The 53527-nt window shown below is 41.7% G+C and carries 48 protein-coding genes; 25 read left to right on the top strand and 23 right to left on the bottom strand.

All coding sequences use genetic code 11. The features are described 5' to 3' along the window. Positions 1-275 precede the first annotated feature (275 nt). From AWW72_RS08610 to AWW72_RS08595, 4 genes are all read right to left on the bottom strand, one after another. The gene (locus AWW72_RS08610) at positions 276-833 is read right to left on the bottom strand and encodes a peptidylprolyl isomerase (protein ID WP_062847068.1); all 558 of its coding nucleotides are present in this window, start codon (positions 831-833) and stop codon (positions 276-278) included. 130 nt (positions 834-963) lie between these two features. Then, a complete protein-coding gene (locus tag AWW72_RS08605; protein ID WP_062847067.1) occupies positions 964-2034 on the bottom strand; it encodes an alpha/beta hydrolase in 1071 nt (356 codons plus the stop codon). A 359-nt stretch (positions 2035-2393) separates the two neighbouring features. Further along, a complete protein-coding gene (locus tag AWW72_RS08600) occupies positions 2394-2630 on the bottom strand; it encodes a hypothetical protein (protein WP_005260387.1) in 237 nt (78 codons plus the stop codon). A 387-nt stretch (positions 2631-3017) separates the two neighbouring features. Further along, positions 3018-3872 (bottom strand): MBL fold metallo-hydrolase, encoded by an 855-nt coding sequence (locus AWW72_RS08595; protein WP_062847066.1) that lies wholly within the window; start codon positions 3870-3872, stop codon positions 3018-3020. Positions 3873-3979: 107 nt separating this feature from the next. Between AWW72_RS08595 and AWW72_RS08590 the strand changes: the two genes are divergently transcribed. From AWW72_RS08590 to AWW72_RS08555, 8 genes are all read left to right on the top strand, one after another. Next, the gene (locus tag AWW72_RS08590) at positions 3980-4873 is read left to right on the top strand and encodes a LysR family transcriptional regulator (RefSeq protein WP_062847065.1); all 894 of its coding nucleotides are present in this window, start codon (positions 3980-3982) and stop codon (positions 4871-4873) included. Between the two features lie 159 nt (positions 4874-5032). Further along, positions 5033-5578 carry a nucleotide exchange factor GrpE gene (grpE, locus tag AWW72_RS08585; protein WP_005228204.1) on the top strand — a complete coding sequence of 182 codons (546 nt, stop codon included), beginning with the start codon at positions 5033-5035 and terminating at the stop codon, positions 5576-5578. 152 nt (positions 5579-5730) lie between these two features. Continuing rightward, positions 5731-7677: a molecular chaperone DnaK gene (gene dnaK, locus AWW72_RS08580; RefSeq protein ID WP_004656796.1), complete on the top strand. Its 1947-nt coding sequence runs from the start codon at positions 5731-5733 to the stop codon at positions 7675-7677. 214 nt (positions 7678-7891) lie between these two features. Continuing rightward, on the top strand, positions 7892-8308 hold the full coding sequence (locus tag AWW72_RS08575; RefSeq protein ID WP_062847064.1) for a hypothetical protein: 417 nt from the start codon (positions 7892-7894) through the stop codon (positions 8306-8308). Next, positions 8305-9213, top strand: a complete 909-nt coding sequence (locus tag AWW72_RS08570) for a matrixin family metalloprotease (RefSeq protein WP_062847063.1) — start codon at positions 8305-8307, stop codon at positions 9211-9213. Before AWW72_RS08575 ends, AWW72_RS08570 begins: the two co-directional genes overlap by 4 nt. A 394-nt stretch (positions 9214-9607) precedes the next feature. Further along, positions 9608-10519, top strand: a complete 912-nt coding sequence (locus AWW72_RS08565) for a matrixin family metalloprotease (RefSeq protein ID WP_062847062.1) — start codon at positions 9608-9610, stop codon at positions 10517-10519. Positions 10520-10900: 381 nt separating this feature from the next. Then, positions 10901-11812 (top strand): matrixin family metalloprotease, encoded by a 912-nt coding sequence (locus tag AWW72_RS08560; RefSeq protein WP_062847061.1) that lies wholly within the window; start codon positions 10901-10903, stop codon positions 11810-11812. Between the two features lie 111 nt (positions 11813-11923). Further along, the gene (locus AWW72_RS08555) at positions 11924-12307 is read left to right on the top strand and encodes a hypothetical protein (RefSeq protein ID WP_171067092.1); all 384 of its coding nucleotides are present in this window, start codon (positions 11924-11926) and stop codon (positions 12305-12307) included. A 44-nt stretch (positions 12308-12351) separates the two neighbouring features. Here AWW72_RS08555 and AWW72_RS08550 read toward each other — a convergent pair whose 3' ends face one another. From AWW72_RS08550 to AWW72_RS08535, 4 genes are all read right to left on the bottom strand, one after another. Then, positions 12352-13647: a lytic murein transglycosylase gene (locus AWW72_RS08550; RefSeq protein WP_047432910.1), complete on the bottom strand. Its 1296-nt coding sequence runs from the start codon at positions 13645-13647 to the stop codon at positions 12352-12354. A gap of 597 nt (positions 13648-14244) precedes the next feature. Next, positions 14245-15366 carry a 5-(carboxyamino)imidazole ribonucleotide synthase gene (locus tag AWW72_RS08545; protein ID WP_062847060.1) on the bottom strand — a complete coding sequence of 374 codons (1122 nt, stop codon included), beginning with the start codon at positions 15364-15366 and terminating at the stop codon, positions 14245-14247. A gap of 172 nt (positions 15367-15538) precedes the next feature. After that, positions 15539-16051, bottom strand: a complete 513-nt coding sequence (gene purE, locus AWW72_RS08540) for a 5-(carboxyamino)imidazole ribonucleotide mutase (protein WP_005260369.1) — start codon at positions 16049-16051, stop codon at positions 15539-15541. A 135-nt stretch (positions 16052-16186) separates the two neighbouring features. Next, a complete protein-coding gene (locus AWW72_RS08535; RefSeq protein ID WP_005186310.1) occupies positions 16187-16540 on the bottom strand; it encodes a DMT family protein in 354 nt (117 codons plus the stop codon). A gap of 222 nt (positions 16541-16762) precedes the next feature. On the opposite strand from AWW72_RS08535, the gene mpl reads away from it, so the two are divergent. Further along, positions 16763-18124 (top strand): UDP-N-acetylmuramate:L-alanyl-gamma-D-glutamyl-meso-diaminopimelate ligase, encoded by a 1362-nt coding sequence (gene mpl / locus AWW72_RS08530; protein WP_005260367.1) that lies wholly within the window; start codon positions 16763-16765, stop codon positions 18122-18124. A 517-nt stretch (positions 18125-18641) separates the two neighbouring features. Here the strand turns inward: mpl and AWW72_RS08525 are convergent. Genes AWW72_RS08525 through AWW72_RS08510 form a run of 4 tightly spaced genes read right to left on the bottom strand, consistent with a single transcriptional unit; the run spans position 18642 to position 22466 of the window. After that, positions 18642-19385 (bottom strand): SDR family oxidoreductase, encoded by a 744-nt coding sequence (locus tag AWW72_RS08525; protein ID WP_062847059.1) that lies wholly within the window; start codon positions 19383-19385, stop codon positions 18642-18644. A gap of 19 nt (positions 19386-19404) precedes the next feature. Then, positions 19405-20103: a histidine phosphatase family protein gene (locus AWW72_RS08520; RefSeq protein WP_062847058.1), complete on the bottom strand. Its 699-nt coding sequence runs from the start codon at positions 20101-20103 to the stop codon at positions 19405-19407. After that, the gene (locus AWW72_RS08515) at positions 20100-21221 is read right to left on the bottom strand and encodes a phosphotransferase family protein (RefSeq protein WP_062847057.1); all 1122 of its coding nucleotides are present in this window, start codon (positions 21219-21221) and stop codon (positions 20100-20102) included. Before AWW72_RS08515 ends, AWW72_RS08520 begins: the two co-directional genes overlap by 4 nt. Before the next feature lie 12 nt (positions 21222-21233). Continuing rightward, the gene (locus AWW72_RS08510; protein ID WP_062847056.1) at positions 21234-22466 is read right to left on the bottom strand and encodes an acyl-CoA dehydrogenase family protein; all 1233 of its coding nucleotides are present in this window, start codon (positions 22464-22466) and stop codon (positions 21234-21236) included. Between the two features lie 105 nt (positions 22467-22571). On the opposite strand from AWW72_RS08510, the gene AWW72_RS08505 reads away from it, so the two are divergent. From AWW72_RS08505 to AWW72_RS08485, 5 genes are all read left to right on the top strand, one after another. Beyond that, on the top strand, positions 22572-23486 hold the full coding sequence (locus tag AWW72_RS08505) for a LysR family transcriptional regulator (RefSeq protein ID WP_062847055.1): 915 nt from the start codon (positions 22572-22574) through the stop codon (positions 23484-23486). A 297-nt stretch (positions 23487-23783) separates the two neighbouring features. After that, positions 23784-24740, top strand: a complete 957-nt coding sequence (locus AWW72_RS08500) for a TerC family protein (protein ID WP_062847054.1) — start codon at positions 23784-23786, stop codon at positions 24738-24740. 281 nt (positions 24741-25021) lie between these two features. After that, a complete protein-coding gene (gene guaD / locus AWW72_RS08495; protein WP_062847053.1) occupies positions 25022-26338 on the top strand; it encodes a guanine deaminase in 1317 nt (438 codons plus the stop codon). Between the two features lie 225 nt (positions 26339-26563). Beyond that, on the top strand, positions 26564-27091 hold the full coding sequence (hpt, locus tag AWW72_RS08490; RefSeq protein WP_062847052.1) for a hypoxanthine phosphoribosyltransferase: 528 nt from the start codon (positions 26564-26566) through the stop codon (positions 27089-27091). 251 nt (positions 27092-27342) lie between these two features. Then, positions 27343-27594, top strand: a complete 252-nt coding sequence (locus AWW72_RS08485; protein WP_004776487.1) for a GlsB/YeaQ/YmgE family stress response membrane protein — start codon at positions 27343-27345, stop codon at positions 27592-27594. Between the two features lie 56 nt (positions 27595-27650). Here AWW72_RS08485 and AWW72_RS08480 read toward each other — a convergent pair whose 3' ends face one another. Further along, the gene (locus tag AWW72_RS08480) at positions 27651-28349 is read right to left on the bottom strand and encodes a DsbC family protein (protein ID WP_062847051.1); all 699 of its coding nucleotides are present in this window, start codon (positions 28347-28349) and stop codon (positions 27651-27653) included. A gap of 430 nt (positions 28350-28779) precedes the next feature. On the opposite strand from AWW72_RS08480, the gene AWW72_RS08475 reads away from it, so the two are divergent. Further along, positions 28780-29970 (top strand): PilT/PilU family type 4a pilus ATPase, encoded by a 1191-nt coding sequence (locus AWW72_RS08475; protein ID WP_062847050.1) that lies wholly within the window; start codon positions 28780-28782, stop codon positions 29968-29970. Between the two features lie 54 nt (positions 29971-30024). Here AWW72_RS08475 and mnmE read toward each other — a convergent pair whose 3' ends face one another. The 5 genes from mnmE to rpmH all read right to left on the bottom strand — a co-directional run bounded on the left by mnmE (position 30025) and on the right by rpmH (position 34145). Beyond that, on the bottom strand, positions 30025-31380 hold the full coding sequence (gene mnmE / locus AWW72_RS08470; protein WP_062847049.1) for a tRNA uridine-5-carboxymethylaminomethyl(34) synthesis GTPase MnmE: 1356 nt from the start codon (positions 31378-31380) through the stop codon (positions 30025-30027). Between the two features lie 114 nt (positions 31381-31494). Further along, positions 31495-33252 (bottom strand): membrane protein insertase YidC, encoded by a 1758-nt coding sequence (gene yidC, locus AWW72_RS08465; protein WP_004776493.1) that lies wholly within the window; start codon positions 33250-33252, stop codon positions 31495-31497. A 5-nt stretch (positions 33253-33257) separates the two neighbouring features. After that, on the bottom strand, positions 33258-33578 hold the full coding sequence (yidD, locus tag AWW72_RS08460) for a membrane protein insertion efficiency factor YidD (RefSeq protein WP_004660550.1): 321 nt from the start codon (positions 33576-33578) through the stop codon (positions 33258-33260). 9 nt (positions 33579-33587) lie between these two features. Then, positions 33588-33983: a ribonuclease P protein component gene (gene rnpA / locus AWW72_RS08455; protein WP_005260345.1), complete on the bottom strand. Its 396-nt coding sequence runs from the start codon at positions 33981-33983 to the stop codon at positions 33588-33590. Between the two features lie 27 nt (positions 33984-34010). After that, complete coding sequence (gene rpmH, locus AWW72_RS08450) at positions 34011-34145, bottom strand: 50S ribosomal protein L34 (RefSeq protein ID WP_000831329.1); 135 nt, start codon at positions 34143-34145, stop codon at positions 34011-34013. Positions 34146-34812: 667 nt separating this feature from the next. Here rpmH and dnaA point away from each other — a divergent pair. The 4 genes from dnaA to gyrB all read left to right on the top strand — a co-directional run bounded on the left by dnaA (position 34813) and on the right by gyrB (position 41106). Beyond that, complete coding sequence (gene dnaA, locus AWW72_RS08445) at positions 34813-36216, top strand: chromosomal replication initiator protein DnaA (RefSeq protein ID WP_004776496.1); 1404 nt, start codon at positions 34813-34815, stop codon at positions 36214-36216. Between the two features lie 112 nt (positions 36217-36328). Then, entirely contained in the window at positions 36329-37477 is a 1149-nt protein-coding gene (gene dnaN / locus AWW72_RS08440; protein ID WP_004776497.1) for a DNA polymerase III subunit beta, read from the top strand. Between the two features lie 28 nt (positions 37478-37505). Further along, a complete protein-coding gene (recF, locus tag AWW72_RS08435; RefSeq protein WP_062847048.1) occupies positions 37506-38588 on the top strand; it encodes a DNA replication/repair protein RecF in 1083 nt (360 codons plus the stop codon). A gap of 49 nt (positions 38589-38637) precedes the next feature. Then, entirely contained in the window at positions 38638-41106 is a 2469-nt protein-coding gene (gene gyrB, locus AWW72_RS08430) for a DNA topoisomerase (ATP-hydrolyzing) subunit B (protein WP_047432959.1), read from the top strand. Between the two features lie 33 nt (positions 41107-41139). Here the strand turns inward: gyrB and AWW72_RS19445 are convergent, their stop codons facing one another. The 4 genes from AWW72_RS19445 to AWW72_RS08415 all read right to left on the bottom strand — a co-directional run bounded on the left by AWW72_RS19445 (position 41140) and on the right by AWW72_RS08415 (position 45494). Continuing rightward, positions 41140-41316, bottom strand: coding sequence for a hypothetical protein (locus AWW72_RS19445; RefSeq protein WP_171254700.1), 177 nt, complete (start codon positions 41314-41316; stop codon positions 41140-41142). After that, positions 41300-42457: a PepSY-associated TM helix domain-containing protein gene (locus AWW72_RS08425; protein ID WP_062847047.1), complete on the bottom strand. Its 1158-nt coding sequence runs from the start codon at positions 42455-42457 to the stop codon at positions 41300-41302. The genes AWW72_RS19445 and AWW72_RS08425 overlap by 17 nt, the downstream gene beginning before the upstream one ends. 211 nt (positions 42458-42668) lie before the next feature. After that, positions 42669-43226 (bottom strand): VTT domain-containing protein, encoded by a 558-nt coding sequence (locus AWW72_RS08420; RefSeq protein ID WP_047432965.1) that lies wholly within the window; start codon positions 43224-43226, stop codon positions 42669-42671. A gap of 339 nt (positions 43227-43565) precedes the next feature. After that, entirely contained in the window at positions 43566-45494 is a 1929-nt protein-coding gene (locus tag AWW72_RS08415) for an ATP-binding cassette domain-containing protein (RefSeq protein ID WP_062847046.1), read from the bottom strand. Positions 45495-45705: 211 nt separating this feature from the next. Here AWW72_RS08415 and AWW72_RS08410 point away from each other — a divergent pair, with 211 nt between their 5' ends. From AWW72_RS08410 to erpA, 5 genes are all read left to right on the top strand, one after another. Continuing rightward, on the top strand, positions 45706-46713 hold the full coding sequence (locus AWW72_RS08410; protein ID WP_062847045.1) for a putative solute-binding protein: 1008 nt from the start codon (positions 45706-45708) through the stop codon (positions 46711-46713). Positions 46714-46923: 210 nt separating this feature from the next. Then, complete coding sequence (locus AWW72_RS08405) at positions 46924-47925, top strand: putative solute-binding protein (protein WP_005260331.1); 1002 nt, start codon at positions 46924-46926, stop codon at positions 47923-47925. 217 nt (positions 47926-48142) lie between these two features. Then, positions 48143-49150: a putative solute-binding protein gene (locus tag AWW72_RS08400; RefSeq protein ID WP_004776514.1), complete on the top strand. Its 1008-nt coding sequence runs from the start codon at positions 48143-48145 to the stop codon at positions 49148-49150. Positions 49151-49429: 279 nt separating this feature from the next. After that, the gene (locus AWW72_RS08395; RefSeq protein WP_004776516.1) at positions 49430-50434 is read left to right on the top strand and encodes a putative solute-binding protein; all 1005 of its coding nucleotides are present in this window, start codon (positions 49430-49432) and stop codon (positions 50432-50434) included. Positions 50435-50546: 112 nt separating this feature from the next. After that, positions 50547-50882, top strand: a complete 336-nt coding sequence (erpA, locus tag AWW72_RS08390; RefSeq protein WP_004776517.1) for an iron-sulfur cluster insertion protein ErpA — start codon at positions 50547-50549, stop codon at positions 50880-50882. 55 nt (positions 50883-50937) lie between these two features. Here the strand turns inward: erpA and AWW72_RS08385 are convergent, their stop codons facing one another. Further along, entirely contained in the window at positions 50938-52071 is a 1134-nt protein-coding gene (locus tag AWW72_RS08385; protein ID WP_062847044.1) for an anhydro-N-acetylmuramic acid kinase, read from the bottom strand. Positions 52072-52132: 61 nt separating this feature from the next. Between AWW72_RS08385 and tyrS the strand changes: the two genes are divergently transcribed. After that, positions 52133-53365 carry a tyrosine--tRNA ligase gene (tyrS, locus tag AWW72_RS08380; protein WP_009506246.1) on the top strand — a complete coding sequence of 411 codons (1233 nt, stop codon included), beginning with the start codon at positions 52133-52135 and terminating at the stop codon, positions 53363-53365. The last annotated feature ends 162 nt before the right edge of the window (positions 53366-53527 follow it).

The raw sequence follows: 53527 nt of genomic DNA, 5'->3' as shown, positions 1-53527 counted from the left end.
TCTATTCTCTTAATGATCTCTTTACCGCCTCGTCAGCGATAAATAAAACGCAATAAATATTTAACAACTTAACCGTTAAAGCTAAGTTATTTTTGCTTCATTGCGTCGGGATGTGTGCATTATAGGAGATTTTTTTTAGTGTGCAAGCTTTTTTAAGCCCTTGTTTTATTGAGTGTTCTTTTTTTACACACAAATATGCGTGCTATTTAAACAAATATGACGTAACCACATAAATTTAAAGCAGAAATATTTTATTCATATTTCTGCTTTGCTTTTTACTTCTTGTTCTTTATCTGAACACTAAGAATTTTAACTGGCTGTTTAGGGACATTTTGATGCATTCCATAGTTACTGGTAGGAACACTCACAATCTTGTCAACGATATCCATGCCCTTTGTAACTTTACCAAAAACGGCGTAGCCCGCATCCATCGGTGATTTGTTTAAAAAGTTATTATCCGCCACATTAATAAAGAATTGACTGCTTGCCGAGTTTGGATCACTGGTACGTGCCATTGCCAAAGTACCACGGGTATTCTTTAAACCATTACTTGCTTCATTCACAATCGGCGCTTTCGTGCTTTTCTCAATCATGTTTGCTTCTAGGCCGCCACCTTGCACCATGAAACCAGGTATCACGCGATGAAAGATCGTACCTGTATAGAAGTTACTTTTTACGTAGCTTTCAAAGTTCTTTGCTGAAACTGGTGCTTTATCATCAAACAGCTCGATTTCAATATTCCCCATACTGGTTTTCATATCAACCATCGTATTTGCAAATAAATGACCGCTTGCCAAAATTAAACTTGTTGTAATGAACAACTTTTTCATCATTGCTTTTCTCAGCTTGGAAATAGACGTGTTGTGGATCTTCATCTTAATTTTGCAAATCTGTTTTTGCTATTTCTATTTGTTACCTGAAACAAAGAACCGATGTTTCACGTGAAACATCGGTTCTTTATTGTTAAATATGTTTATCCCAGAACTTTCTGAAGTTCTTCGCCACTTCAATGGTATTACGTTTTGCCTTGCTTGAGACGGGCGTTATATTGATAAAACCATGCGTTTGGTCTGGATAATCGACGTATTGCACTTTGACGCCATTTTGTCTGAGTTTATGACTATAGATCGCACCTTCATCATGAAGTAGATCATGACCAGCCGTAATCACATATGCAGGTGCCAACTTTTTAAGGCTGCCGTAGGTCGGCGAAATTAATGGATCGTCTAAAGCTACATTTTGCTGGGTCGCATAATAATCTGTCACATAGTCTACATCTTTACTGGTTAACACCAGTCCCTCGCCATAGGCATAGAATGATGGATGTCTGCTTTTAAAGTCGACCACAGGATAAATCAGTAACTGTGCTTGTGGTGCATAAGATTTCCCAACGGCGTGTTGAGCGACGACCGTACTGATATTTCCACCCGCACTGTCTCCACCAACCGCAATACGGTTTTTATAGATTTTCAATTGACGGCGGTTTTGATAAACCCATGCCAATGCATCTTCACACGATTTAATCAGTAACTGAGGTGAAGCTTCAGGTGCCAGTGGATAGTCAATACTTAAAACCTGTACTTTGGCATGCTTGGCAATTAGTCGACAGGCTTCATCATGCGTATCTAAACCACCCACTACAAATCCACCACCGTGGTAAAACACCAGCATAGGCAATTTTTTATTTGGCGCTGGATGATAATGTCTGGCGAACACCGTTCCACTTTGTAACGGTAAACGGATATCTTCAACAGATTCGATAGAAGTCGGTTTATTCAGAATCGCCAACATTTGCGCATCAAACTGACGACGGGAATCAATTGGATCATCACCGATAAAACCAATACGACCTTGCTTGATCTGAACAGCCATTAAACATTTGGTAAATGCATCTAGATCTGGATATTGATGAGGATAGCCTAAAAGCTTGGCCAGAGATTCTTGTACAATTTTGGGCAGCTTATCGAGCGCTCGTGCAGCAGGACCTTGTCCTTTGTCTAAAAGTGTTTGTATTTTTGGAGGTAATGCTGTCACTTTTGTCCCCTTCTCTCGCTCTGTCCATAATTCTTGTTGTCTTCGACTATATGCTTTTATAAAGTCTTAGATCAAGTTCAAGATTTGAAATAAGTCGTACGCTAAAGGGCTATTGCTAAAAAGTCATTAACCATAGTGCTTATTCACAGCTACTTTTTATGTCAATTAAACGATGTTTTAACTGTTTATGTTCAAAACTATAAAACTAGAACTAACCGGTTAGTTCTAGTTTTATATCACTTTAAAAGTGTCATTTTTATGAATAAGTCAACTTCGCGTTATGTATAGCAGTACATAGATAAGATTAAATGCGGCATCTGTTGATCAATCTTATGCGAAGCCAACTTAACAATAAAAAATTATTGAGCGCCAGCGCCTGCTGAACCTGATACAGAACCTGAAACATCAGCTGAAGCACCACCTGGTTGAACATCAACTGATGAACCTGCGTCTACACCAACGCCACCTTGTACACCAGCTGGGCTTGCGCTTGTTTGAGCCGAACCAGAAGCTTCTAAACCACCTTGAGACGAGCAACCTACTGCCGTTAATGCAACACCAGCTACAACTGCAGAAATCAATGCTAACTTTTTCATTTGGTATTTCCTTTCATTATGACGAAAAGCAAAGTTGTCTTTGCGATGCCTATAATTCACAATTTTTTCCACGGACGTGATGAGGATTAGTTGCAGTTTGTTATGGAAGCCGCATTGTTTTGCAATTTTTCTTAAATCATCTATTTGCTTAATTCACATATTCCCCAATCCCGAATAAAACCCTAAGCATTTATCAACACAGCATTTTCATCTCGTTTTATCGACTTAGAAAATTAAAAAAGCAATTATCTTATTTTTTTATAATTCATAGAAACACAGCACAACCGTCCTAAAAGATTACAATTAAGTATTTTTGATTAAAAATAAATGTAGCAGACATAAAAAAACCGTGCATTTTCAGCACGGTTTTCATGGATTAGCCCATAATTAAGGCCATTTCATCTCGCCTTTTACAACTTTGGCACCAAGTTCAAGGCTACTCGACTCACCCAATGCTGGATATTGCTTTTGCATCATTTTCACCAGTTCAGCTGAGTTCTTTGTGCTTTTCACCGCTTTCTCATATTGCTTTAAATAATCAATCGAGAAATTCACCGCATCCAGACCTTCAGCCGCCCCTGCTTTCATATGTGCAGGTACCACCACTTTAGGATTAAGTGCTTTAATACTTTCTAAGGTTTGTACCACTTCAGCGCGATCCTTGACTGTTGGGGTATCTGCTGTCCACAAATGAATACCCGAAGATACCGGAATACCGCCGACAACTGCTTTAGCACTTGGAATCCATAAATAAGTCAGTTCTTTTTTACCTTTAATTTCGATATTTTCATTTTCGAGTTTTAAAGTTTTTGCGGTATAAGCTTGCGGCACAATAATTTGACTTGGTGCATTGGCGCCCATTTTTGGTCCCCAATACGCAACTTTCAAGGCTTGTGTATCCCGAATATGTTTCACCGTTTCTGGTGTCGCAATGATTTGAACATTCGGGAAGTACTGTTTAAATACATCTAAGCCAAAATAGAAATCTGGATCGCCATAGCTGACAAAAATAGTTTTTAAAGTCTTACCGCTATCCAAGATGTCGGCAGCAATACGTAATGCTTCTGATTTAGAAAATTGTGCATTGACCAGTAAGACTTCTTTATCCCCTTCAATTAAAGTTGAAGTCACGCCAAAATGGTCAGGCTGAGCCAGAAAATTCTGGATTTTTAAGTCTTGTGCAAATGCAGCAGAACTTGCTGCGAAGGCAGATAAAGCAAGGACATAAGCTTTGGTATTCATGTTATCGTCTCCAATTTGATAACAACTACTTTAAATTGCAATTCTTGCTGAAGAAACACACTAAACTAAGATAAAATGTTGCATATCTTGCAACAATGATAATAAACATGGATACCTTAAAAGCCATTCAAGTCTTTGTTTGTATTGCCCATCAAGGCAATCTGAGCAAAGCCGCAGAACATCTGGACTATTCCAAAGCAATGGTGTCTCGCTATTTAGAACATCTTGAGCAGACATTTTCGACCCGACTATTTCAACGCAACACCCGTAAAGTGTCGCTCACCCCAGCAGGTGAGAAAGCGCTGGTTTATTGTGAAAATATTTTACAGCAGCAACAGCTGTTAGAAAGTTTGGCCGCACCCGAACAACATAACGGGACGATTCGTTTTACTTGTGGTCTGTTTTTATTTCAACTCGGTGTGAATGAATGTATTAAGCAATTTAAAAAGCGCTATCCACAGATTCATTTTGATGTGTATTTAACTGAAAATACCGTAGATCTGATCGATGCTCAGGTTGATCTTGCATTACGTATTACCCAGAAAGTTGCAGATGGGTTGATTGCTCGGCCTGTCTGCCAAATTGAATCGACCTTTTGCGCGCATCCTCATTATTTACAGGATCACACTCCCCTATCGCATCCCAGTCAGCTGATTCAGCATGAATGTATTGCACACCACACCCACAACCAGTACTGGACCTTGTTTGATACAGATCAGCAACCTCAGAACTATCCATTAAATGTTACGTTTAAAAGCAATGATGTGATTGCGCTTTATCAAATGTGTCTAAAAGCTGAAGGCATTGCGATGCTGCCCACTTTACTGGTGCGTAAGGACATCGCTCAGCAGCGTTTGCAACAGGTATTTACAGATTTTTCTGCACCTGACCTGACCTTGTCGTTAGTCTATGCTTCAAGGCAACATTTACCGAAAATTACCCAAGAATTTATTGCTTTTGTGATTGAAAACCTAAATTTTTACTTAAATCAGCAAAATTAAAAGATTTAAATTGACCTGAACGCTTGAATTTTGTCGGCTAGCCCATACTTCATCCCTATCAATGAATGACCAAGATGTGGCAGTTCGGGTTTAACCCTAAGAGCATTCACGCCAAAAGGACTGTACATGTTTAAGAACTTTTTTCAACGGAGATCATCAATGGCTAATGAGCACAATGAGCAAGCTCAAGACATTCAAAATGAGCAGCAGACTGAACAAACTCAAGCTGAAGGTGTAGAGCAAGCAAACGAGCTTAGCGTTGAAGATTTACAAGCGCAAATCACCAAGCTTGAAGAAAGCCTGAAATTAGAAAAAGCACGTACTGCCAATGCGGTTTATGAAGCGCAGAAAAGTGTAGAACGTATTCAACGTGAATCTGAAAAGCACAAAGATACAGTGCTTGAAAAGTTTGCCAAAGAATTACTCGATTCTGTCGATAATCTCGAACGTGCGATTCAGGCTGCTGGCGAAGAAGAAACGCCTGTACTTGAAGGCGTTAAGCTGACTTTGAAATCGCTCCTCACCACGCTTGAGAAGTTTGGCGTAGTCGAAGCAGATACCCAAAATGGTTTCAATGCAGATCTACATCAGGCAGTAGGCATCGACCCAAATGCGCAAGCGAATCAAATCGGTACGGTTTTACAGAAAGGCTATACCTTAAATGGTCGCCTACTCCGCCCAGCAATGGTGATGGTGGGTCAATAATCCCGACCAGCAGAGCATTTATTTGCTCAAAAATGTAGAAACTTGAGAGTTTTTTGATTTTTTTTCATAAAAATGCTTGAAAAAAACTGATTGACTCTCATATCGAATAACAAGCAAAAACATTGCAACAAAATTTTAGAGGAACACAATCAATGGCAAAAATTATTGGTATTGACTTAGGTACTACCAACTCATGTGTTGCTGTACTTGAAGGCGATAAAGTAAAAGTAATCGAAAACGCTGAAGGCGCACGTACAACTCCATCGATCATTGCATATAAAGATGGCGAGATCCTTGTAGGTCAAAGCGCAAAACGTCAAGCGGTAACCAACCCGAAAAATACATTATTCGCGATCAAGCGTTTAATCGGTCGTCGTTATGAAGATCAAGCAGTACAGAAAGACATCGGTCTTGTACCTTACAAAATCATCAAAGCTGACAATGGCGATGCTTGGGTTGAAGTAAACGACAAAAAATTAGCACCTCAACAAATCTCTGCTGAAATCTTGAAAAAGATGAAGAAAACTGCAGAAGACTATTTAGGTGAAACAGTTACTGAAGCAGTGATTACTGTTCCTGCTTACTTTAACGATGCGCAACGTCAAGCAACTAAAGATGCGGGTAAAATCGCTGGTTTAGACGTTAAACGTATCATTAACGAACCAACTGCTGCGGCACTTGCGTTCGGTATGGACAAAAAAGAAGGCGACCGTAAAGTTGCAGTTTACGACTTAGGTGGTGGTACTTTTGACGTATCAATCATTGAAATCGCAGACCTTGATGGCGACCAGCAAATTGAAGTGTTATCAACAAATGGTGATACTTTCCTTGGTGGTGAAGACTTTGATAACGCGTTAATTGAATTCTTGGTTGAAGAATTCAAGAAAGAACAAAGTGTGAACCTGAAAAATGATCCACTTGCGTTACAACGTTTGAAAGAAGCTGCTGAAAAAGCAAAAATCGAGCTTTCTTCATCGAATGCAACTGAAATCAACCTTCCATACATCACCGCTGATGCAACGGGTCCTAAACACTTAGTGATCAATGTAACGCGTGCAAAACTTGAAGGTTTGGTTGCTGATTTAGTTGCTCGTACCATTGAGCCTTGCCGTATCGCGCTTAAAGATGCTGGTCTTTCGACTTCTGACATCTCTGACGTAATCTTGGTTGGTGGTCAGTCTCGTATGCCACTTGTACAACAAAAAGTACAAGAATTCTTCGGTAAAGAGCCACGTAAAGACGTGAACCCTGACGAAGCGGTTGCGATTGGTGCTGCGATTCAAGGTGCAGTATTGTCTGGTGACAAAACTGACGTACTTTTATTAGACGTAACACCATTAACTTTAGGTATCGAAACAATGGGCGGCGTATTAACTCCGATCATTGAGAAAAACACCACGATTCCTGCGAAGAAATCACAAGTGTTCTCTACAGCTGCTGACAACCAGCCTGCAGTAGACATTTCGGTTTACCAAGGTGAACGTAAAATGGCTCAACAAAACAAATTGTTGGGTAACTTCCAGTTAGGCGATATCCCACCTGCTCCACGTGGCGTACCGCAAATTGAAGTATCGTTCGACATCAACGCTGACGGTATCTTGAAAGTATCGGCTAAAGATAAGAGCACTGGTAAAGAGCAATCTATCCAGATTAAAGCAAACTCAGGTTTGTCTGATGCTGAAATCGAAGCAATGATCAAAGATGCTGAAGCGAATGCTGAAGAAGACCGTAAGTTTGAAGAGTTAGCGAAAGCGCGTAACGAAGCAGATGCGCTTGTTTCTAGCTCAACTAAAGCAGTAAAAGATCTTGGTGACAAAGTGACTGAAGATGAAAAAACTGCGATCACGACTGCGGTTTCTGAGCTTGAAGCAGCAACTAAAGAAAATGATGTTGAAGACATCAAAGCGAAGACTGAAGCTTTACAAAACATCTTGATGCCTATTACACAACGTGCTTATGAACAAGCACAAGGTGCAGCTGGCGGCGCAGAAGGTTTTGATCCAAATGCATTCCAAGGTGGCGATGCGGGTCAACAACAAAAAGCGGACGATGGCGTTGTAGATGCTGAGTTCACAGAAGTAAAAGATGACAAAAAATAATTTGTCTCTTTAAAAAAGACCGCGCGTAAGCGCGGTTTTTTTTATACTTTAAATGCTGTGAGGTACTCAAAATAACCTGTGCCCAATTCCGTGTATTCTATTATTTACTGAATCGTAGATGCTCGGGCCTTTCTCAAACGGATAGAACCATTTAAGAAACTGAATCCTTTTTATGTATAATTCAGACAATTAGAAAATCCATTATTGTTAAAAAATGAAAAAAGATCCCGTCCTGACCAAATCCAAATTTAGACTGTTATTAATTGCTTCACTGCTTTGTATTTGTGTCGGTGCAATTTTGGATGTCTATGATGAACGATCTATAGCTGTCAGCGAATTATTGGCAACCGAACCACAAAACTGGGAAATCCTTCTGACAGGACTGGCATCAATCATTGCTGTGATCATGTTAGCTGGTTTATTTTTCTTTAAAGCTTGGGCAAGAACGTTATATCTCTATAGCTATTTCCCGCTTTTACTGCTTTATCTATTACCCAGTTTTTCCTGGACATTCATATCTGGTCTAGGCGCTATTTTTTATGAAATGGGAAATATTTTCGCGACACTAATCTGGGGTATTTTACTACTCCCTAGTCTGTATCAACCCTTATTCTCAACGAATAGCGAATGAAGAATATTCTTTTTACGGCATTGCTAATGTTTCTGTTCTGGTCAGGTTATCAAACCTACCAACACCCACAACTTAAATTTAACTCACTGACTGACCGAATCAGCAAGCCCTTTGATACACGGCTTCGCTATCGCATTGCGGAGGTTGATCCACGTTTTAAGCTCAGCCTAGAGCAAATGAAAGCGATCAGTGAACAAGCTGTGCAGATCTGGAAAGATGGTACAGGACAAGATTACTTTGTTTATGATCCAAACGCCCAACTGGCGATTTATCTTATCTATGATGAGCGTCAAATCGAAAGTGAACAACGTCGGGAACATTTGAGCCAACTTGAATCAAACCAGCAACGCTGGCAAGAGAAAAAGAAATCTTTAGATCAGGTTGAACAGGAGATTCTTCAGAACCGGCAATTTCTGGGCTTAAAACAGCAACAATTGAATCAGCAAATCCAAGCTTACAACCAAGAACAGCAACGGGCGCGACAAAACCCAGCGGCATTCGCCAATCCTGATTATTTTCAGCAGCGACAACAAGCTTTGCAGCAAAATGCACAGTCTCTTAAGCAGGAAATTAACCAATACAACCAAAAGATTCAGCAGCTGAATCAGCAAGTAGATGAGCTTAATTCACTAGACCAGCAACTTAATGCTTCTGTCGACCAATATAAACAGCGGTTTAAGCCACATTTATTCCATAAAGGTCTATTTAATGGCAAACAGATTCTAATCTATGAATTTGAATCCGAAGATGATCTGCGTTTAACCCTAGCACATGAATTCGGGCACGCCTTAGGGTTACAACATGCCAATGATCCACAGGCGCTTATGCATCCTATTATGAAAGATCAAGATAGAGCGCATTTCCGTTTAACCGAGGCAGATCGAAATCTGTTAAATACCCGATAAACAGAGAAAAAATAATACGCATATAGAATGAGTAATAATTCACATTTTGCTCAAAAATCCCCCAGACATTAAGTGTCACAAAGCAGCAATTTTTTATAAAAAATTCAAAAAAAATTACCAATTTATCGATATTTTACAAAAGTTAACAATAGGGACTTTTATTGCTGCTTAATGAGAAGTTTTTAGCTCAATAAATTTAATCGCTTGATTCACTTATTATTATGAATAAAAAACACGCAAAAGACTGCATTTATGATTCTGCAAATTATTCGATTCATTTTTTTATTTATTAGAAAAAAATCACACTTTTTAGTTTTATTTATTAAATAGATAGCGTTTTGACCTGAATCAAATACTGCTCAAAAATAAGCCTTATTTAGGGGGAGTTTGGCTGATGCATTATCTTGGTTTTGCAATGATTGCTGCATGCTTATGTATGGCATCCCCTCACCTCACCCATGCTCAGAACAATACCAATATGGTTGATCCGCATCAGCATCAAACACTCAAAAAAACGCTGCATTATCGTATTGCCGATATCGATCCGCGCTTTCATTTAAGTCAGCAACAAGTGCTCGAACTGACCCAGCAAGCAGCCAAAATCTGGGAACATGAAACGGGCCAGCAAAATTTTATTTACGATCCAGAGGCCGAATTTAGTATCAATCTGGTTTTTGATGAACGCCAACAACGAAGCACAGACCGTGTGCAGAGCCTGCAACAACTACAACAAGACCAGCAACAATGGAAAGATCAGAATCAACAATTACAGCACATGAAGGCCGAAATTCAGCAAAGCTCAGCCTTGATTGCCCATAAACAAGCTCAACTCAATTCGCAATTTCAACAATATAATCAAGATGTGCAGCGTTTTAATCAGCAACGTTCTTCTTCAAAAGCTTTAGCTGATCAATTCACACAACGACAAGCCGCCTTACAGCAACAATCTTTAGCTCTGCAACAGGAGATTCAACAGCATAATCAACGGACTCGACAGCTCAATCAGGATATCCAGTCACTCAATCAGAACAATCAACAACTGGTTGCATCGGCTAATCAGTTTAATCAGATCTTCCAGCCACGCCTATTCCACAAAGGGCATTTTAATGGCAAACAGATCATGATTTATGAGTTTTCCTCCACCAATGACCTGCGCTTAACACTGGCGCATGAGTTTGGACATGCTTTAGGCTTAGCGCATACCGATGATCCAAGCTCTTTGATGTACCCGATTATTCAACAACAGAACCTGCAAAAGTTTGCATTAACCGATTCAGACAAGGATCTAGTTAAAGCGATGTATTAAGTTTGAACCCAATGTGATTGATCCTTCAGATCGAGTAGACTTAAAGTCTATTTTTTAAACAGTTAAATTCTTATTTTTATGTGAATAATATAATAATTTTTGGTGCATTGTTTTATATTCAGATGCTTTTGAATACGTATCTCAATTTAAATAAACGAGATAAGAATAAAAAATAAACAGTTGTTCTGATTTTATTTTTAATTGTTTTTAGCTTCAAACTCACTATATTTACCCCTATTTTTCTTGCTTTTTTCTACATTTGTATTTTTATTAATTTTCTAGAAATATTTCTTTAAACCACCAAACATCACTCAGCTCATCAATTTGACTACATGCTTAAATTGATTAAAATGCGACCTTTTTCAAGCTTTATCTCCCTTTATGCGTTCGTTTTCTCTCCTGTTGGCTGCATGCTTTTTCATGCTGGCCCCAGCGTCAGCTTTTGCTCAAATTTCCTCAAACAAGTCCCAAATACAAATCCGTTATAGCACTGAACACCCTCTACGCTACCGGATTGCCGATCTTGATCCACGTCTCAATATCACACAACAGCAAATGATTGAGTTAAGTCAACAAGCTGCTGCAATCTGGGCAAAAGATACGGGACAAAATTATTTTGTCTATGATCCTGAAGCAAGCTTTGTCATTCATTTGGTGTTTGATCAACGCCAAGTGCGCAGCATGAAGCGCTCAGAGAATCTGAACCAGCTCGAGCAGGAACAACAGCACTGGTTAGACCAAAATCAGCAATTACAGCATTTAAAACAAAGCGTTTCCCGCTCAGAGACTCAACTTGAATTACAAAAGATTGATTATCAAAATAATCAGCAGAAATATCAGCAGGTCGTGCAAAATCTAAAAGCCTCAACTAAAAATCAAAAGCAAATCGCACGACTCGAGCAGCAACAACACACGCTGCAACAGCAATCTGTAGATTTAGAGGCAAAAATTGCTGAACACAATCAACTGGTTCGACAATTCAACCGACAAACAGAGCAGTCTAAACAGTTGCATCAACAATTGACTGAATCCGTGGCGGCATTTAACCAGACCTTTAAGCCTCAAGTCCTTCATAAAGGTCAATTTCACGGCCAACAGATTTTTATTTATGAATTTTCATCAATGGATGATTTACGTTTAACGCTGGCGCATGAATTTGGACATGCCTTAGGCCTAAAGCATACTCAAGATCCAAAATCCTTGATGTATCCGCGCATCAAAGAGCAGAATGCAAAAGATTTTCAGCTGACGGATACAGATTTGGAATTATTAGGTTTTTCTCGGGAGCCTTAATCCTTATAAAATATAGGTGTTTTATCGATTATCACTTTCTTAGTAACAAGAATGGGTCGATTCTTTGGATTTATTCATGTTATTGTGGATGAAAACATCATATTTATCTTAATGGAGATCGGCATGAGTTATTATCATATCTTAATTGAAGTGAACGACCACATCAGTACGATTGAGCAGACTCGTGATATCGAATTCTTGAATATTGAAGATATTAGCCCCTTTCTCCATTCCATTTTAATTCCTTATTTCAACGAGCAAGAAGTTGAATTGGAAGATGAAAATGTCGCGTATGATGAGATTTTACATCTAGAAGTTAAACAGACCTTATTACCCATCGAACATCTGATTGAAGAAGAACAAAAGCAGCTTCCAAGTGACACTGATGTCACCATTACCGCTTATGAGATTTTTAATGACCGTGATTTAAGTCAGGATGTGACTGCGGTGATTTTTGATATTTTAGAAGCTGTTAAATTAGATCCAGCACCTTAAAATAAAAAAGGTCTGCACGAGGCAGACCTTTTTTAATAAATCATTTATTGCATCATTTGTTTGGCTTGTTCCTGACGGAAAGCACGTAAAATCTGCTGCCCTGCACGTCCTGTTGGATTTAAGCCTAAACGGGTTTGCTCCTGACGAATGGCCTGACGGCTTTTATCACCAATCAATCCGTCAACTGCACCAATATCATAGCCACGTTGCACTAAAAACTGTTGAATTTCACGACGTTCCGCACGTGATGTACCAGGATCATCCGTTGGCCATGAGGTCAAGAATGGTGTACCGCCACGTAAACGATCTGATAAATGTGCAATCGCTAAACCATAGCTTTCAGCCGCGTTATAGCTATAAATCGCATCAAAGTTTTTAAAGACCAAGAACACTGGACCATTTGCACCCGCTGGCGAAATCAGTCCTGCTGGCGTACTGCCAGATAAATTACCTTGAATCAGTGCTGTACCATCTGCTCGGGTGACCCCTTGTGCAATCCAACTATTTAACGGCTTTTTATTACGGCGGCTTTCACCAGAAATCGACATACCTTGCGGAATTTTTACCTCAAAGCCCCACGGCATGCCTGTTTGCCACCCTGCCCGTTTTAAGAAATTCGCTGTAGAGGCCAAGGCATCTGTAGTACTAGAAACCAGATCACGGCGGCCATCACCATCAAAATCGACCGCTAAACGTTCATAAGTCGACGGCATAAACTGGGTATGACCAAAAGCACCTGCCCATGAGCCATAAAGTTGATCTTGGGTTAAATCACCACGCTGTAAAATACGCATCGTGGCAAAAAACTCACCACGGAAATAACTTTGACGGCGACCTTCACAACTTAAAGTCCCTAGAGCTTGTAATAAAGGATATTTACCCGAAATATCGCCATAATTACTTTCCACGCCCCACACGGCCACAACCGTTTCAGCAGGTACACCATACGCCTGCTCAACACGGTTCAATACAGCACGATGTTGGTTTAATTTTTGTTGTCCTGCCTGAACGCGCTCGTTATCCACAAGGCCAGACAAATAATCCCAGATCGGTGTCGAAAATTCAGGCTGATAATTTAATTTATCAATCACAGAATAATCGGGCGTTAAATTTTGCGTATAGCGATCATAAGTCGCGCCAGAAACACCCGATGCGATTGCTTGCGAACGCAAATTGGCAATACAGCCCTGAAAATTAGAATTTGGCGTATAATTACTGGCAACAGGTGCTGTAGTGGCTGGTGTCGAAACGGTTGCACCATTAATGACCAGCTCGGCATGCGCCTGATTGAAAATAGTAAATAAGGCAGTGCCTAGAAAAAAAGAAAAATGACGTTTCATGACTGAACCAAAACTTTTGAATTTAAATTTCCTCTCCACCTTAACACGCTATATGAAGATGTATAGTTTGGAAACGTAACTTTGAATTCATTTCTCAGTTTTTAAATTTAAAACACTGCTTTTAAATTCATAATTCTGGCTTTATTTTAAATTTAAAAGTTATCAACAAGTCCAATTTAAATTCAAAAACACAATACTGGATAACTCGACAGTTTAAATTTAAAAAACTTATCCACTTTTAAATTCATTTCTTCAAGTTAAACAGTGAGTGATTCAAATAAAACACCAAAAAACGATAAACTTTTATTTTTTATAGCATTATTTCATGGAAAATAGATATCCACAGCCCATGATTTAAATTTAAAAACCCAGTATTACCTTAATTTTTAAATTTAAAACAAGATCTCAATTTTGAATTTAAAACGCAAAATAACTTATCCACTTTTATTTAAATTCAAATAAACGACGCAATTTTAAATTCAAAATACCAAAAATAATTTATCCACAGCACCCTCATGTTTATTTTTTAAATTTAAAAGTGGCATAGAATGAAAAAAGCGATCCGAAGATCGCTTTTTTTAGCTATTGTGGATAAGTTTAGAGCTTCATATCTGCGGTTAATGCCAGTGGTACAGGTAAAATTTGAGCCAATTGACGGCATAAACCGGTTAAATCATCCGAATTATTCGGCATCAAGGTAATATGCCCCAGCTTACGACCTGTACGCTCAGACTTATTATAGAGATGTAGATGTGCACCGTTCAGCGCCAAAACCTCTTCAGATTTTGGATGTTGACCAATAATATTGATCATCACCGTTGGACGAATAACGTCAGTTGAGCCCAAAGGTAAACCAGCAACAGCACGAATATGGTTCTCAAATTGCGAACAAATCGCACCTTCAATCGACCAGTGACCTGAATTATGCACACGACATGCCATTTCATTGGCATAGAGGCCTTGTTCAGTCACAAACAGTTCAAGCGTGAGCACACCCACATAATTTAAGTGGTTCAACAAACGGGTAATATAGTCTTGTGCAATAGGCTGTAAATCAACGCTATTCGGTGCAGGCACAATTGAATGTGACAAGATGCCGTTATGATGATGATTTTCTGCCAGTGCCCAAGTTTTCACATCACCGTTTTGTCCACGTACCGCAATAATTGAGACTTCACGGCTAAATTTAACAAAGCTTTCAGCGATCAGGCTTTTTGCAGGGCCAAGTTCAGCCCAAGCCGTGTCAATTTGATCTTCAGTGCGTAATACGAACTGACCTTTGCCATCATATCCACCTGTCACGGTTTTTAAGACAATCGGTAAACCAAGGTCAGCAACCGCCTGTTTTAAGCTCTCTAAACTATCCACAGCACGATACGGCGCAACAGGAATGTTTAACTCATCAAACAAACTTTTCTCAGCCAAGCGGTTTTGTGCAGTTGCTAATGCAAGGCGAGGAGGGTGCAGGGTTTTGCTTTGAGTTAAAACATCCACATCCGCAACAGGCGTATTTTCGAATTCAAGACTAAATACATCTGCGCTGGCAATGAAATCCTGTAACCCCTGTGCAGACTGACTCGAGAAAACAGGGCCCAGAATCGCAGCAGGGCAATCCGTTTCCGCTTCAAAGAAGGTGCATTGAATATTAAGTGGCAATGCCGCTTGCGCCATCATGCGGCCAAGCTGTCCACCACCAAAAATGCCAATGGTTTTATTCATATCTATAACTCTTTTGCTCAGGCAAAGCCTTAAAACAACATTCTTACTCGTCTTCTTACGGAGCTTATGCTCCTCAGGGCAAAGCCTTAAAGCAATGCTTTAAGTTTGCTTATCCTCTTACTCGGACAAAGTCCTTGTCTTGCATTCGGGCAAAGCGTTGCTTTGCTTATCCTCATTCATGACCAGGAATGTTATTGCTCGATACTTTTTCTGTTTGTGCAGTACGGAAGTCCGCCACATTTTTAGCGATGTCTGGACGGGTTAAACCTAAAATCTGTGCTGCCATAATCGCTGCATTGGTTGCACCAGCCTGACCAATCGCCAAAGTACCTACCGCAATACCTGCTGGCATTTGCACGATTGAAAGCAATGAATCTACACCATTTAAAATCGATGATTTAACCGGTACACCCAATACTGGTAAATCAGTTTTAGCCGCACACATCCCTGGTAAATGCGCAGCACCACCAGCACCCGCAATAATCACCTGAATACCACGATCACGTGCTGTTTCAGCATATTCAAACAGACGATCTGGGGTACGATGCGCAGAAACCACTTCAGCTTCAAAAGGAACACCCAATTGTTTGAGCATGTTAGCGGTATGTTCAAGTGTTGCCCAATCCGATTGAGAACCCATGATAATTCCGACTAAAGGTTGGCTATCTGTTGCGACCGCATTCATTGGCTTTTCCAAAACATGATAAAAATAGAGAAGTATCTCGACTTACGCCAAGCACGAAGGAGTAAATTGGCAAATATTATAGCGGTTTTTTCAAGCATCCCCAACAAAAGAACGCGTGAACTAATTCACGAAAAATTAGCTCTGATTTCGAAATACAAAATAGACACAGCCCATTAAACACAGCATTGCCCAGATATAGTCCAGCTTAAAAGGCTGTTTAAACACAAAAATCATAAAGGGCACAAACACCATTAATGTCACAACTTCCTGAGTAATTTTCATTTCACCCAGACTCCAGCCATGCTGGTTGAGCAACTTGGTAGCAGGAATCATAAAACTGTATTCCAGCAGGGCAATACACCAGCTAAACAGGATCGCCTGCCAGATCGGCGCATCATGCAGGATTTTCAGATGCCCATACCATGCCAATGTCATAAAACAGTTGGAAATAATCAACAAACATAACGCTAAAAGAGTAGGGCTCAACATAATGTGCTTGTATCCAGATCAAGGGTGAATAGCAGAGAAGATATGCTTGCAAAAACCCTGAAATTTTAGCATTCATCTGTGCAATTAGAACTAAACAACAACAACGAATTTTGACTATCTTTTCCATGCAAGCCTTGATATCGTTGCGTTTGATTTTTATTGATAACGACAATCATACATACGATATCAGTGCTGTATGAAAAGCAGTGGAGAAGGCGCGTTATGCATCTGCATATTTTGGGTATTTGTGGCACATTTATGGGGTCTTTGGCTCTATTAGCACGAGATTTAGGACATAAAGTCACAGGTTCAGATGCCAATGTTTATCCACCAATGTCAACTCAACTCGAAAATGCGGGTATTGAGCTTATGCAGGGCTACGACCGTAGCCATTTACAGCCGCATCCTGATCTTGTGATCGTCGGCAATGCCATGAAACGTGGCATTGATGCGATTGAATACATGCTGAATGAAGGTCTCCCTTATATTTCTGGCCCACAATTTCTGGCAGACCATGTACTCCAAGGCAAACATGTGCTCGGTGTCGCAGGTACACATGGTAAAACTACCACCACAACCATGTTGGCTTGGGTACTAGATCAAGCAGGTTTAAATCCGGGTTTCTTGATCGGTGGCGTACCACTTGGTTTTAGCGAAAGCGCACGTTTAGGTGGTGGTCAATATTTCTGTGTCGAAGCTGATGAATATGATTCGGCATTCTTCGATAAACGTTCTAAATTCGTTCATTATCATCCTAAAACCGCGATTTTAAACAATCTTGAATTTGACCACGCTGACATTTTCGATGATCTTGCTGCGATTCAAAAGCAGTTCCACCATTTAGTCCGCACCATTCCAAGTGAAGGTCGTATTATTGCGCCAATTACTGAAACCAATATTGATGAAGTGTTGGAGCAGGGCTGCTGGACACCAGTGATTCGTACCAGTCTAGAGCCAAATGCGCAAGCCGCGTTATCTGCCGAATTGATCAGTGCGGATGGTAGCCACTTTAAAGTGCTTGAACAGGGCAACGTGGTCGGTGAAGTGAAATGGAACATGACAGGGCAGCACAGCGTTGCCAATGCCTTAGCGACCATTGCTGCTGCACAGCACGTGGGTGTTAGCCTTGAACAGGCGTGTGAAGCACTCTCCAACTTCGGTGGGGTAAAACGCCGTATGGAGCTGTTAGGTACGGTTCGTGGTATCGAAGTTTATGATGACTTTGCCCATCATCCAACTGCAATTGAAACGACACTAGACGGCGCGCGTAAACGCTTAGGTGAACGTAAACTTTGGGCGATCATTGAGCCACGTTCAAATACCATGCGTATGGGCAGCCATAAAGATGGTCTGGCACATTCAGCCCGTTTAGCGGATGAAGTAATCTGGTATCAACCTGAAGGTCTGGATTGGGATTTACAACCTATCATTGCAGCGTCATCAAACAAGGCAGAAGTCAGCCGCTCACTGGATGACATCATTGCCCGCGTGGTCAATGAAGCAGGTGAGGGGGATGCTGTGGTGATCATGTCGAATGGTGGTTTTGGTGGTTTACACCAAAAGTTGATTACGGCTTTGTCGTAATTAAAGTCAACACTTTCTGAAAAACTATTGTCTTAACGGAGTCTTGCAAGTTCTTATCTAATTTCTGGATCAGCCTGCGGCTCGCCCTACTTTTCTTTCGGGAAAAGTAGGCAAAACCTGAGGGGCGAATAGCAAAGATTAATAATCTTTGCCGTACCGTAAGGTGAAAGCTATGCTTGAGCAACAAACTACGCACTTTGTTTGTCTTGCGCTAACTCAAAGCTTTAAACGCTTTAGTTAGCTCAGGTTGCAGATGACGTTTACGCGTATCATCTTTCTTGTCGAACTCAGATTAAATTAATTTCTTGCTGATATTTACTATTGTGACGGCGGCATGGATGCCGCCCGTTGGACTGTGGTATAGGGATATACCATCAGTCCAACAAAAGATTTTTGTTACTTTTCATCTTTGAAAAGTAAGGAAACGCCTATACCCAAACAAGTCGACTATTCAGCCTATATGAGGCTGTGAAAACTTGCCAAATAGAGATATTTTCCATCCATTTTTAAATTGTAATCAACTCAGTTTATTCACCAATTTTAACGGCAAAATCTTCATTGCTATGCCCATTGGCAACCAAGGCCACTGCGGCACATACGCCTTCACAGGCTCTTTCTCAATCGCCTTCACCAACGCCCGACTTCCTGTTTTCTCATCCACTTCAAAAGGCAGTTTCTTAGCACCTTCATTCAATTCAGTGCGAATATAACCAGGGAAAATCGTCGAAACTTTAATTGGTGTGCCCAACAACTCCGCACGAATGCCCTCTGCCAAATGCGCCACCGCTGCTTTACTGGCCGCATAAGTCGACAAATGCTTCGGTAAACCACGCATCGCACTCATGGAGGAAATCACCACCAAATGCCCTTTGTTTTGTGCTCTAAAAATTTCAACTGCCGCTTCGCATTGCGCCAAGGCAGAAATAAAATTGGTTTCCGCCGTAGCCCGATTCACCTCAAAATGCCCTTTGCCAATACGGCGGCCATCACCGACACCGGCATTGACAATAATACGGTCAATGCTGCCAAATTCTTGCTGAAAAGCTTTAAACACCGTAAACACATCATCATAATGGGTCACATCAAGGGTCTTGATTTTGACCTGAACTGAGAACTGGCTTTGCAACTCCTGTTGTAACGCTTGCAGACGCTCTAAACGTCGTGCACAAAGCGCCAGATTGTAGCCTTTGGCTGCAAATTCACGCGCCATACCTGCGCCTAAACCCGAACTTGCACCTGTAATTAAAATTGTTCTTGCCATTTCCGCCACCTATTCTTGTTTAAATCCATGTGAGAAGTTCTGCATCATGTGTTTTTAAATAATGATGTTCATTAAAACTCAGTAATTGCAAACGCCCATCTACCCAACGCAGCGTGCTAATACTGGCATTGGCAATCGACCAGTTCAGCGCAAAGATCTGTTTCGCATCTAAACCCAGGACCTTGCCAACTGCCACTGAAATGACACCACCAGAGCTGAATACAACCGCCTGACGCTGTTGTGTCGCATCAAGCTGCTGACATAGGTCGTGCAAAGCGCTTTCTACACGGCTTTGGAAACCTAACCATGTTTCATGATACTCATGGTCATATTGCTCTCCAATCCAGCGCTCAATCGCCCCATCAAAGATTTTCGCCAGATAGGCACGTGGGTTTTCAACTTGTGCGACATCCTGCTTGAGTAATTCAGGCTGATTAAAGCGTGGTTCATATTGAGAAAACACATGTTGATGATCAAACTCATTCCAGCTGGATTCAGTTTGAATTGATACATCTGCAAAACCTTGCGCTAAAGCGAGTTGCGCCGTTTGTTGATGACGCTGCATTGAACCCGCCACCACCAAGGGTGAAGATTTCAAAGTTTTATTAAGAAACTCACCCGCCGCTAGTGCCTGTTGCTCACCTTTTGCAGAGAGCAGGTCATAGCTAGCTGCTCCAAAGGAGGCCTGCCCATGTCGCACCAGATAAATTGTGCTCATCCTTTTAAAATTTCCTTCAATTTTGCGCCATATTCAGGAATTAATTGCTGGGCTTGTGTATCTTCTTGTGCAATCAATTTTAGGGCACGAATATGCAGGGCATGAATCAGGATCCAGAAATCTTTAAAGGCTGGATTATCGGTTTGCTGATGGTAATAACGGTAATAGATTTGCTGCGCGATCACGGCTAAACGGAATAAACCAAATACTTCATAAAATGCCCAGTTATCAGGCTTTAAACCTGTTTTTTCCAGATAATAATCCACCACTTGCTGACGTGTCAGCATGCCTTTCAGATTGGTTGGTTGACGGCGACTGGATTTCATCAATGCATCGTCATCTTCCTGAATCCAGTAGGCGAGGGCGCTGCCCAGATCCATTAATGGATCACCGAGCGTTGCCATTTCCCAGTCCAGTACCCCAATCACTTGAGTGGGTTGTTGTGGATCTAAAATGACATTATCAAAACGCCAGTCATTATGAATCACACAGGTTTTTGAATCCGCAGGAATATGTCGTTGCAACCATTCACGCACAAACGTGAAATCAGGTACATTCGGTGTCAAAGCTTTGCTATAACGTGCATCCCAACCTTCGACCTGACGGCGGCAATATCCTTCACCTTTGCCTAGTTTTTCCAGCTCTGTACCTTGATAAGGCACTTGATGCAGTTCAATCAGTTTATCCAGAACATTCAGGCACAGTTGCTGGACTTGCTGTTCATCCAGCTGTAATTCTTTGGGTAAATTGGCACGTGGAATAATGCCTTCAATCCGCTTCATCACATAAAAATCACAGCCAATCACGCTATCATCCTGACACAGCGCGATCATTTCAGGCAGTACAGGGTAGAATGGTGCGAGATACTTCTGCACATTGTATTCACGTGCCATATCGTGCGCTGATTTGGCCTTGGTGCCTTTCGGTGGACGGCGTAGGATCAGATCAGCATTGTCATACGCTAAACGGTAAGTCCAGTTAGATGCGCCACCTGAATATTGGGTGACTTTTGCCTGTCCTTGCAAATTCACACCCTGATTTTTTAACCATGTTTCAACCGCTGCAATGTCCAGTTCCTCACCGTGACGAACCTGACCACCAATATCAATTACTGCCATTTGCTTTTATCCTTATCCACGACCATAGCCACGTTTTTTGAGTTCTAATTTAGCAATCATGCCTTTATGGACTTCATCAGGTCCATCGGCCAAACGTAAACTTCGCGCCTGAGTAAAGAAAGCCGTTAACGGTGTATCACGGGAAACCCCTTCGCCGCCGTGGATCTGAATCGCCATATCCACCACATTTTGCAAGACGGTTGGCGCAACCACTTTAATGGCGGAAATTTCAGTTAACGCCGCCATATTGCCTTGCGTATCCATCTTATAGGCGGCGTATAAGGTCAATAAACGCGCCTGATCGATCTGCACACGCGCATCGGCAACGCGTTCCAGATTCCCACCCAGCTTGAGTAGTTCTTTGCCAAATGCCTTACGCGACATGCCACGGTCAATCATCAGTTCCAGCGCTTTCTCTGCCGCGCCAACACAGCGCATACAATGATGAATACGCCCAGGGCCTAAACGGCCTTGCGCAATTTCAAAGCCTTGTCCTGCACCACCAATGAAGTTGCTGACAGGCACGCGAACATTGTCAAAACTGACCTGTCCATGCCCATGTGGTGCATCGTAATCGCCAAACACAGGCAACATACGTTCAATAGTCACACCTGCGGTATTGACCGGTACCAGCACCATAGAATGCTGGTGATGACGGTCTTTGCCTGGGTCAGGCGTATAAGCCATAAAAATAATGATTTTGGCATTCGGATCGCCTAAACCTGATGACCACCATTTGCGTCCATTCAAGACAATTTCATCACCCTCTACCACTGCAGTCGCCTGCATATTGGTTGCATCGCTGGATGCTACCGCAGGCTCGGTCATACAAAAAACTGAACGAATCTCACCATTGAGTAGAGGTTGTAGCCATTGCTGTTTTTGCGCATCGCTACCATAGCGCCACAACACTTCCATATTGCCGCTATCGGGTGCATTACAGTTGAATACCGTTGGAGCAAGCAGGCTACGTCCAGTCAGTTCAGCAATGTGTGCATATTCCTGAACCGATAAACCCGCGCCTAGCTCAGCATCAGGTAAGAACATGTTCCATAAGCCCGCTGCTTTTGCCTTATCTTTCAATTGTTGTAATTGTTCAGGCCATTGCCATTTGGTCCAGTCACCATCGACATTGAGGCGATGTACCTCATCCCAGAATGTTTTTTCAACGGGTTCAATTTCTTGTTGGATAAACGCTTGCGTTCGTGCAATAAAATCCTGCGCACGCGCTGATAATGCAAACATCCTTTTCTCCCTCAATATAAAATTTGGCGAAAGCTGATTCGCTGCTTTACATCACCATAAGCGAAAATTTATTATGAATGAAATGATTTTATTTTATTCAAAACTATGAATCAGATTCATAATAGTAACCCGCTGGAAGTGGGACATTTTCATCGTATTGATATTAATTTATATCCGCTTTTTATTGCGATTTTTGAACAGAAGAGCATTTCTAAAGCGGCACAATTGCTGTGTATCAGCCAGTCTGCGGTGAGTCATGCCTTGCAGCGCTTGCGTAGCCAGCTTGGTGATGAGTTATTCGTGCGCAGCGGTCAAAAAATGCTGCCTACACCGTATGCTGAGCAAATTTACCAGCCGATTCAAACCGCATTATTAACCATACAAAGTATTGCCGTGCCGCAACAGGACTTTGTGCCTGACATGTTGCAGAGCTTAAAGATCGCCATTCATGACGAAATTGAGCCGATTATTTTTCCGCAGTTGGTGCATCATTTTGCGCAACTGAATCTGGACATCCAGTTCCTGAGCTCCAAACTGGATCGTAAAAACATGCTGGCGGATCTTTCTGCTCAACAGATTGATTTTGTCATTGATCTGGTGCAACCGTATCAGACCAGCTTACAGTTTGAAAATCTGATTGAAGACCATTTTGTGGTGTGTACCCAGCAGGAAAATATGGATTTATCGTTGTATTTGTCTTCACCGCATATTGGGGTGTCTTCACGGCGTACTGGGATTCTGCTCGAGGATATTTATCTTAATCGGCAGCAATTATCTCGCCAGATTTTCCTACGCTGCCAGCACTATGCAACGGCGTTACAGATACTGAATCATTATCCCAACGCCATTCTGACCATTCCGCAAAGCATCCTCAAACATTTGCATTATTCCAAAGCTTTACACATCCATCCTTTGCCAATCGAGCTGCCTCAAATCAATATGGGCATGTATTGGCATGAAAACGTGAAACATAACCCACGCCATCAATTTTTACGGACGGAAATCCTGAAAATTTTTTAGATCATCGTTGCTGATGAATATTTGCACATTATTTAAAAGTATGTAATTCTATACGCATATTTGGATATGAATATCCATACAGAATATGTTGACAAGGGGAGTAGCCTCCTCCAGACCTAAGCGCTGAATGCCTTAGGTGTCAGAGCTTCGTCATTACACTTTGCAAAAAGTCGGACTCTGAGCATCACAATCCATCGTGGTGTAGGCAAGACCTTGATCATGTTGAAACAGATGTATTAATTCATCTGGCAACTGGTCGAGGTTTTTTTATGTCCATTTGCCAGATAGGGAGTTGTGATGGAAACTATCGGTAATTTATGGCTCTATGTCGCATTCTTCGGTCTCGTTACCGTGATGCTACTGGTCGACTTTTTAGGCTTTAAACAAAAACAAAATCAGGACGTGCCAATCAGACAGGCAGCCTACTGGAGTATTGCCTGGGTCAGTGTTGCAGTGATTTTTGGTGGTGGATTATGGTTTTATCTACAGCAAACCGTAGGTGCAACCATTGCAAACCAGAAAACCATGGAATACTTCGCAGGTTATCTACTGGAAAAATCGCTGGCAATTGATAACGTCTTTGTCTGGCTGATGATTTTCGCAGCTTTTGCGATTCCATCTGCATATCAACGTAAAATCCTGCTTTACGGCGTACTCGGCGCAATCGTGCTCAGAACCATTTTTATCTTTATTGGTGCGTGGTTTGTGCAAGAGTTCTCTTGGGTGCTGTATATCTTCGGTGCCTTCCTGGTCTACACAGGCTTTAAATTCCTGAAAGGTCAGGATGAAGAAGACACCAATATTGAAGATATCAAGTTACTAAAATGGTTACGCAAACATATGCGTATCACGCCACAGCTTGAAGGCAACAATTTCTTCGTTCGCCAGAATGGTGTGTTATGGGCAACGCCTTTATTTTTAGTTTTGATTTTGGTTGAAGCATCTGACGTGATCTTCGCGGTGGATTCCATTCCTGCAATTTTCGCCGTGACCAGTGATCCGTTCATTGTTTTAACTGCAAACTTGATGGCGATTTTGGGTTTACGTGCGATGTTCTTCTTATTGGCAGGTGCTGCATCGAAAATGCATTATTTACCGTATGGCTTGGGCATCATCTTATTGTTCATTGGTGCAAAAATGTTATTGCTCGATGTGTTCCATATGCCAATCTGGATCTCGTTAGGCTTTATTGTTCTGGTATTAAGCATTACCGCTTATCTATCGTTACGTCACAATAAGCGTCAAGCGCAATAACACATGGAATATAAAAAGGGCCTGCATTGCAGGCTTTTTTTATTAGGGAAATAAATCAATCGTGCGGGCAAGGGGAGTCATTGATTGTCCTGTTTAATCACAGTTCCAATCTCTTATTTTTTTACACTTCATCTATCCCATGATCCCACCCTCTAAAATGAGGAAGAGCGGTGTATAAGTCACATTTATATACCTTTTAAGCACGTTAATTAGCCGAATAATCCAGTAAATTTGGCAAAATCAGGTACAATCAACCGAAAAAAGTAAAATTGTAGGTTGTTATGACTTTGGCTACTCCAACCACGGTGATTCGTGGTCGCTTCTTAGATATTCAAAAGACCGTTTCTCAAGCCACTGAAATTGCCGATCAAGTCCGTTATATCGAAGACGGCGTAATGATCACTGAACAAGGTAAAATTCGCTGGTTTGGCACGTGGAACGACGCTCAAGCCCATCTTCCTGCAAACGTTGAAATTCAGCATTATCCAGAACAATTGATCATCCCGGGCATGATCGATACACATATCCATTTCCCACAAACCGAAATGGTCGGTGCCTACGGCGAACAATTATTAAGCTGGCTCAATACCTATACGTTCCCGACTGAAATTCAGTTTAAAGACAAAGCTTATGCCCAAGACATAGCCAAGTTTTTTGTCAATGAATTGCTTAAAAACGGTACCACCACTGCATTGGTGTTCTGTACGGTACATCCTGAATCTGTGGATGCTTTATTTGAAGCCGCAGCACAGCACCAGATGCGTTTAATCGCAGGTAAGGTGATGATGGATCGTCATGCACCAGAAGCGCTGTGTGATACCGCAGAGAGCGCCTATGATGATTCTAAAGCCCTGATTGAGAAGTGGCATGGACAGGGGCGTGCTTTATACGCGATTACGCCACGTTTTGCGCCAACGTCTACACCAGAACAACTGGAAAAAGCAGGGCAGCTCAAAGCGCAATATCCTGATGTTTATGTGCATACCCATTTAAGTGAAAACAAAGATGAAATCGCATGGGTAAAAGATCTATACCCTGAGCAGGACGGTTATCTGGATATTTATCATCATTATGGCTTAACTGGTCAACGTTCTGTATTTGCGCATTGCGTACATCTGGAAGATGCAGAATGGAAATGTATGCATGAAACCAACTCTGCGATTGCCTTCTGTCCGACTTCAAACCTGTTCTTGGGCAGTGGATTATTCCCGTTGAAAAAGACGTGGGAACAGCAAGTAAAAGTCGGTTTAGGCACTGACGTTGGGGCAGGGACTTCATTTAGCCTGTTGCAAACCGTGAATGAAGCGTACAAGGTTCAACAGTTACAAGGCGATAAACTTTCTGCTTTTGAATCACTGTATCACGCGACACTCGGTGGTGCGAAAGCACTAGATCTGGATGAGAAACTCGGTAACTTTAACATCGGTAAAGAAGCGGATTTCGTGGTCTTGAATACCCAGCCAACCGCATTACAACAACTGCGTCAGTCACGTTCAAAATCGGTTGAAGATAGCTTATTTGCTTTATTCACCATGGGCGATGACCGAAATATTGAGGCGACTTACATCTATGGACAAAAAGCCTATAGCCAAAACTAAATTTTTAAACAAACAAAGACTTGGGTGGCTATGTATCGCGATTGGATGTGCTGTTCTACTTAAACGTGACAGCTCATCTGCTCAAAATGAAACACTTTCTTCGTCATCAAAAGGTGCATGAAAAGTGATTTTGTTTTAAAATTGCCAAATTAGCTCAAGATTTCGAGGTGTTGCAGGTCAACACCTTTTTTATTTTCCCGTTTTTAAGTTTTTAGGAATCTACCGATGACCATTGCAATGCGCATTATGATTTCAAGTGAAGAGATTCAAGCCAAAGTTAAAGAACTTGGCGACAAAATCAATGCACACTATGCTCAAAGTGATAAAGAACTGGTACTGATCGGCTTATTACGTGGTTCAGTCATTTTTATGGCAGATTTATGCCGTGCAATCGACAAACCACATGAACTCGATTTTATGACCGTGTCTAGTTATGGTGGTGGAACCGTTTCCTCTCGTGATGTCAAAATTTTAAAAGACCTTGATGGCGAAATTCACGGTAAAGATGTACTTGTGGTCGAAGATATTATCGACTCAGGTAATACGCTAAGCAAAGTGGTTGAAATGCTTAAAACCCGTAATCCAAACTCAATTGAATTATGTACTTTAGTGAGCAAGCCTTCACGCCGTGAAATTTCTTTAGATGTAAAATTTCTGGGCTTTGAAGTCGAAGACCGCTTTATTGTAGGCTATGGCCTCGACTTTGATCAAAAATATCGTCACTTACCATTCATTGGTGAAATCGGTATCTAATCAAATCTTGCTATTCACACCTCAGAATAGGTGAATAGCATAGATCCATGTTTATCTTGCGCTCGGATAAAGTATTCATTTGCTTTATCTTGGCTCAAGTGCGAAAAGCAGCTTTTTTATTGATACTTTAATCAAATCCTCCCAAAGCTTGCACAAAAATACGACATAACTCAGTAATCCACTACAGACAAAGTCAGCTCAAATCAAGCAGGATAGAAAGAAATATCACTTTTAAAACAAGGAGAAAGACAATGTGGTCTCTAATTGTGGCAATCGTCGTTGGTTTTTTTGCTGGTTTAATCGCACGTGCTTTACATCCTGGTGAAGATAAAGCAGGCTTCATCGTAACGACCTTATTAGGTATTGCGGGTTCATTATTGGCAACCTATGGCGGTCGCTTACTCGGCTTATATGGTGAAAATTCGGCGGCTGGTTTCATTGCCTCTGTGGTTGGTGCCATCATTATTTTATTTATCTACAATCTGGTCACCAAAAAAAGCTAAAACGTATTCAATTAAAGCGCCCAATTCATTTATCGCAATGGATTGGGCATTTTTATTTATAGATCGAGTTCTTTCCAGATCATTTGAATTTCTTCAGCACTTCTTGCACCGACCATTTTAAATCCATTTCCAAAAATCAGGGTCGGGGTTCCATCTACACCTAATTTTCGACCAAGCTGCAAATTACGCTCAATCGGATTCGCACAGGTTTTTGCTTGTGGCTGTACATTCTTCTGGATCAGGTTTTTCCAAGCATAGGCTTGATTGGCGTCACACCAGACTGATTTAGATACAGCAACCGATTGCGCTTTTAGCGGATAAATGAAGGTATAAATCGTTACATCATTCAGCTTATCCATCTCTGCTTCTAACTTCTTGCAATAAGAACAGTTTGGATCTGAGAATACTGCCAATTGACGCTTACCATTGCCTTTGACGGTTTTAATGGCATCTTTGAAAGGCAACTGTTTCCAGTCTACCGTGTTTTGCTGAATCACGAGATCCTTGGTCAAATTTTTCTGGTCTTTTAAGCGAACCATTGACCCGATAAACATGTGTTGGGCACTTTCATCCAGATAAATGATCTGATTATCCAGACTGGCACTGTATAAACCATTCATTGCAGTCGGTTGAATGTTGGTGACCTGAATATTGGGATATTGTTGACTCAAATTGCTTTTTAACGTCTCTACATTGGCAAAGCTCATGGCAGAAACACAACTGAATAATGAGAAAATCCCAATTTTTTTTAACATGTCCAACACTCGAATACAAAAATCAGCGGCTATTGTAATGACTAATGCAGCAGCAAACAGCTCAGCTTACTCAGCAACAACCAAAATTCAACCGATACGCGCGATGTTTCACGTGGAACATGCCTGATATGAGAAAAACGAGATTTACACGGCTCGCGAGCTGCATTTTTAGTAAGAAATTGACATTTTTTTTCACATCACATTGAAATAGCAGCATTAAATTAAAAACCTGCTAGATCAATCGAGCCATGTTTGAAATAATTCCTAAGCAAGAGATGAAATGTGGAAATTATTGAGCAAACATTTGGGGTGTTTTTTAGGCTTAATGGTCTTGGCTTATATTTAAAAAACCACATAGATCATTATTTTAATTGCAATTTTTAAATCAAATCGCAACAAACCATCTTATTATTCAGATTCAGGTAGATTGATGTATAGCGCAGAATTACTCGAAGAAGCCAAAACATTTATGTTTCATATGCTGACCAAAGTAGTGGAATACGGCGGTTCAGATTTATTTATCACCGCAGATTTTCCACCCAGTATTAAATTACAAGGACTTATGCGTCCACTCGGGCAACAGGAACTCACTGCCGATAAAACCAAACTCTTCGCGTATAGCTTAATGAATGAAAAACAGCGCCAAGAGTTTGAAAATGAATGGGAATGTAATTTTGCAATCAATGTTCCCAATGTTTCACGTTTTCGTGTCAATGTGTTTAAACAACAGCTACAGATTGGCATGGTCATTCGTACCATTACCTCGGAAATTCCAACCTTTCAGAAGCTAAAGCTGCCTGAATCGCTTAAACATGTGATTATGGAAAAACGTGGTCTGGTTCTGGTTGTCGGTGGTACAGGCTCAGGCAAATCAACCTCTTTGGCGGCCATGATTGATCACCGCAATGAAAACTCAGCGGGGCATATTATTACCGTTGAAGATCCGGTTGAGTACGTGCATAAACACAAAAAATCCATGATTACCCATCGTGAAGTCGGTGTTGATTGTCATTCATGGCAGCATGCCTTGAAAAATACCTTACGTCAGGCGCCCGATGTGATTCTGATTGGGGAAATCCGTGATACGGAGACCATGGAACATGCGATTGCTTTTGCGGAAACAGGACATCTTTGTCTAGGGACCTTACATGCCAACAATGCCAATCAGGCACTCGACCGGATTATCAACTTCTTTCCAGAAGAACGTCGTAACCAGTTACTCATGGATCTTTCATCCAATATGAAAGGCATTATTTCTCAACGTTTGGTACGAACACAGGATGGCAAAGGTCGCCGGGCGGCGATTGAAATTCTGCTCAATACACCATTGATTTCAGATAATATTTTAAAAGGCCAGTTCCACGCACTCAAAGAGATTATGAGCAAATCGCGAGAGCTGGGGATGCAAACCTTCGATCAAGCTTTATTCGATCTCTACAACGAAGGTGCTATCAGTTATGACGAGGCTTTACGTAACGCCGATTCAGTCAATGAATTGCGTTTACAGATCAAACTCAAATCCACACGTCAGGAAGGTGCACCGGTTGCCATGATGACTGCATTAAACGTCGTAGCAGAACCAAAAGCTGAGGAAGAGCAAACTGCTGAAGAGAAGGAATAAAAAAATGGCTTGGATTGCACACCAATCCAAGCCATGAATATTTGATTTAATTGATTATTTACCAATACAAAACGAACCAAAAATCTTGCCGAGCAAATCATCGGCACTAAAATCACCTGTGATTTCACCCAATGCATTTTGTGCCAGACGCAATGATTCTGCCACCAGTTCACCTGCGTTAAACACAACAAGTTGCTCACGTGCCTCTGCAAGATAGCGCTGAGTGCGCTTCATTGCGTCTAAATGGCGTGTTCTGGCAATAAAGGTGTCTTCCTCAGGCTGGAAGCCTGCATGGGCTGTAATCGCATCTATGAGCGCCTGAACACCCATATCCTGTTTGGCAGAGACACTGATATGACGGAAGCCCTGATAATCACTTAAAGTCGCGTCCTGACCGGTTAAATCGCATTTATTGCCAATCAGCAGTAAACGTTTCGGTTCAAGATGATCAGCAAAATATTCACGCGCCAGCTGTAACGGTTCATCGCCTTGGTTTAAATCGTAGACCAGCAGTAATAAATCGGCCTGTTCAATTTCTTTAATCGCACGACGAATCCCTTCCTGCTCAACGATATCGCCTGTTTCACGTAAACCAGCAGTATCGGTTAAGGTAATCGGCAAGCCATTCAAACTGATCTTTTCATGCAATACATCGCGGGTCGTTCCCGCAATATCGGTCACAATAGCCCGTTCATGGCCCGCCAGCGCGTTTAACAGGCTAGATTTTCCCGCATTAGGCTTACCCGCGATGACCACCTGCAAACCTTCACGTAACAGCTGTCCTTGACGTGCAGACTGCTGTACGGCCTTAACCGAATCCTGTACATCATCCAGCAAAGCTAAAATCTTGCCATCAGCAAGGAAATCAATTTCTTCTTCTGGAAAATCAATTGCAGCTTCAACATGCAAACGCAAGTGAATCAGCTTTTCTAAAACGGTATTAATTTTGGTTGAAAAGGCACCCTGTAATGAACGAACCGCTGAACGTGCTGCGGCCTGTGAGGTGGCATCAATCAAATCGGCGATCGCTTCGGCTTGCACCAGATCCATCTTGCCATTTTCAAAGGCACGCATGGAAAACTCACCCGCCTTGGCAGCCGTTGCACCCAGATCAAGTAAACGGGCTAATAACGCATTCTGAATGACTGGACCACCATGCCCCTGTAATTCCACCACATCCTCACCTGTAAACGAATGAGGATTTGGAAAACACAGCACAATGCCTTCATCCATCACTGAACCATCCGCGTCATAGAACTGACGGAAGCCTGCCATGCGGGCAGCAGGAAGACTTTTCTGAGTCAACTGTTCAGCAATGGCATAAGCTTTAGGGCCAGAAAGTCGAATCACGCCCACACCACCACGACCTAATGGGGTAGCAATCGCAGCAATTGTGGTTTGATGTTGCATCTTAAATTCACCTAAAAAACACAAGGGTTATGAAACAGGAACCCTAAATACAGACAAAGAAAAATCCGCTTAAGATTACCATCTTAAGCGGATTTATTCAGTAAAAGTTCGAACTTAAGAACTCGATTCAACCTTGTTGAGACGGTCTTTTTCGACACCTTTGTTAATAAACCATTGTTGCAAAATGGTAATACTGTTGTTGACGATCCAGTAAAGCACCAAACCAGCAGGGAAGAACAACATGAATACCGTAAACATGATTGGCATGATACGGAAAACTTTTGCCTGCATAGGATCAGTAGGTTGTGGATTCAACATTTGCTGAACGAACATGGTCACACCCATGATCAACGGCAAGATAAACCATGGATCCATTGCTGATAAGTCTTGAATCCAGCCTAACCATGGCGCATGACGAAGTTCAACCGATTCCATCAATACCCAGTACAAGGCCAAGAAAATCGGCATTTGTAACAATAACGGCAAGCAACCAGACAATGGATTGACTTGTTCACGTTTGTATAACGCCATCATTTCTTGAGAGAAACGCATACGGTCTTCACCAAATTCTTCTTTCATGCGTTGCATTTCTGGTGCAATCACACGCATTTTCGCCATTGAGCGATAACTTTTTGAAGAAAGTGGCCATAAAATCAATTTTACCAAGATCGTCAATAAGATAATTGACCAACCCCAGTTTCCAATGATGTTATGGAAGAACTGTAAGCCCAAGAACAATAATTTTGCAATTGGCCATAACCAACCGTAATCTACAGTTTGATTTAAACCAGCAGCTAAATCTTTGAGTTCGGACTGAATTTTTGGACCAGAATAAAGTTGTGCATCCACTTCCATTGACGTACCAGCAGGTACATTGATCACTGGAGAGGTGAAGCCCATGATATTCATATGATCAGCAGACTGGCGCGATTCCAGTTTAGCGACATATGGTTGACCATCAGCTTGGGTAAGTTTTAGATTTCCAGGAATCCAGGCACTGACGAAATAATGCTGAACCATGGCAACCCAGCCGCCTTTGGCTTCAACATTCAATTTTTCATCATTAAAATTGCTGAATTTCAACTTGTTATAATGCGCGTCTGGCGTACCCCATGCGCCACCCAGATAAGTTCCAAGGGTAAAGATACCTTGAGAAGATTTACCTGGATCATCAGAATTGTCACGCTTTAACTGACCAAACATTTGGCCTTGCCAGTTTTGCTGACTACGGTTAACAACCTGATGTTTCACTGTAATTGGGTAATCACCTTGCGTGAAGGTGAACGACTTGATCACTTCCACACCTTCAGGTGTTTTAAATACCAATGGCACAGTCAACACTTGATGTGTCTTACCATCTTTTGCTGCAACGCTCTTCGCATCTGCCAACGTATATGCTGTTTTTTCAACATCATACATCGGGCGTCCGCTACGGCTGCTATCTGGTCCATTTAAACCAATTAAACCAGATTGAGCGACGTAAGTACGTTTCGCATCACTTTCCAGCATGACAAACGGCTTATCGCTGTCTTTGCTTTCATCATGGCTTAACAATTCAATACGAACAATATCACCACCTTTAGGATTGATCCAAAGATGATAAAGATCAGTTTGTACTGAAATCAGTTGCTGACTCACAGATGGTGTTTCTGTGGTTTGTGATGCAGTCACATTTGCTTGTGGCAAGTCTGAAGCCGCTGTTGCATTTTGAGCATTTGGCAAATCTGCAGATACATCATGTGCAGTGACAACCGCCGCTTGTTGTTGCGGTGCTGGTGCAGCATGACCATAGTCTTTTTGCCAAGCCAAAATAAGCAAATATGCGGTAACAAACATGGCTCCAAGAATTGCAAATCTGGCCCATTGTTGCATATCTATTATCCCAAATGATTAGAGAGATTTTGCTTGAATAAACGATCACGAAAGGGTACAGCAACGTGATGCATTTGAGAATCTATTTGATGAAACGAAATAAAACGAAGTGCTTTGCGGGGGACTGGATCATAGCCTGAACCACCCCAAGGATGACAACGGCAAATTCGCTTAGTCGATAGCCATACACCTTTGACCGCCCCATGCGTTTGTAAAGCTTCAATTGCATATTGCGAGCAAGTGGGAATATAGCGACAACGAGGACCCAATAATGGACTAATTGCAATTTGGTAACATCTTATCAACCAATGAAGTAAACGTACCATTGGAGATCTCTAATTTTGGAGGGATGTCACAACGACTTTGGAATGCTTCTTTGCTAAGCGTTGTAATTTTTGCCAAGCAAAATCTAATTGTTGATGTAATTCTTCATTTGAGATTGCTTCTATACCTATTTTAGGCATCACCACAATATCGATATCAGCATTAAATTGCGCTTGATGTAAACGGAAGCTCTCCCGAGCAAGACGTTTTATTCGATTTCGTTCATGAGCACGACGTACCTTTTTTTTAGCAACGACAATACCCAAACGGCTGTTAGGCTGTTCGGTTAATTTTGCTAAAAAAAGGAAATGGGGCTGATGCACTTTAAAAAGCGCACCATCAAATACACTTTTATAATCAGCAGCACAACGAATACGAGATTCAGTACTGAAACTGTAAAGTGTCATCACCCAAGTCTGGTCAGCTTAACAGTATTAAACAGTTAAGCTATGACGACCTTTTGCACGACGACGAGCTAAAACTTGACGACCTGCTTTAGTAGCCATACGAGCGCGGAAACCATGAACGCGTTTACGCTTTAATTCAGATGGTTGGAAAGTACGTTTCATTTCGAAACTCCAAAATGATCTTTCTATAAAGGTCCGCGATTTTATTGTGCAATGTTTACGCTGTCAATGAAAAATCAAAAACTTTACATTTTGTTTGTTCTGTTTTGAAGCAATACGCCTACGCGTAGAGAAGTACTTTTATTGAAAACAAAAAATATACACAAGCTATCTCTTTATATTATATCAACATTCAGCTATATTCACAGCTTAATACCACAGTTATCAACAATTCAGGTTCTAATTTAAATTTAATTCTTGGATTTTGAATTTAAATTTCGATATGCTCGTTTATCCACAATTTGGTCGAACTCTATAAGTAAATTCAAATTTTAAAATTTAAATTTATTCTTATTAGGGTGGATTTATTCTGTGGAAAGTGACGTTTTTCTATAAATAAACAAATAGTTACTTTGTGGATAACCATGTTTTTATCAATTTTATAGATTGTGGATAACTTAAGGGTTAAAATTATCCACAGCTTGTGCAAAAAGTTATACACAAGTGGTTTTGAATTTAAATTTATAAACGACTGCTTTCTTTTTCAGCAAAAGTCCCATAAATTGGCCTGACAGATGTGGATAACTTGGTTAGAATGGCGACCCCTTCGAAAGATGGGGCTGGTGATTTTTATTTTTTGAATTTAAAAATGGATATATAGGGGATGCACATGCTCTGGACAGACTGCTTAACTCGCTTGCGACAAGAGCTATCTGATAACGTCTTTGCGATGTGGATTCGTCCTTTAGTTGCCGAAGAGGTTGATGGTGTGATGCGTTTATACGCACCGAACCCTTATTGGACACGTTATATTCAAGATAACCATTTAGAATTGATTTCAATTCTTGCTGAACAACTGTCTGAAGGTCGCGTACGTCAGGTTGAGATTTTGGTCGACTCTCGTCCAGGTACGATTTTGTCTTCTAACGAACAACCAGCAACCACAACTGCAGCTTTAAGTAGTGCACCGACCGTTACCGCCGTGCCTGTTAAAGCCAAAAAAGAATCTGATTTGGTTCAACCCAGTCAAAATGTCACTAAAATACCGAAGAAAAGACAACTCAATCCGTTATTTACATTCTCTTTGTTTGTTGAAGGCCGTTCTAACCAGATGGCTGCTGAGACTTGTCGTAAGGTATTAACCCAATTAGGTGCATCTCAGCACAATCCTTTATTTTTGTATGGCCCAACAGGTTTGGGTAAAACACATTTGATGCAAGCGGTAGGGAATGCGCTGTTACAAGCCAAACCCAATGCACGTGTGATGTATATGACCTCGGAAAGTTTTGTACAAGACTTTGTCAGTTCATTACAGAAAGGTAAGGTTGAAGAGTTTAAGAAAAATTGTCGTTCTTTAGATTTACTCTTGGTCGATGATATTCATTTACTTGCTGGTAAAGAAGCAAGTCTTGTTGAATTCTTTTATACTTTCAATGCTTTACTAGATGAATCTAAGCAAATTATTTTAACGTCAGACCGTTATCCAAAAGAACTCACCGAACTAGATCCACGTCTGGTTTCTCGATTCTCTTGGGGACTTTCAGTTGGTGTTGAGCCGCCTGATATTGAAACCCGTATCGAAATTTTGCTGAAAAAAGCTGAAAATAGTGGTGTAGATTTACCTCGCAACTGTGCTTTGTTTATTGCGCAACAAGTGGTCGCAAACGTTCGTGAACTTGAAGGTGCATTGAACAAAGTTGTGGCAATTTCACGATTTAAAGGTACCGCCATCGATCTGGATGTGGTGAGAGAGTCATTAAAAGACGTTCTGGCGATCCGTGCCCGTACCATTAGCGTGGAAAACATCCAGCGTGTGGTGAGTGAATACTTCCGAATTCCGTTAAAAGAACTGATTGGGCCAAAACGTACCCGTATTTATGCAAGACCACGTCAATTGGCGATGGGATTGGCGCGTGAATTAACGGGAGATAGTTTTCCCGAAATCGGAATGGCCTTTGGTGGGCGAGATCACAGTACCGTGATGCATGCCTGCGAAAAAGTGGTCAGCTTGCGTGAAGAAGATCCGATTTTTAATGAAGATTATAAAAACTTACTTCGTTTATTACAAAGTTAGGCCTGAGCATAATCTCGGCTGACTCAATTTTCATGGTTGCAAACTGCTTTTAAGTGCAGCATAGTACACTGCTAACATTCATATCGGCTTCTGTTGTAAGAGGAATAAAATCGTGCGTTTGAAAATCGCTAAAGAAAGTTTACTCAATGTTTTATCACATGTAGTCGGGGCTGTAGAGCGTCGTCATACTTTGAATATTCTTTCAAATGTTAAAATTCAAACCACTCAACAGGCCTTAACTATTACGGGTTCTGATTTAGAAGTTGAACTGGTTGCAAGCACAACGTTAGCTGAAGGTGCTTGTCTGGAAGCGGGGGAGACCACCGTTCCTGCACGTAAATTAGTCGAAATTTGTAAATCTCTTCCTACAGCAGCCTTGATTGACTTACAAATTACAGAAGATCAGCGTTGTATTTTAAAATCGGGTAACAGCCGCTTTGTGTTGGGTACGCTTCCAGCGGATGATTACCCTTTACTCACTACTGAAAATAGCCAAGGCACACAAGTTCAGGTGACTCAGCGCGAATTAAAACGTTTATTTGAAAAAACTGCCTTTGCAATGGCGGTACAGGATGTACGTTTCTATTTGACAGGTACATTGCTGGAAATTGATCAAAATCAATTACGTACCGTAACAACAGACGGTCACCGTTTAGCATTATGTGAAGTATTGGCGTCATCAACTGCTTCTGCACCGATTCAGGCAATTGTGCCTCGTAAAGCAGTGGGTGAATTGCAGCGTTTGTTGAGCATTGAAGATGAGCAACTTACCTTGTTAATTGGTCGTGAATTGTTGAATGTCACGATTAATACGCCAAGCCGTGATAAAGAGCAGGGTGATATTACCGTTCGTTTCACCACCAAATTGATTGATGGTAAATTCCCTGATTATCGCCGTGTTATCCCGAAAGGTGGTGATAAGCATGTCTTTATTGCGCATGATGTATTTAAACAGTCTTTACAACGTGTTGCGATTTTAAGTAATGAGAAATTACGTGGCGTGTTCCTGAATTTTAATCAGGATTCGTTGCAACTCCGTGCTAATAACCCAGAGCAAGATGAAGCGGTTGAAGATATTGCAATCCAATATCAGGATGCCCCACTAGAAATGTCATTCAATGCGCAATATATCCTTGATGTATTGAGTGTGCTGGATGGTGATGATGTGAGAATGAGCATGACTGAAGCAAACCAGTCGGTACTTGTTCAAGATCCAGCGCATCCAGACCAGACTTACGTTGTTATGCCGATGCGTGTGTAATTGGCATTGATGATTTGAGTTTTTAAGCATGCAAATCACGCGTTTAAATATCGAACGTGTACGTAATCTAAAGGCGGTTGCACTCAATGAGTTGCAACCGTTTAATATTTTTTACGGGTCTAATGGTTCTGGAAAAACATCGATTCTGGAATCCATTCATTTATTGGCCACTGGTCGCTCATTTCGCACCCATATTCCAAAACATTACATTCAGTACGAGGCGGATGATGCGATTGTATTCGCACAGTCGGCGAGTGAACGGATTGGTATGCAAAAGCTGGCTTCGGGTGAGCAACTGATCAAGGTCAATGGCGATACCATTGCCACTCAAGGGCAACTGGCAAAACTTTTGCCCTTACAGCATATTGATCCGCAAAGTACCGATATTATTGATCATGGCGCCAAACCAAGACGGCAATTGCTGGACTGGTTGATGTTCCACGTGGAACCTGAGTTCTATTTTGCTTGGCAGTACTATTCTCGTGCATTAAAACAGCGTAATAGCTTGTTAAAGACACGGCGTAACCTGAGTCTGGCGGATTTAGAGCCGTGGAACAAAATGCTGAGTGATTATGGCGAAATTTTGCACTCACAACGGGTCGGTATCGTGGAGCAATGGAACCAGTTTTTTCAGGAAGATTTGCAGCAACTTTTGCCAAATCTTGAAATTGAACTGGAATATCATGCTGGTTTTCATACTGAACAAGGTCTGTTGCAAGACCTGATTCAACAGCACCAAAGAGACCAAGAACGGCGTTATACCGAGTATGGTCCACATCGTGCAGATTTGCGCTTGAAAACCCCGTATGGCAATGCAGATGACGTGTTATCGCGTGGGCAAAAAAAGTTGTTAATCATGGCATTAAAACTGTCACAAATTGCAATGCTGCATGCGAGTAACAAGGAAACTGTGGTATTATTAGATGATCTGACAGCAGAGTTAGATTTAGCTGCACAACAACGTTTAATTGAGCGATTGAGTCAGTTAGGAAGTCAGGTTTTTATGACGACCTTAGACCATACGTCGGTATTAAAACACTTACATGATTTGTCGATTTCCTTTCAATTGTTTCACGTTGTCCAAGGCCAAGTCAGTCTTGTTGCGCCATAATTTTATTTCCTCATCTTTGGATAGATTAGATATTTACTAGGGAGTAACCATGAGTTCAGAGTCTCAATCAGTCTCTCAAACAGAACAAACAAATGAAAAGGCTTATGATTCCTCTAGTATTAAAGTATTACGTGGATTAGACGCGGTTCGTAAACGTCCTGGCATGTATATCGGTGACACCGATGACGGTACAGGTTTGCACCACATGGTGTTTGAGGTGGTGGATAATGCCATCGATGAAGCTTTAGCGGGTCATTGTGACGAGATCTTAGTGACGATTCATGAAGATGAGTCAGTCAGTGTGTCTGATAATGGTCGTGGTATTCCAACCGATATTCACCCTGAAGAAGGGGTGTCTGCGGCAGAAGTTATTCTGACCATTCTGCACGCGGGCGGTAAGTTCGATGACAACAGCTATAAAGTATCGGGCGGTTTACACGGTGTAGGTGTTTCGGTTGTAAATGCGCTTTCTAAAAAATTGCATTTGACCATTCAACGTGCAGGTAAAATCCATGAGCAGGAATATGCACATGGTGATCCTCAATATCCATTGAAAGTTGTGGGCGAAACTGACCAATCAGGTACAACGGTTCGTTTCTGGCCAAGTGAATTAACCTTTAGCCAAACCATTTTCAGTGTTGATATCTTGGCACGTCGTTTAAGAGAACTTTCATTCCTGAATGCGGGTGTACGTATCGTATTGCGTGATGAGCGCGTTAATCTTGAGCACGTTTACGATTATGAAGGTGGTTTATCCGAGTTCGTTAAATATATTAACGAAGGTAAAACCCATCTCAATGATATCTTCCACTTCACCACAGATGCAGACAACGGCATTGGCGTTGAAGTGGCATTGCAGTGGAATGACAGCTATCAAGAGAATGTTCGTTGCTTTACCAACAATATTCCGCAAAAAGATGGTGGTACTCACCTTGCAGGTTTCCGTGCGGCATTGACCCGTGGCTTAAACAGCTACATGGAAAATGAAAGTTTACTGAAAAAAGAAAAAGTTGCCGTGACTGGTGATGATGCGCGTGAAGGCTTAACTGCCATCATTTCAGTGAAAGTACCAGATCCAAAATTCTCTTCACAAACCAAAGAAAAACTGGTGTCGAGTGAAGTGAAACCTGCGGTCGAGCAGGCGATGAACAAAGAGTTCTCAGCTTATTTGCTTGAAAACCCGCAAGCGGCGAAATCGATCGCTGGCAAGATTATTGATGCAGCACGTGCGCGTGATGCTGCTCGTAAAGCACGTGAAATGACACGTCGTAAGAGCGCTTTAGACATCGCTGGTTTACCAGGTAAATTGGCAGACTGTCAGGAAAAAGATCCAGCATTGTCTGAACTTTATCTGGTCGAGGGTGACTCTGCGGGCGGTAGTGCGAAACAAGGTCGTAACCGTAAGATGCAGGCTATTTTACCGTTGAAAGGTAAGATTCTGAACGTTGAACGTGCGCGCTTTGACAAGATGATTTCCAGTCAGGAAGTAGGAACTTTAATTACCGCTTTGGGCTGTGGTATCGGACGTGAAGAATATAACCCAGACAAATTACGTTATCACAAAATCATTATCATGACCGATGCGGACGTGGATGGTTCACATATTCGTACTTTGTTATTGACCTTCTTCTTCCGTCAAATGCCAGAATTGGTTGAGCGTGGATATATTTATATTGCACAGCCACCATTGTATAAGTTGAAGAAAGGCAAGCAAGAGCAGTACATCAAAGATAATGATGCACTTGAAACCTACCTGATCTCAAACGCGATTGATGAACTTGCATTACATGTGAGCCCTGAAGCGCCTGCGATTAATGGTTCAGCATTGGCAAGTGTGATTGCCGATTATCAGGTATCGCAAAAGAGTTTACAGCGCTTAACGCAACGTTATCCAGCAAGTTTACTGGATGGCTTACTTGAGCTGGATGCATTCAAAGCAGATCACAACCATGAACGCGACTATGTTGAATCATGGGCTGAGCAATTACGTGTTGCAATTGAAAAGTTACAACCGAGCTTGCGTCCTGAAATTAGCTTGGAAGCGTTTGAGCGTGAAAATGCGCAAGGTGAGAAATCAGCGCATTATTGGCCACGTGTAACGGTCTATGTGCATAACTTACCGCATTCGTATTTACTCGATGCTGGTCTGTTAAATTCTGCTGAATATGCACGTTTGCTGAAAAACTCGAAGAGCTGGTTCAGCTTGCTTGAAGATGGCGCTTATCTGCAAAAAGGTGATCGCCGTATTCAGGTTAACAGCTTCCACCAAGTGTGGCAGCACATTTTACAAGACTCGCGCCGCGGTATGATGATCCAACGCTATAAAGGTCTGGGTGAGATGAACGCTGAACAGCTTTGGGAAACCACGATGGACCCTGAAAACCGTAATATGTTACAGGTGACCATTGATGATGCGATCGAAGCAGATCGTATGTTCTCATGCTTGATGGGCGATGATGTCGAACCACGTCGTGCCTTCATTGAAGAAAATGCATTAAATGCAGATATTGATGCTTAATTAATCTAGGCATCAATAGCATGTAAAAAGAGCTTATCTTTTGCGTTGCTGTAAAAGATAAGCTCTCCATCCTGCGACTAAAACTGGAAGCAGGGTGATCATTAGAAAAATAATATCTGCAATACCGTCCATCAGCAGCATTCCAATAATCCCTAAAATACTGCATACGGCCATTAGCCATAAGAAACCTGTCTTATTCCACAGTTGCATTGTTGGCTCCTTTTAAACTTTTTTGCTGACGTTTTGCCCACCATAGCCAAGCGCCATTCAGGGTAATAAATAAACTTAAAAGCGTACATAAGCTCCATAAAATCTTTAATGGCATACCGCCGTAATTACCGAAATGTAGAGGCTGAGAGAGCAAGATGGCTTTCAGATAGGTAGGGAGTTTTTCAACAGTATCGACTTGTCCTGTGGCTGCATTGACCAAGGCAACCTTCAGCATTTTTTCGTTTAGACCTTCATCACCTTGCAGCAATACCATGTAATGTCCCTGAGTCGAATATTCGGTTTTAGGATAGAACACAGTGGTTGGATGCCAGCCGACTTCACCTTTTTGTGCAGCAGCATAGATATCATCGATGCTCAGTGTCGGGTTAATTGGACTGACATGATGATATTTGTCTTGAAGAGCTTTCAGTTCAGTCATTTGCCAGAAACCAATGGCAACCGTACCAAAACCGAGTAAAAAGCCTGTTAAGGTCACCACCAACGCCCAACCGAGTATCGCTGAACCGATTAAGTTATGTAAATCGAGTTGTAATAAACGCTGACCTTTGCCTGTTCGAATAATCCCAAAAAAGAATTTTTTCACATAAGGGGCGTAAACTACCAGCCCTGAAATTAGTGATAAGAACACTAGAAAGGCAATCAAGGCACCAATCAATTGTCCAATAAAACCTAAAAACCAGTTGGCATGCAGTTCCAGTAAGAAACCCGTTAAAGTATCCCGTTCACTTGGTTGCTGAATCAGCGTTGCAGAACCAATATCTGCAAATAGCCAACGCGCTTGCTCAAAACTCTGTTCTGGTTTTGCCATTCCGATCAGCAGTACACCCGGATGATGCTCAGGATCGTAGCCTGTACTGATAATGTGTTCATCAGGATAGGCATTTTGTGCTGTAGCTAATGAATCTGCCAGTGGGCGCTGTTGTTGTAAAGAGGAGTGAAGCGCCGTCGGTTCCACACCAAGCGCATGATCGATTTCTTCATGAAAGATCAAAATGATTCCCGTGATTGATAAAATCGTAAAGGGGAGCACAATCAATAAGCTGATCCAGCGGTGAATCCATAAATTGATGCGGAACCAGCGTGAATTGGTTTTCTTCGCTGAAGTGATTGCTTGCTTCATAACTGATTATTCCATGCTGAATGGATCATGGCTTCCCCGAATAATTTATATTTTTACAAGCCGATTTTATTTTTATTGATAATTATTTTCATTATTATTTACTATTGTTTTTTACGTTCCACGTGAAACCTGACATAGAATAAATGGATTAAAAAAAAGCAGGAAAGACGAACTTTCCTGCTAGATCATACAATATGGTATTGAAAGGGGATTAACTTTCTACAAAATCACTGACCTGAATTAAGGCATGGCCAAACAGGTAACCTGCTGTCACCAGTACGCTGATCCAGAGTAAAGCCCCTAGAATGTTATACACAACAAAATGCGTGTAATTCATATTGCTCGAACCTGCTGCCAACGGTGCAAAAGAACGTGCAAAAGGAATAAAACGCGCCAATAAAATGGTTTTTCCACCATGTTTTAGGAAAAACACATTGGTTTTTTGTAGATATTCCTGCTTGATGAAGCGTGATTTCACATTAAAAATGCGGTCACCAAAATGACGGCCGATATGGTAATTGACCATATAACCCAATGCTGCAGCAAAGAACAGCAGGCTGATCATATAGCCAAGATGCATCATTTCAACGACAGAACACAATGCACCTACCGTCAGCAATAAGCTATCACCGGGTAAGAAGAACATGAAAACAAAGGCTGTTTCTGAAAAAATAATTAAGAAGAGGATAAAATAGATCCATAAACCATATTCTTGAACCAAAATGGGCAGAATATGTTCAAAATTAAAAATAAAATCTAAAGAATTCATTCAGTTTGTATGATCCAAAATAGAGTACTCACCAAATTAAAGTACAAAAAAATGTGAAATGAATTTAACCCTCAGGATTCATTCGTCAGTTATAACATTACAACAATGGGAGCTGAGTATATCGAGCCTGAACCCAAAGCTCAATTTTCTACGAAAATTCCAGTTTTACCTTATCTTAAATTATCGACAGATTCATGACATTTTTCATGATATTCATAGTGTTTTTAGGTATCTGATCAATATTTTTACGTTTAATAAAAATCGTTTTTTATATTGAGAGAAGTGGCCTTAAAAGATGAGATCCATACCTGTTTTTGTTACAGATATGGATCACTCATGTTATTCAGCAAATGAGCTTTCGAGTTCTTCCAGCTCCATCATCAGCTCTAAAAGCTGTTCCTCAAATTGTTCCAGTTTCGCTTTTAGCTCATTTTGTTCATTCATAAGCTTCATCAAGTCATCTTTGCGGCTTGCTTCATACAATGTGCTATCTGCCAGCGCCTGTTCGATTTCTGCCAGACGAGGTTGCAGCTTTTCGATTTGAGCTTCAATTTTTTCAATATTTTTACGAATAGGACGTGTCATTTCACGGCGGCGTGCGGCTTCTTTACGTTGAGCTTCTTTGTCGATCTTCACAGCTGGAGCTTGAGTGGACACGCTTTGTTGTTGTCCAGCATTTTGTGCATTGATCTGTTGCTGACGTGCTTCACGTAACCATTTGGCATAGTCTTGCAGATCACCTTCAAACTCTGTGCATTTACCTGCATGCACGAGCAGTAGATCATCACAGACACTGGCAATTAACTGACGTTCATGCGACACCAGTACCACAGCACCTTCAAAATCTTGTAGTGCCATGGTCAAGGCATGGCGCATATCCAAATCTAAATGGTTGGTCGGTTCATCCAGAATCAGCACGTTTGGACGTTGCCATACGATTAAGGCCAATGCGAGACGCGCGCGTTCGCCACCAGAGAAGCTTTCACATGGGGTGTCCATACGTTCACCGCTAAAGCCAAATCCACCTAGAAAGGCGCGTAAAGCAGCTTCACTGATCTTTTTGTCCGCAATACGGGCCAATTGCAGCATTGGGCTGGCATTGGCATCCAATGCGTCCATTTGGTGCTGGGCAAAATAACCAATATTGAGTAGTTCTGAAGCTTTACGTTCACCAGCGAGTAGAGGCAAATCCCCGACCAAAGTTTTGATCAGTGTTGATTTACCTGCGCCGTTCATTCCCAGTAAACCAATACGAGAGCTTGGGGTGATTTGCAGGCGAATCTTTTCGGCAATCATTTTATCGCCGTAACCAATAGTCGCAGCATCTAAACTAAGCAACGGTGAACTCATTTTGGTGGGTTCACGGAAACTAAAGGTAAATGGTGTATCGACATGCGCAGGAGCAAGCTGTTGCATGCGTTCAAGTTGCTTGATACGGCTCTGTGCCTGACGGGCTTTGGTCGCTTTGGCCTTAAAGCGATCAATAAACTTTTGTAGGTGGGCACGTGTTTCTTGCTGTTTCTCAAACGCTTGTTGTTGTTGTGCTAAACGTTCGCTACGGGTGGTTTCAAAGGTCGAATAGTTGCCCGTATATAGCGTCAGTTCCTGATTTTCGATATGCAGTATATGATCGGTAATTGCATCAAGGAAATCACGGTCATGCGAAATCAGAACCAGTGTACCTTCATACGCTTTTAGCCAGTCTTCTAACCACAAGATCGCATCTAAATCCAAGTGGTTGGTCGGTTCGTCCAGTAATAACAAGTCTGAACGACTCATCAAAGTACGTGCCAGATTTAAGCGCATACGCCAGCCACCAGAGAAACTGGCAACGTTTAAACGGATTTGATGATCCAGAAAGCCTAAGCCAGCCATCAATTGTGCCGCTTTGGCTGGGGCTGCATAGCCGTGGATTTCATCAAAACGACCATGAAGACGCGCTAACTCATCATTACTGAGTTGATCAGGATGGGCGAGCTTTTCTTGAATATCCCAATATTCCTCATCTCCAGAGAGGACAAAATCAATGGCAGGCATGTCCAGCGCTTTAATTTCTTGCGCCATATGTGCCACTGTCCACACTGCGGGACGACTTAAATTGCCTTCATCTGCGCCCAATTCACCTAAAAATGCTGCAAATAAAGTTGATTTACCTGCTCCATTGACGCCAGTCAGACCAATTTTCCAGCCAGGATGAAGCTGCATTGAGGCTTTTTGGAACAGGACGCGCCCACCACGGCGTAATGAAACTTGGTCAAATTGGATCATGAGCATGCAAAATAGCGAATAGATAGCTGCATTTTAAGGTGATCACCCATGAATGCAAATTTTATATTGAAGATTAGGCCAGACTTCACCATTTCACCCGCTTATCACAAAGTAGAGTAAATACTCTATTTTTGTGATGAAAATCAGATTATGATTTAAAATCTAGGAAAAACAACACATCACATGAAAAAGAATCAACTAGGACGGGGCAATGAAGAAGGGAATTCTGGCATTGGGGGCAATGCTGATACTGGCTGTAAATACACAGGCCAGTGCTGCAACTAAAATTTGTGTTTTTGATTTGATGGGGAAATCAGGCGAAGCGTACAAGGCTATGGAAGAATGGGCCTTAGTCGCAAGCGCATGGCAGGGTGAAATCAATCTGGTCAGTTATCAAAATGAGGCGATGGCTGAACATGATTTTGAACAAGGTCGCTGCGAGGGTGTGTATATGACCTCAATGCGTGCACGTGCCTATAACAAGTTTGCAGGCTCGGTAGATGCGATTGGCGCTGTGCCAAGCTATGCCATAGCACAAAAAGCGATTAGTTTTGCTTTGGATAAGCGTAATCAGCGCCGTTTAATCAGTCGGGTCGCAAATCAAAGCTATGAAGTAGCGGGTATCTCGCAAATTGGTCTGGCCTATATCTTTGTTAAAGACAAAAGAATGAACACTATTGAACAAATCAGGGGCAAGAAGTTTGCAGTCTTGGGCTATGACGAAGCCCAAAAAATTGTGGTCAGGAGTCTTGGTGGACAAGCTGTACTTTCTGATATTTTGGATATTGCCAAGAAATTTAATCAAGGGCAGGCCGATATTATGGCAGCGCCAGCCTATGCGTATAAACCGCTGGAAATCTATAAAGGCTTAGGTACTGACGGTGCAATCATTACTTTTCCTGCGGTTAACATGACCATGGATCTGATTATTCGGCCTAAAAAGTTCACGACCAATTTTGGGCAAAACTCACGACAGTGGTTTCTCAATCGTCTTAATACCAATTTTGCTTTAATCCAGCGAATCGAAGCAGAATTACCAGCCAAATACAAAATCAATCTGAGTCAGGAAGATAAAACACGTTATCAGCAAATTTTGCGTGAAGCACGGATCGATCTGACTAAACGTGGAATTTACGACGCCACTATGATGAATGTACTCAAACGGGCACGCTGTACAGTCGATCGTACTAATTTTGAATGTACCTTAGGCGGAGAATAACCAGAATCCATCATCTTGTGATGAACGAAGGGGTTTAATAGCCCCTTTGAAAGGATTTGGCTTAAATTGTCAAACTGTGATCAATAGTGTTAAAAGTGATGAAAACCCGACGTATGTATATAAAAGCACTATGCTTTTAGCCGAAAGCTGACTATATTGATCAGGCACTGATGGAAAATTGTGCAATATCGCGTAGAAAGGGAAAACAAGATGAAAAAAGGACTTTGGGCATTGGGTGCTACGGCTCTATTTGTCATGGCGACGCCTGCACAGGCAAAACAGGACATTTGCGTATTTGATTTATTGGGTAAGGCTGGGGAATCTTATAAGCTGGTCGAAGAATGGAAGCTTGCTGCTAAAACCTGGCAAGGTGACATTGAATTGATCCCTTATCAAGATGAAGAAAAAGCGGAAAAAGATTTCGATGCGGGCAAGTGTGATGGGGTTTATATGACCTCCATGCGGGCCCGTAAATATAATAAATTTGCAGGTTCTGTTGACGCCGTCGGTGCAGTCACCAGTAATGCCATTGCACAGAAAGCGATTAGTTATGTGCTGGATAAACGTAATCAGCATCGTTTGACTGCGACAATGGATGGGGAAAAATTCGAAGTTGCTGGCATTATTCAGGTTGGTCTGGCCTACATTTTTGTTCGTGATAAAAAGATCGACACCATTGAAAAAGCCAAAGGCAAAAAATTCGCTTATTTACATTATGATCAGGCACAAAAAGCGATTGTTGAAAGTATCGACTTGGTCGCTGTGCCCTCAGATATTTCAGACTTTGTGAAAAAGTTTAATAGTGGGCAAGTCGATGTCATTGCTGCACCTGCCTATGCCTATAAACCTTTGGAAATCAGTAAGGGACTGGTCAATGGCGCGCTATTTAATTTTCCGGTGGTCAATATTACTGGTGACCTGATTATTCGCCCAGAAAAATTCCCAGCAGGCTTCGGTCCTCAATCCCGAAAATGGTTCGTCAATAAACTGCCGAGTAACTTTGCCATGGTGCAACGTTTAGAGGCGGGCATGAATGCGAAGAAAATTACGCTGACCAATGAAGATAAAACCCGTTATCAAAAAATGCTGCGTGATGGGCGTATGAATTTAACCAAGCAAGGCGTATATGACGCGAGTATGATGAATGTACTCAAACGTGCCCGCTGTACCGTTGAGCGGACTAACTTTGAGTGTACTTTGAGTGGTGAATAATAAGGAGTGCAGCAACACAAAAACATAAATAGACAAATAATGATCAGCAGATATAATAAATTTGTCTATGAAAATAAGCAAAATGGATAAAATAGGACAAAAACTAAACAATACGGGTATAAAAATAGAGTAGAAGCTCTATTTTTTTTCAAAAAACATGATTAATATTTGCTTCGAACAAGGAGACAAACATAAAGTTTGTGAAAGGATGAAAACTATGAAAAAAATGGCACTTGCTCTTGCAGCAACTTCGATCCTAGGTGTATCTGCTTCTACTCAAGCAGCAATTGACGTATGTGTATTTGACTTACTAGGAAAGTCAGGCGAATCATACAAAATGATGCAAGATTGGGCGCTCGCAGCGAAAGGCTGGGGTGCAGATGTAAACCTTCTCGCGATCACGGATGAACAGGTTGCGGATAATAACTTTAAAGCGGGTAAATGTGCTGCTGTAGCAATGACAGCAATGCGTGCTCGTCCATATAACAAATTTGCGGGTTCTGTTGACTCGCTCGGTGGTGCACCAAGCAATGCAGTTGCACAACGTGCAATTACCTATGTTCTTGATGCACGTAATGCTGCAAAAATGACAACCAATTTAGGTGGTAACAAATACGAAGTAGCGGGTATCTCTCCGCTAGGTGCTGCTTACATTTTCGTACGTGACAAGAGCATTAACTCAATTGAAAAAGCAGCGGGTAAAAAATTCGCGGTATTGGGTTATGACGACGCACAAAAAATCATGGTACAACGCGTAGGTGCACAAGCGGTCCTTTCTGATATTTCTAACTTTGCTGCGAAATTCAACAATGGTCAGGTCGATATGGTTGGTGCGCCTGCTTATGCTTACAAACCATTAGAGTTAAGCAAAGGTTTGGGCGCGAATGGTGCAATGTTTAACTTCCCAGTTCTACAAGTGACTGCGGATCTTGTGATTCGTCCAGAAAAATTCCCTGCTGGTTTTGGTCAAAAATCTCGTGACTACTTCGTGAAACAATTGCCAAAAGCATTTGCCATGATCAAGCGTTACGAGTCAGAGATTCCAGCAAAATACAAAATGAACTTAAGTGCTGAAGACAACTTAAAATACCAAAAACTGTTACGTGACGGTCGTATGGACTTAACCAAACGTGGTATTTACGATGCAGGTATGATGTCTGTATTGAAGAAAGCACGTTGTTCTGTAGATAAAGCAAACTTTGAATGTGCATTACCGGGTGAATAATCCTTAATTGCCACAAAGTGTACTTAAAGCCTAGATTATTCTAGGCTTTTTGTTTTTTTATCACTGTCATTTGAGTCATTGTGTTTAGTTTGAAAGATCGTAATGATAGAAAAAACCAAATGGAATCTTGAGAAATTGAAAATATGTTTTAATCAGGACGATTAAGCATGACTGAATAAAAACATAGATTCATTTGAAAACCTGAATCAGGGTGTAGCGTGATTTTAAATTTTGGGTGTGGTGCAACAACAATCAGCATAGATGCAAAGGAAGAATAAAATGCAGTGGTTTAAAACATTAATACTTGCAACAGGTATCGCTGCGGTATCTGCCGGGACTCAAGCAAAACAAACGATTTGTGTATTCGACATCGTCGGGAAAAGCGGTGATGTCTATGCCTTAATGAAAGACTATCAATTGGCTGCAAAAAACTGGGGCGCAGATATTGAGCTTAAAGTGGGCACCAATGAGGCGGTCATTGCGGAAGACTTTAAAGCAGGTAAGTGTGATGGGGTCAGTATCACAGGCATGCGGGGACGTCAGTTTAACCAGTTTACAGGTTCATTGGATGCAATTGGAGCGATTACCGACCTTAAACTCGCTGTGAAAGTGATGCAGGGCTTGGCAAGTCCAACCTTTGCCAAAGCAATGGTGAATGGCAAATATGAAGTGGTTGGGGTGATTCCTGTGGGCGATGCCTACTTATTGGTAAATGACCGTAATATCAATACTGTTGCCAAAGCAGCAGGCAAGAAAATCGCCGTATTGGATTATGATGAAGCCCAAAAAATCATGGCTTCACAAGTCGGCGCACAAGCGGTTAGCTCAGATATTACCAACTTCGGTGCCAAATTTAATAATGGACAGGTCGATATTATTGGTGCGCCAGCGGCTGCATTTAAACCGTTGGAACTTTATAAAGGTTTAGGAACCAAAGGTGCGATTGTGAATTATCCAATCTTGCAAGTGACAGGTAACCTGATTATTCATCCTGATAAATTCCCGACAGGGTTTGGGCAGAAATCTCGTGAGTGGGTGAAGGCGCAACTACCACGTGCTTTTGGCATTCTAGGGAAAATGAAAGCAGATATTCCTCAAAAATACTGGATGGAAGTGCCTGCTGCGGACAAGCCTGGCTATCAAAAACTGATGCGTGAAGCACGTATCAATCTGACTGCAAAAGGGATTTATGACAAGCGTATGATGAAATTATTATGGCAATTCCGTTGCCGTGAAGATGCCAAGAATTTTGAATGTGGCTTACAAGACGAGAACTATAAATAATCTTGTAAATGCACTTTAAAACTTCAAATACAGACCCGATATTGAGTATGCTATACTGAATATCGGGTCTTTTATTTATTAAAGACGTATTGAAGTCTGAGGAATATCCATCATGAACGCCCAAGCTCTAGAATTGTCAGATAATGCTGCCAACAAAGTTCGCCAACTACGCGAAAGTGAAGGGAATAACGACCTTATGTTACGCGTGTATGTAACGGGTGGCGGATGTTCAGGTTTCTCTTACGGCTTTAACTTTGCTGAAAGTGTGAATGAAGATGATGCCGAATTCATGAATGGCGATGTTAAAATGCTTGTGGACTCACTAAGCTATCAATATTTGGTTGGTTCAGTAGTTGATTATCTTGAAGGACTGGAAGGTTCACGTTTTGTGGTGCAAAACCCGAATGCGACCACGACTTGTGGCTGTGGTTCATCTTTCTCGATTTAATAGATTCTTGTTGTCATAAAAAAAAGCTTCTCCAGTTGAGAAGCTTTTTTATTGCTTATACCGCGGTGATAGTCCCTAAAATACGATCACCTGATGCACCTGTGACCGCAGGCAAGTTTCCACTCAACTGTTCCACGAATCGCATCGCGAGCCATGCAAACGCCGTTGCTTCTACCCACGTCGGTGCTAAACCCAGCGCATCTGTGGTTTGTACAGACCAGTTATGTTTACGCAAGCGCCAGCGTAATTGTTCAAGTAAATGCGAATTATACGCACCACCGCCACAGACATAGATTTCACCTGTCGGCATCGACTCTTTACTGCGATAAATGGCTTTCTTAATGGCGCGCGTGGTTAGCTTCATTAAGGTTGCCTGAACATTTTCTGGTGTGTCTTCTAGCTCGTCATAGCCGAGGTCATTACGCCAGTCACTGAGCTGTTCATCTAGCCATTCCAGATTAAAGTCTTCACGACCCGTACTCTTCGGAGGTTCTTTGGCAAAAAACTCGTGGCTTTGCAAACGATCTAGCAATGAGCGAATCGGATTACCATAGGCCGCCCAGTCGCCATTTTCATCATAAGGATGACCGGTATGGCGATGACACCAACCATCCATCAAGATATTGGCAGGGCCTGTATCAAAGCCATAAACGCCGCCTGCATTGTTTGCAGGCAGCATACTGATATTGGCAATTCCACCTAAATTCAGGATCACACGATGAATACTGTCATGCTGAAATAAGGCTTGATGGAAAGCAGGAACTAAAGGTGCACCTTGCCCCCCTGCGGCCATATCGCGGCGACGGAAATCTGAGACCACAGGTAGTTGAGTGATTTCAGTGATGATATTCGGATCACCAATTTGCAAGGTAAAACCATGTTCAGGACGATGGCGAATAGTTTGCCCATGTGAACCAATGGCTTTAATTTGAGTGCGGTCTAAATTATTTTTCTCGATCAATTCATTGATGCCGTGCCCAATCATTTGTGCCAAAGCGACATCGGCTTTACCCATACGGTCAATTTCATTGTCATCAGGCAGCGTCAACGCCATTAACTCATCACGTAATTCTAGCTCAAAAGGCACGGTTAGCGTGGCATGCAGCGTTAAAGGGTCGAATGAAGTTGCAACAATATCAACACCATCCATGCTCGTGCCTGTCATTACACCAATATAGATTGCGCTCATATACAACTTATCCTGCAAGATGCTGAAAAAATGTTAGTATATCGCACAAATTGAATAACTGATGTGTTTAGGTTTTGTGATGTCAAATTTCTTGCCAGCCGAAGAACAGCTTGCTCTCATTCAACGAGGCACGCACGAGATTATCTCTGAAGAAGATTTACTTAAAAAACTCAAAGAGAATCGTCCACTCCGTGTAAAAGCAGGCTTTGACCCTACGGCTCCTGATTTACACTTGGGACATACTGTTCTGATCAATAAATTAAAAACCTTTCAGGATTTGGGACATGAAGTTACTTTCCTGATTGGTGACTATACTGCAATGATTGGTGACCCAACAGGTAAGAGCGCGACACGTCCGCCGTTGTCACAAGAGCAGGTCATTGCCAATGCAAAAACCTACCAAGAACAAGTTTTTAAAATCCTAGATCCAAATAAAACCAAAGTTCGTTTTAACTCAGAATGGTTTAGCCAAAAAACTGCTGCTGATTTAATTCAGTTGGCAAGCCAGCAAACTGTATCGCGTATGTTAGAACGTGATGACTTTACCAAGCGCTATAACAACCATCAGCCGATTGCGATTCATGAGTTCCTCTATCCATTGGTACAAGGCTATGACTCGATTGCGCTTGAAGCAGACGTCGAATTAGGCGGAACAGACCAGACTTTTAACTTGTTGATGGGTCGTACCTTACAAGGTCGTTATGGTCAAGAATCACAAGTGTGTATTACTGTGCCGATTCTTGAAGGTTTAGATGGCGTCAATAAGATGTCTAAATCTTTAGGCAACTATATTGGTGTATTTGATACACCGGGCGCGATGTACCAAAAAATTCTGTCGATGCCAGATAGTCTGATTGAGCGTTATTTTGATTTACTGAGCTTTAAATCACTTGATGAAATCAAGGTACTACTTGATGAGATGGCTGCGGGTCGCAATCCACAAGAGATCAAACGTATTTTAGCACTTGAGCTGGTTGAGCGTTTCCATGATGCAGAAGCAGCAGAAAATGCACATAAGAGTGCAGGTAACCGCGTAACTGAAGGTGAAGTGCCAGAAGATACACCTGAAGTAACGATTTCTCGTGGTGAGTTTGGTGGCGAGTTGTTTATTGCAACCATTCTGCGTGTTGCTGGTTTAAACCCGAATGCTGCTGCTGCAAAAGACGCCGTGGGCCGCGGTGCGGTTAAAGTCGACTGGAATGTGGTTGATATGAGCTACTCTGTAAAAGAAAACGTCACTTTAATCATTCAGTCAGGCAAAAAAGCGATTGCACGTGTGACTTTCACAGACTAAATCGAAATAAAAATAATAAAAAGCAGGCCCAGAGCCTGCTTTTTATACGTAAATAGATGATAAAAACAACGAAAACATCAGTTTTGTAGAAAAAAGAAACATGCAAAAGAAAATAATAAAAAACAGGGTTGCATCGGACCTGAAATGCTGTAGAATGCACAT

It is taken from the genome of Acinetobacter sp. NRRL B-65365, assembly GCF_001605865.1.
GTDB lineage: Bacteria > Pseudomonadota > Gammaproteobacteria > Pseudomonadales > Moraxellaceae > Acinetobacter > Acinetobacter vivianii.
The sequence above is the reverse complement of the archived record's forward strand: the minus strand, read 5'-3'. Positions and strand labels throughout refer to the sequence as shown.

What these genes read in the sequence shown, in the direction of transcription:
- AWW72_RS08510 (WP_062847056.1), bottom strand. Translation starts at nt 22,466, where the DNA reads ATGTTTGCATTATCAGCGCGTGCGCAGGATTTTATTGCACGAACGCAA.
- hpt (WP_062847052.1), top strand. Translation starts at nt 26,564, where the DNA reads ATGACCATTGCAATGCGCATTATGATTTCAAGTGAAGAGATTCAAGCC.
- AWW72_RS08475 (WP_062847050.1), top strand. Translation starts at nt 28,780, where the DNA reads ATGTATAGCGCAGAATTACTCGAAGAAGCCAAAACATTTATGTTTCAT.
- AWW72_RS08565 (WP_062847062.1), top strand. Translation starts at nt 9,608, where the DNA reads ATGCATTATCTTGGTTTTGCAATGATTGCTGCATGCTTATGTATGGCA.
- AWW72_RS08525 (WP_062847059.1), bottom strand. Translation starts at nt 19,385, where the DNA reads ATGGCAAGAACAATTTTAATTACAGGTGCAAGTTCGGGTTTAGGCGCA.
- AWW72_RS08500 (WP_062847054.1), top strand. Translation starts at nt 23,784, where the DNA reads ATGGAAACTATCGGTAATTTATGGCTCTATGTCGCATTCTTCGGTCTC.
- yidC (WP_004776493.1), bottom strand. Translation starts at nt 33,252, where the DNA reads ATGCAACAATGGGCCAGATTTGCAATTCTTGGAGCCATGTTTGTTACC.
- recF (WP_062847048.1), top strand. Translation starts at nt 37,506, where the DNA reads ATGCAAATCACGCGTTTAAATATCGAACGTGTACGTAATCTAAAGGCG.
- AWW72_RS08400 (WP_004776514.1), top strand. Translation starts at nt 48,143, where the DNA reads ATGAAAAAAATGGCACTTGCTCTTGCAGCAACTTCGATCCTAGGTGTA.
- AWW72_RS08515 (WP_062847057.1), bottom strand. Translation starts at nt 21,221, where the DNA reads ATGGCAGTAATTGATATTGGTGGTCAGGTTCGTCACGGTGAGGAACTG.
- AWW72_RS08590 (WP_062847065.1), top strand. Translation starts at nt 3,980, where the DNA reads ATGGATACCTTAAAAGCCATTCAAGTCTTTGTTTGTATTGCCCATCAA.
- AWW72_RS08555 (WP_171067092.1), top strand. Translation starts at nt 11,924, where the DNA reads ATGGAGATCGGCATGAGTTATTATCATATCTTAATTGAAGTGAACGAC.
- AWW72_RS08420 (WP_047432965.1), bottom strand. Translation starts at nt 43,226, where the DNA reads ATGAATTCTTTAGATTTTATTTTTAATTTTGAACATATTCTGCCCATT.
- AWW72_RS08520 (WP_062847058.1), bottom strand. Translation starts at nt 20,103, where the DNA reads ATGAGCACAATTTATCTGGTGCGACATGGGCAGGCCTCCTTTGGAGCA.
- AWW72_RS08505 (WP_062847055.1), top strand. Translation starts at nt 22,572, where the DNA reads ATGAATCAGATTCATAATAGTAACCCGCTGGAAGTGGGACATTTTCAT.
- gyrB (WP_047432959.1), top strand. Translation starts at nt 38,638, where the DNA reads ATGAGTTCAGAGTCTCAATCAGTCTCTCAAACAGAACAAACAAATGAA.
- dnaK (WP_004656796.1), top strand. Translation starts at nt 5,731, where the DNA reads ATGGCAAAAATTATTGGTATTGACTTAGGTACTACCAACTCATGTGTT.
- AWW72_RS08480 (WP_062847051.1), bottom strand. Translation starts at nt 28,349, where the DNA reads ATGTTAAAAAAAATTGGGATTTTCTCATTATTCAGTTGTGTTTCTGCC.
- yidD (WP_004660550.1), bottom strand. Translation starts at nt 33,578, where the DNA reads ATGGTACGTTTACTTCATTGGTTGATAAGATGTTACCAAATTGCAATT.
- tyrS (WP_009506246.1), top strand. Translation starts at nt 52,133, where the DNA reads ATGTGTTTAGGTTTTGTGATGTCAAATTTCTTGCCAGCCGAAGAACAG.
- AWW72_RS08610 (WP_062847068.1), bottom strand. Translation starts at nt 833, where the DNA reads ATGATGAAAAAGTTGTTCATTACAACAAGTTTAATTTTGGCAAGCGGT.
- rpmH (WP_000831329.1), bottom strand. Translation starts at nt 34,145, where the DNA reads ATGAAACGTACTTTCCAACCATCTGAATTAAAGCGTAAACGCGTTCAT.
- AWW72_RS08560 (WP_062847061.1), top strand. Translation starts at nt 10,901, where the DNA reads ATGCGTTCGTTTTCTCTCCTGTTGGCTGCATGCTTTTTCATGCTGGCC.
- dnaA (WP_004776496.1), top strand. Translation starts at nt 34,813, where the DNA reads ATGCTCTGGACAGACTGCTTAACTCGCTTGCGACAAGAGCTATCTGAT.
- purE (WP_005260369.1), bottom strand. Translation starts at nt 16,051, where the DNA reads ATGAATGCGGTCGCAACAGATAGCCAACCTTTAGTCGGAATTATCATG.
- AWW72_RS08485 (WP_004776487.1), top strand. Translation starts at nt 27,343, where the DNA reads ATGTGGTCTCTAATTGTGGCAATCGTCGTTGGTTTTTTTGCTGGTTTA.
- AWW72_RS08570 (WP_062847063.1), top strand. Translation starts at nt 8,305, where the DNA reads ATGAAGAATATTCTTTTTACGGCATTGCTAATGTTTCTGTTCTGGTCA.
- mnmE (WP_062847049.1), bottom strand. Translation starts at nt 31,380, where the DNA reads ATGCAACATCAAACCACAATTGCTGCGATTGCTACCCCATTAGGTCGT.
- AWW72_RS08405 (WP_005260331.1), top strand. Translation starts at nt 46,924, where the DNA reads ATGAAAAAAGGACTTTGGGCATTGGGTGCTACGGCTCTATTTGTCATG.
- grpE (WP_005228204.1), top strand. Translation starts at nt 5,033, where the DNA reads ATGGCTAATGAGCACAATGAGCAAGCTCAAGACATTCAAAATGAGCAG.
- AWW72_RS08395 (WP_004776516.1), top strand. Translation starts at nt 49,430, where the DNA reads ATGCAGTGGTTTAAAACATTAATACTTGCAACAGGTATCGCTGCGGTA.
- AWW72_RS08545 (WP_062847060.1), bottom strand. Translation starts at nt 15,366, where the DNA reads ATGAATAAAACCATTGGCATTTTTGGTGGTGGACAGCTTGGCCGCATG.
- AWW72_RS08415 (WP_062847046.1), bottom strand. Translation starts at nt 45,494, where the DNA reads ATGATCCAATTTGACCAAGTTTCATTACGCCGTGGTGGGCGCGTCCTG.
- erpA (WP_004776517.1), top strand. Translation starts at nt 50,547, where the DNA reads ATGAACGCCCAAGCTCTAGAATTGTCAGATAATGCTGCCAACAAAGTT.
- rnpA (WP_005260345.1), bottom strand. Translation starts at nt 33,983, where the DNA reads ATGACACTTTACAGTTTCAGTACTGAATCTCGTATTCGTTGTGCTGCT.
- AWW72_RS08575 (WP_062847064.1), top strand. Translation starts at nt 7,892, where the DNA reads ATGAAAAAAGATCCCGTCCTGACCAAATCCAAATTTAGACTGTTATTA.
- AWW72_RS19445 (WP_171254700.1), bottom strand. Translation starts at nt 41,316, where the DNA reads ATGCAACTGTGGAATAAGACAGGTTTCTTATGGCTAATGGCCGTATGC.
- AWW72_RS08410 (WP_062847045.1), top strand. Translation starts at nt 45,706, where the DNA reads ATGAAGAAGGGAATTCTGGCATTGGGGGCAATGCTGATACTGGCTGTA.
- AWW72_RS08535 (WP_005186310.1), bottom strand. Translation starts at nt 16,540, where the DNA reads ATGTTGAGCCCTACTCTTTTAGCGTTATGTTTGTTGATTATTTCCAAC.
- mpl (WP_005260367.1), top strand. Translation starts at nt 16,763, where the DNA reads ATGCATCTGCATATTTTGGGTATTTGTGGCACATTTATGGGGTCTTTG.
- AWW72_RS08600 (WP_005260387.1), bottom strand. Translation starts at nt 2,630, where the DNA reads ATGAAAAAGTTAGCATTGATTTCTGCAGTTGTAGCTGGTGTTGCATTA.
- AWW72_RS08425 (WP_062847047.1), bottom strand. Translation starts at nt 42,457, where the DNA reads ATGAAGCAAGCAATCACTTCAGCGAAGAAAACCAATTCACGCTGGTTC.
- AWW72_RS08385 (WP_062847044.1), bottom strand. Translation starts at nt 52,071, where the DNA reads ATGAGCGCAATCTATATTGGTGTAATGACAGGCACGAGCATGGATGGT.
- guaD (WP_062847053.1), top strand. Translation starts at nt 25,022, where the DNA reads ATGACTTTGGCTACTCCAACCACGGTGATTCGTGGTCGCTTCTTAGAT.
- AWW72_RS08595 (WP_062847066.1), bottom strand. Translation starts at nt 3,872, where the DNA reads ATGAATACCAAAGCTTATGTCCTTGCTTTATCTGCCTTCGCAGCAAGT.
- AWW72_RS08550 (WP_047432910.1), bottom strand. Translation starts at nt 13,647, where the DNA reads ATGAAACGTCATTTTTCTTTTTTTCTAGGCACTGCCTTATTTACTATT.